The 57,671-nt window shown below is 41.7% G+C and carries 56 protein-coding genes and 3 pseudogenes (1 of these 59 running past the window's edge); 9 read left to right on the top strand and 50 right to left on the bottom strand.

The annotated features are described in order from the left end of the window. Positions 1–336, bottom strand: a 336-nt coding sequence (locus tag EEJ45_RS06760; protein ID WP_164464215.1) for a helix-turn-helix domain-containing protein, incomplete at its 3' end; no start/stop codon positions are given. A gap of 11 nt (positions 337–347) precedes the next feature. After that, a pseudogene (gene tnpA / locus EEJ45_RS06765) lies at positions 348–724 on the bottom strand (IS200/IS605 family transposase). A gap of 166 nt (positions 725–890) precedes the next feature. Between tnpA and EEJ45_RS06770 the strand changes: the two are divergent. Then, positions 891–1,226: pseudogene (locus EEJ45_RS06770) on the top strand (S8 family serine peptidase); the annotation flags it as partial. A 115-nt stretch (positions 1,227–1,341) separates the two neighbouring features. Here the strand turns inward: EEJ45_RS06770 and EEJ45_RS06775 are convergent. From EEJ45_RS06775 to spoIIQ, 19 genes and pseudogenes are all read right to left on the bottom strand, one after another. Continuing rightward, a complete protein-coding gene (locus EEJ45_RS06775) occupies positions 1,342–2,436 on the bottom strand; it encodes a capsular polysaccharide export protein, LipB/KpsS family (RefSeq protein WP_124564050.1) in 1,095 nt (364 codons plus the stop codon). 11 nt (positions 2,437–2,447) lie between these two features. Continuing rightward, complete coding sequence (locus EEJ45_RS06780; protein WP_245999845.1) at positions 2,448–4,445, bottom strand: capsular polysaccharide export protein, LipB/KpsS family; 1,998 nt, start codon at positions 4,443–4,445, stop codon at positions 2,448–2,450. 240 nt (positions 4,446–4,685) lie between these two features. Continuing rightward, positions 4,686–6,935, bottom strand: a complete 2,250-nt coding sequence (locus EEJ45_RS06785; protein ID WP_124564052.1) for a capsular polysaccharide export protein, LipB/KpsS family — start codon at positions 6,933–6,935, stop codon at positions 4,686–4,688. A 56-nt stretch (positions 6,936–6,991) separates the two neighbouring features. Then, a complete protein-coding gene (locus tag EEJ45_RS06790; RefSeq protein WP_124564053.1) occupies positions 6,992–7,420 on the bottom strand; it encodes an HIT family protein in 429 nt (142 codons plus the stop codon). Positions 7,421–7,437: 17 nt separating this feature from the next. Beyond that, a complete protein-coding gene (locus EEJ45_RS06795) occupies positions 7,438–7,962 on the bottom strand; it encodes a KdsC family phosphatase (RefSeq protein ID WP_124564054.1) in 525 nt (174 codons plus the stop codon). Between the two features lie 4 nt (positions 7,963–7,966). Next, positions 7,967–8,956: a KpsF/GutQ family sugar-phosphate isomerase gene (locus EEJ45_RS06800; protein ID WP_124564055.1), complete on the bottom strand. Its 990-nt coding sequence runs from the start codon at positions 8,954–8,956 to the stop codon at positions 7,967–7,969. 70 nt (positions 8,957–9,026) lie between these two features. After that, positions 9,027–9,857 carry a 3-deoxy-8-phosphooctulonate synthase gene (kdsA, locus tag EEJ45_RS06805; protein ID WP_124564056.1) on the bottom strand — a complete coding sequence of 277 codons (831 nt, stop codon included), beginning with the start codon at positions 9,855–9,857 and terminating at the stop codon, positions 9,027–9,029. Further along, positions 9,850–10,581 carry a 3-deoxy-manno-octulosonate cytidylyltransferase gene (kdsB, locus tag EEJ45_RS06810; protein WP_124564057.1) on the bottom strand — a complete coding sequence of 244 codons (732 nt, stop codon included), beginning with the start codon at positions 10,579–10,581 and terminating at the stop codon, positions 9,850–9,852. The genes kdsA and kdsB overlap by 8 nt, the downstream gene beginning before the upstream one ends. A 199-nt stretch (positions 10,582–10,780) precedes the next feature. Next, entirely contained in the window at positions 10,781–12,109 is a 1,329-nt protein-coding gene (locus tag EEJ45_RS06815; RefSeq protein ID WP_124564058.1) for a capsular polysaccharide export protein, LipB/KpsS family, read from the bottom strand. A 193-nt stretch (positions 12,110–12,302) separates the two neighbouring features. Then, the gene (gene tagH, locus EEJ45_RS06820) at positions 12,303–13,922 is read right to left on the bottom strand and encodes a teichoic acids export ABC transporter ATP-binding subunit TagH (protein WP_124564059.1); all 1,620 of its coding nucleotides are present in this window, start codon (positions 13,920–13,922) and stop codon (positions 12,303–12,305) included. 12 nt (positions 13,923–13,934) lie between these two features. Continuing rightward, positions 13,935–14,741: an ABC transporter permease gene (locus EEJ45_RS06825; protein WP_124564060.1), complete on the bottom strand. Its 807-nt coding sequence runs from the start codon at positions 14,739–14,741 to the stop codon at positions 13,935–13,937. 143 nt (positions 14,742–14,884) lie between these two features. Further along, entirely contained in the window at positions 14,885–15,415 is a 531-nt protein-coding gene (locus tag EEJ45_RS06830) for a YdcF family protein (protein WP_164464216.1), read from the bottom strand. Positions 15,416–15,471: 56 nt separating this feature from the next. Further along, a complete protein-coding gene (gene tagU / locus EEJ45_RS06835; RefSeq protein ID WP_124564062.1) occupies positions 15,472–16,386 on the bottom strand; it encodes a polyisoprenyl-teichoic acid--peptidoglycan teichoic acid transferase TagU in 915 nt (304 codons plus the stop codon). Positions 16,387–16,582: 196 nt separating this feature from the next. Beyond that, positions 16,583–17,584 carry a rod shape-determining protein gene (gene mreB, locus EEJ45_RS06840; RefSeq protein ID WP_124564063.1) on the bottom strand — a complete coding sequence of 334 codons (1,002 nt, stop codon included), beginning with the start codon at positions 17,582–17,584 and terminating at the stop codon, positions 16,583–16,585. A gap of 200 nt (positions 17,585–17,784) precedes the next feature. Beyond that, positions 17,785–18,063: a sporulation transcriptional regulator SpoIIID gene (spoIIID, locus tag EEJ45_RS06845; RefSeq protein ID WP_124564221.1), complete on the bottom strand. Its 279-nt coding sequence runs from the start codon at positions 18,061–18,063 to the stop codon at positions 17,785–17,787. Between the two features lie 254 nt (positions 18,064–18,317). After that, positions 18,318–18,746 carry a hypothetical protein gene (locus EEJ45_RS06850; RefSeq protein WP_124564064.1) on the bottom strand — a complete coding sequence of 143 codons (429 nt, stop codon included), beginning with the start codon at positions 18,744–18,746 and terminating at the stop codon, positions 18,318–18,320. Positions 18,747–18,758: 12 nt separating this feature from the next. Then, positions 18,759–19,190 (bottom strand): annotated as a pseudogene (locus tag EEJ45_RS06855) (AAA family ATPase); the annotation flags it as partial. A 306-nt stretch (positions 19,191–19,496) separates the two neighbouring features. Further along, a complete protein-coding gene (locus EEJ45_RS18360) occupies positions 19,497–19,640 on the bottom strand; it encodes a hypothetical protein (protein ID WP_164464217.1) in 144 nt (47 codons plus the stop codon). Positions 19,641–19,743: 103 nt separating this feature from the next. Beyond that, complete coding sequence (spoIIQ, locus tag EEJ45_RS06860; RefSeq protein ID WP_124564066.1) at positions 19,744–20,610, bottom strand: stage II sporulation protein SpoIIQ; 867 nt, start codon at positions 20,608–20,610, stop codon at positions 19,744–19,746. A gap of 198 nt (positions 20,611–20,808) precedes the next feature. Between spoIIQ and EEJ45_RS06865 the strand changes: the two genes are divergently transcribed. From EEJ45_RS06865 to EEJ45_RS06885, 5 genes are read left to right on the top strand one after another with little or no spacing between them, the layout of a single operon-like run. Then, positions 20,809–22,392, top strand: coding sequence for a spore germination protein (locus EEJ45_RS06865; protein ID WP_124564067.1), 1,584 nt, complete (start codon positions 20,809–20,811; stop codon positions 22,390–22,392). After that, a complete protein-coding gene (locus EEJ45_RS06870) occupies positions 22,389–23,585 on the top strand; it encodes a Ger(x)C family spore germination protein (RefSeq protein WP_124564068.1) in 1,197 nt (398 codons plus the stop codon). The genes EEJ45_RS06865 and EEJ45_RS06870 overlap by 4 nt, the downstream gene beginning before the upstream one ends. A gap of 1 nt (position 23,586) precedes the next feature. Further along, complete coding sequence (locus EEJ45_RS06875) at positions 23,587–23,835, top strand: hypothetical protein (RefSeq protein ID WP_245999846.1); 249 nt, start codon at positions 23,587–23,589, stop codon at positions 23,833–23,835. Position 23,836: 1 nt separating this feature from the next. Next, positions 23,837–24,952, top strand: coding sequence for a GerAB/ArcD/ProY family transporter (locus EEJ45_RS06880; protein WP_124564069.1), 1,116 nt, complete (start codon positions 23,837–23,839; stop codon positions 24,950–24,952). After that, positions 24,933–26,024, top strand: a complete 1,092-nt coding sequence (locus EEJ45_RS06885) for a GerAB/ArcD/ProY family transporter (protein ID WP_124564070.1) — start codon at positions 24,933–24,935, stop codon at positions 26,022–26,024. Before EEJ45_RS06880 ends, EEJ45_RS06885 begins: the two co-directional genes overlap by 20 nt. A 355-nt stretch (positions 26,025–26,379) precedes the next feature. On the opposite strand, the gene EEJ45_RS06890 is transcribed toward EEJ45_RS06885, so the two are convergent. The 18 genes from EEJ45_RS06890 to EEJ45_RS06975 all read right to left on the bottom strand — a co-directional run bounded on the left by EEJ45_RS06890 (position 26,380) and on the right by EEJ45_RS06975 (position 42,872). Next, positions 26,380–27,477 (bottom strand): nuclease-related domain-containing protein, encoded by a 1,098-nt coding sequence (locus EEJ45_RS06890; protein WP_164464218.1) that lies wholly within the window; start codon positions 27,475–27,477, stop codon positions 26,380–26,382. Between the two features lie 35 nt (positions 27,478–27,512). Further along, on the bottom strand, positions 27,513–28,097 hold the full coding sequence (locus EEJ45_RS06895) for an HAD-IA family hydrolase (protein ID WP_245999847.1): 585 nt from the start codon (positions 28,095–28,097) through the stop codon (positions 27,513–27,515). A 56-nt stretch (positions 28,098–28,153) separates the two neighbouring features. Then, positions 28,154–28,663 carry a hypothetical protein gene (locus EEJ45_RS06900; RefSeq protein ID WP_124564072.1) on the bottom strand — a complete coding sequence of 170 codons (510 nt, stop codon included), beginning with the start codon at positions 28,661–28,663 and terminating at the stop codon, positions 28,154–28,156. A gap of 195 nt (positions 28,664–28,858) precedes the next feature. After that, positions 28,859–29,863 (bottom strand): stage II sporulation protein D, encoded by a 1,005-nt coding sequence (spoIID, locus tag EEJ45_RS06905; protein WP_124564073.1) that lies wholly within the window; start codon positions 29,861–29,863, stop codon positions 28,859–28,861. A gap of 327 nt (positions 29,864–30,190) precedes the next feature. Further along, positions 30,191–31,492: a UDP-N-acetylglucosamine 1-carboxyvinyltransferase gene (gene murA / locus EEJ45_RS06910; protein WP_124564074.1), complete on the bottom strand. Its 1,302-nt coding sequence runs from the start codon at positions 31,490–31,492 to the stop codon at positions 30,191–30,193. Positions 31,493–31,531: 39 nt separating this feature from the next. Beyond that, positions 31,532–32,239, bottom strand: coding sequence for a YwmB family TATA-box binding protein (locus EEJ45_RS06915; protein WP_124564075.1), 708 nt, complete (start codon positions 32,237–32,239; stop codon positions 31,532–31,534). Positions 32,240–32,315: 76 nt separating this feature from the next. Continuing rightward, the gene (locus EEJ45_RS06920) at positions 32,316–32,552 is read right to left on the bottom strand and encodes a DUF1146 family protein (RefSeq protein ID WP_124564076.1); all 237 of its coding nucleotides are present in this window, start codon (positions 32,550–32,552) and stop codon (positions 32,316–32,318) included. A 183-nt stretch (positions 32,553–32,735) separates the two neighbouring features. Further along, positions 32,736–34,229: an NADH-quinone oxidoreductase subunit NuoN gene (gene nuoN, locus EEJ45_RS06925; protein ID WP_281274444.1), complete on the bottom strand. Its 1,494-nt coding sequence runs from the start codon at positions 34,227–34,229 to the stop codon at positions 32,736–32,738. A gap of 11 nt (positions 34,230–34,240) precedes the next feature. After that, positions 34,241–35,704, bottom strand: coding sequence for an NADH-quinone oxidoreductase subunit M (locus EEJ45_RS06930; protein ID WP_124564078.1), 1,464 nt, complete (start codon positions 35,702–35,704; stop codon positions 34,241–34,243). After that, positions 35,701–37,524 carry an NADH-quinone oxidoreductase subunit L gene (gene nuoL / locus EEJ45_RS06935; protein WP_124564224.1) on the bottom strand — a complete coding sequence of 608 codons (1,824 nt, stop codon included), beginning with the start codon at positions 37,522–37,524 and terminating at the stop codon, positions 35,701–35,703. Before nuoL ends, EEJ45_RS06930 begins: the two co-directional genes overlap by 4 nt. Before the next feature lie 9 nt (positions 37,525–37,533). Next, on the bottom strand, positions 37,534–37,848 hold the full coding sequence (gene nuoK / locus EEJ45_RS06940) for an NADH-quinone oxidoreductase subunit NuoK (RefSeq protein WP_124564079.1): 315 nt from the start codon (positions 37,846–37,848) through the stop codon (positions 37,534–37,536). Beyond that, positions 37,841–38,350 carry an NADH-quinone oxidoreductase subunit J gene (locus EEJ45_RS06945; protein WP_124564080.1) on the bottom strand — a complete coding sequence of 170 codons (510 nt, stop codon included), beginning with the start codon at positions 38,348–38,350 and terminating at the stop codon, positions 37,841–37,843. Before EEJ45_RS06945 ends, nuoK begins: the two co-directional genes overlap by 8 nt. Continuing rightward, positions 38,347–38,766 (bottom strand): NADH-quinone oxidoreductase subunit NuoI, encoded by a 420-nt coding sequence (gene nuoI / locus EEJ45_RS06950; protein ID WP_124564081.1) that lies wholly within the window; start codon positions 38,764–38,766, stop codon positions 38,347–38,349. Before nuoI ends, EEJ45_RS06945 begins: the two co-directional genes overlap by 4 nt. A 12-nt stretch (positions 38,767–38,778) precedes the next feature. Continuing rightward, on the bottom strand, positions 38,779–39,780 hold the full coding sequence (gene nuoH / locus EEJ45_RS06955; protein ID WP_124564082.1) for an NADH-quinone oxidoreductase subunit NuoH: 1,002 nt from the start codon (positions 39,778–39,780) through the stop codon (positions 38,779–38,781). After that, entirely contained in the window at positions 39,780–40,880 is a 1,101-nt protein-coding gene (locus tag EEJ45_RS06960; RefSeq protein WP_124564083.1) for an NADH-quinone oxidoreductase subunit D, read from the bottom strand. The genes nuoH and EEJ45_RS06960 overlap by 1 nt, the downstream gene beginning before the upstream one ends. 2 nt (positions 40,881–40,882) lie before the next feature. Further along, positions 40,883–41,998, bottom strand: a complete 1,116-nt coding sequence (locus EEJ45_RS18845; protein ID WP_124564084.1) for an NADH-quinone oxidoreductase subunit C — start codon at positions 41,996–41,998, stop codon at positions 40,883–40,885. Further along, positions 41,995–42,513, bottom strand: a complete 519-nt coding sequence (nuoB, locus tag EEJ45_RS06970) for an NADH-quinone oxidoreductase subunit NuoB (RefSeq protein ID WP_124564085.1) — start codon at positions 42,511–42,513, stop codon at positions 41,995–41,997. The genes EEJ45_RS18845 and nuoB overlap by 4 nt, the downstream gene beginning before the upstream one ends. Beyond that, the gene (locus EEJ45_RS06975) at positions 42,504–42,872 is read right to left on the bottom strand and encodes an NADH-quinone oxidoreductase subunit A (protein ID WP_124564086.1); all 369 of its coding nucleotides are present in this window, start codon (positions 42,870–42,872) and stop codon (positions 42,504–42,506) included. The genes nuoB and EEJ45_RS06975 overlap by 10 nt, the downstream gene beginning before the upstream one ends. Before the next feature lie 245 nt (positions 42,873–43,117). On the opposite strand from EEJ45_RS06975, the gene EEJ45_RS06980 reads away from it, so the two are divergent. Then, on the top strand, positions 43,118–45,799 hold the full coding sequence (locus tag EEJ45_RS06980; protein WP_124564087.1) for an EAL domain-containing protein: 2,682 nt from the start codon (positions 43,118–43,120) through the stop codon (positions 45,797–45,799). Between the two features lie 106 nt (positions 45,800–45,905). Here EEJ45_RS06980 and EEJ45_RS06985 read toward each other — a convergent pair whose 3' ends face one another. Further along, entirely contained in the window at positions 45,906–47,306 is a 1,401-nt protein-coding gene (locus tag EEJ45_RS06985) for an amino acid permease (protein ID WP_124564088.1), read from the bottom strand. Positions 47,307–47,425: 119 nt separating this feature from the next. Continuing rightward, on the bottom strand, positions 47,426–48,625 hold the full coding sequence (locus EEJ45_RS06990) for an ornithine--oxo-acid transaminase (protein WP_124564089.1): 1,200 nt from the start codon (positions 48,623–48,625) through the stop codon (positions 47,426–47,428). 162 nt (positions 48,626–48,787) lie between these two features. Between EEJ45_RS06990 and EEJ45_RS06995 the strand changes: the two genes are divergently transcribed. Together EEJ45_RS06995 and EEJ45_RS07000 are read left to right on the top strand one after the other, a co-directional pair. Continuing rightward, positions 48,788–50,131 carry a sigma-54 interaction domain-containing protein gene (locus EEJ45_RS06995; RefSeq protein ID WP_380018339.1) on the top strand — a complete coding sequence of 448 codons (1,344 nt, stop codon included), beginning with the start codon at positions 48,788–48,790 and terminating at the stop codon, positions 50,129–50,131. A gap of 13 nt (positions 50,132–50,144) precedes the next feature. Continuing rightward, positions 50,145–50,396: a PhzF family phenazine biosynthesis isomerase gene (locus EEJ45_RS07000; protein WP_124564091.1), complete on the top strand. Its 252-nt coding sequence runs from the start codon at positions 50,145–50,147 to the stop codon at positions 50,394–50,396. A 205-nt stretch (positions 50,397–50,601) separates the two neighbouring features. Here EEJ45_RS07000 and EEJ45_RS07005 read toward each other — a convergent pair whose 3' ends face one another. From EEJ45_RS07005 to atpB, 9 genes are all read right to left on the bottom strand, one after another. Next, the gene (locus tag EEJ45_RS07005; protein WP_124564092.1) at positions 50,602–51,270 is read right to left on the bottom strand and encodes a DUF975 family protein; all 669 of its coding nucleotides are present in this window, start codon (positions 51,268–51,270) and stop codon (positions 50,602–50,604) included. Between the two features lie 443 nt (positions 51,271–51,713). After that, positions 51,714–52,115 carry a F0F1 ATP synthase subunit epsilon gene (locus EEJ45_RS07010; protein WP_124564093.1) on the bottom strand — a complete coding sequence of 134 codons (402 nt, stop codon included), beginning with the start codon at positions 52,113–52,115 and terminating at the stop codon, positions 51,714–51,716. Positions 52,116–52,136: 21 nt separating this feature from the next. Next, positions 52,137–53,540: a F0F1 ATP synthase subunit beta gene (gene atpD, locus EEJ45_RS07015; RefSeq protein ID WP_124564094.1), complete on the bottom strand. Its 1,404-nt coding sequence runs from the start codon at positions 53,538–53,540 to the stop codon at positions 52,137–52,139. Between the two features lie 52 nt (positions 53,541–53,592). Continuing rightward, positions 53,593–54,450, bottom strand: a complete 858-nt coding sequence (gene atpG, locus EEJ45_RS07020; RefSeq protein WP_124564095.1) for an ATP synthase F1 subunit gamma — start codon at positions 54,448–54,450, stop codon at positions 53,593–53,595. A gap of 207 nt (positions 54,451–54,657) precedes the next feature. Next, complete coding sequence (gene atpA, locus EEJ45_RS07025; RefSeq protein ID WP_124564096.1) at positions 54,658–56,166, bottom strand: F0F1 ATP synthase subunit alpha; 1,509 nt, start codon at positions 56,164–56,166, stop codon at positions 54,658–54,660. A gap of 11 nt (positions 56,167–56,177) precedes the next feature. Beyond that, entirely contained in the window at positions 56,178–56,720 is a 543-nt protein-coding gene (locus EEJ45_RS07030; protein ID WP_124564097.1) for a F0F1 ATP synthase subunit delta, read from the bottom strand. Then, the gene (gene atpF / locus EEJ45_RS07035) at positions 56,717–57,220 is read right to left on the bottom strand and encodes a F0F1 ATP synthase subunit B (protein WP_124564098.1); all 504 of its coding nucleotides are present in this window, start codon (positions 57,218–57,220) and stop codon (positions 56,717–56,719) included. The genes EEJ45_RS07030 and atpF overlap by 4 nt, the downstream gene beginning before the upstream one ends. A 143-nt stretch (positions 57,221–57,363) precedes the next feature. Further along, the gene (gene atpE, locus EEJ45_RS07040) at positions 57,364–57,582 is read right to left on the bottom strand and encodes a F0F1 ATP synthase subunit C (protein WP_124564099.1); all 219 of its coding nucleotides are present in this window, start codon (positions 57,580–57,582) and stop codon (positions 57,364–57,366) included. Positions 57,583–57,633: 51 nt separating this feature from the next. Then, on the bottom strand, positions 57,634–57,671 hold the end of the coding sequence (atpB, locus tag EEJ45_RS07045; protein WP_124564100.1) for a F0F1 ATP synthase subunit A. 682 nt of this gene lie beyond the right edge of the window; the window shows 38 of its 720 coding nt (coding positions 683–720); its start codon lies beyond the right edge, outside the window — the gene reads right to left on this strand; it ends in the stop codon at positions 57,634–57,636.

Raw genomic sequence — 57,671 nt, forward strand, 5'->3', positions numbered from 1 at the left:
TGTGTAAGATTGTCTCGCCTTACGATTTTTGAACTTCGGAAATTCAGCACGACCAGAAAAGAAGTTTTTGTACGCCTTCTGCAAATTCAATTGGGCATTCGCTAATGCCAGACTATCTATTTCTTTGAGCCACGCAAACTCTTCCTTGTACTTAGCAGGAGTCGGGAATTTTTGCTTCTTTAGCGTTTCTTTGTCGTCCTTGAATTGTTCATATGTTTCCTTTCGCTCCAAAAGCATTTTGTTGTAGACGAAACGAACACAACCGAAGGTTTTTGCAAGAAGTTGCTCTTGTTCTTGCGTTGGGTACAGACGGAACTTATATGCTTTATTTGCCATATCGAATCACCTCATTTCATACCTTGATTTTCTATATATTTCTTTATCACTTCAATAGGCGAACCGCCTGTTGTAAGTAAGCAAAAACTTAAAGTTTTCTTTTCACTTGTGGAAAATTCTTTTTGATAAGTCGAGAACTTGCACTTTTATAAGCGTTGATGAACTTTGACATTTCAGTATTCGGATGTGCTTTGAACAAAATATGCACATGGTCAATATCGTGATTCCATTCGACTAAGGAAATATTGTAATTTTCACCTAATCGTACAAACATATCTTTCGCGTAGTCAGATATGGCATCGTCAATCACTTTTCTGCGATATTTTACGACCAGAACGAGATGATAATACAACAATAACACTGAATGATTATTATTGTCTAATTCCATTGATATAACAGCCTTTCTTTTATCTAAGACTGATTATATCATAGTACAAAAAAAGAGACAACTTTAGGCTACGCCTAACCGAAATTCATCTCCCACTTTCACTGGTGCTGGCGCACCTTCACGTTTAGAAGTAGGAGACTTCTTTCGGAGGGAAGTTAAATTTAAATCGGCGGTGCAGGTACAAAGTTTAGGTGCACTTGAAAAAACGCTGGGTCTGTCCATCAAAAAGACAAGTAAAGGTAACGCGAAATTAGCATTGCTTAGCTTTACATCTGGTGTAAAGCCTGAAGAGGTAGCACGCCTTTTACGAGCGGCAGGTAAAGTGGAGTATGCAGAGCCCAATTATAAACTATATCTGGCAGCTACAACAAAAAGTGTTAGCGATCCGTATTTCAGCTACTTATGGGGACTAAAGAATACGGGTCAATATGTAAATGGCTACTACGGTACGGCAGGCATGGATATTAAAGCGGAAGCTGCTTGGGAAAAAACAAAAGATTGAGTGGACGGGTAAAGTTGCAAGTGGGGCTCGTAAATCGGCTTCGAATGTAAATATTGATTCGATTACAGTTTATAAATGAGAAGAGCACGGGGCATCCCCGTGCTTTTTCCTATTTTTACATATCTTCTTTTTGTTTTATCAACTTTTGAATTGTATCTTCTAACGTCAACACTTCTCCGGTAAATGGATCTGCGTATCGCGGATATAATAAATAGGCTCCTGCGAACAACTCTTCAATTGCTAGTTTTCTTTTTCTACGGGCTACAGGCTGCCGGTCATCTGTTAATCCCCATCCAGAATAAAACGGAGCCCCTATTGTGGTAACAGATATTCCTCTCATTAACGCTTCAAATCCAGAAAGAGAGGTAATGGTATATACATGATCAATCGTTTGAAAAGAATCATCTAAACTTAACGGCGCTTCCACAACCTTGGCCATCTTACGAATGTCCTCTATGTTAGAACACCCAGGCCTGCGGCCGGTTAGCACGTCCGGATGCGGTTTATAAATAATTTCTCCATCTGGATTTTCATTATACGCTAGTTGTACCAAATCGAAGTTTGTCCACTGCTTTGCGCTTCCTTTTCGTATGGAAGCATCGTCTTCTACTTGGCCTACAACTAAAATACGACGCTTAGTTTTTGGACCATATAACTCTTCGACATTTTGTTTACCCACATGATTGTACTTGCTTAAACCAAGCTGTGTAAGTTGTCTCATGCAAGTTTGCGCTCGGAGTAGAAGTTCGGGATTGCCATGAAAGTTATATGTATTTAATATATGTTCTAAATCACTAGGTCCGGTAGAGTCAAAATACATTCCTGTTTTATCTAAGCACAGTGAAAATGGCGGGGTGTGCATGGCACCTAAGCCAATGGAACGTACAAATCCATCTTCGATTCTGTAAATGGGAATGTTATGTTTTTGAGCATACATCCGTACACTTTCATCTTCATTAAATCCCCATGAGATGAACACTACATCCTTATAACGAGATATTACTTTTGCCAGTAGGAAAGATACATGATTACCAGGGACAAAACAAACTTCGTAATCTGCTAAAAACATGCGCATATAATTTTGCTTCCATGTAGAAACTCCGAAAACAAATGCATTTGCTTTAGGATTCAACTTTATTACGAATGCAATTTGCATAATAGAATCTCTAATTTTTTTTACTTTTACTTTTAATGTTCTATTCCAAAACATACTCAAGTCCTTTAGTTTATATTTTGCTTAGCTTCCTTATTATGCTTTTTATGATCTATAAGATAAGAAATAACATCAAAAATAGTTCCTGGATTACCGTTTACTGGATTTACATAACGAGGATAAAGTAAATATGCAGCAGCAAAAATTTCTTCAACAGTTCTACTTTTATTTCGTCTTTCTATAAGTATTCGATCCTTTGTTGCCCCCCACCCTGCATAAAAAGGCGCGCCAAAACAATGCACTTCCTTACCAAGCATAAGTGCTTCAAATCCAAGTTGAGAAGTAACCACATACACCTTATCTACTTCTTGTATTAAAGAAATAGGATTACAATCTTCATAAATAAATGTAGTATTGGCATCAATATCTATATCAAGGATATTGCCCTGTTTTTTACCTGAGATAACATCTGGATGTGTTTTAATGTAAATATGCGCTTCAGGGTTTTCCTTTCTGGCAGCCAGATACATCTCAACAAAACGCTTTTGATCTGCTAAACCTAATGTAATCGACATATCACCATACGTTTGATCTACTACTAAAACTCTTTTCTTATCTGTATCCTTAAAGATGCTCGTATTAATCATAGGAGCATGGTTATACTTACTCAGATAGTTATCAGTGATAAAATTCATCGCCTTGCGTGCTTGGTCCATAAGCTCCTCACTATTCCACCCCTGACTATTGAGGATATTTTCTAATCGTGAAGGTCTAGTTGCATCGTAATAAATCCCAACATGATCAATACAGATAGACAGTGGTGGAGAGCCATTGACTCCGAGTCCTATCGAACGCAGAAATCCATCTTCTAAACTTAAATATGGAATATTATGTTGTCTACAGAACTCTAGCGCTTTCTTTGTACTTGGCTTCATTCCCCAACCTGCTACATAGCTAAGTTCAGCAGGATTTTCTTTTGGTTTAAAGACTACTTCCCCTTTTAAAAACGATTGAAGATGCGGAATTTCTTGAATACCTTTAGAAAAAATACCAATTTTCCCCTCTTCCCTAGGAACTATTGTGACAAAATTATCTTCTTCTATCTCAGAAGAAGCTCCCCTCATGTGTGATATTACATTGATAGCTTCTTCTAATGTGATGAATTGCTTAGATACGGGGTGCATATATTTAGGATATAACAGATACGCACCTGCAAATACCTCTTCTATGCGTAATGTTCTCTTTCGTCTTTCCGTTTTCTGTCGACTATCAGTTAATCCCCATCCTGCATAAAAAGGTGCGCCAATTGTTGTAACAGGAATGCCTTGTAATAGTGCTTCGAATCCAGCTAATGAAGTAATTGTATATACATGGTCAATGGTTTGAAAAGAGTCATTTAAACTTAATGGCTCTGATATTACTTTTGCAATATGTTTTACATCCTCAGGATTTGATTGCATCGGACGCTTTCCAAACAATACATCAGGATGCGGTTTATAAATAATCTCTGCATCTGGATTTTCCCTAGCTGCTAACATAACAAGTTCATTATTAGTAATTCTTCGCTCACAACCACGTTGTATAGATTGATCGTCCTCTACTTGTCCGATAACAAGTACGCGTCTTTTAGTTTTCGGCCCATATACACTGGCTATATCTTTAGAAGTGACATTATTGTACTTACTAATGTGCATTTGTTTTATCATTTCTATGCATTTTGATGCTCTTTCCATCAGCACTCTATCTGAAGAAAAATCATAAGTATTTAATATGTCTTCTAAATCACTTGGACTAGTTGCATCGTAATACAATGCTTGAGAATCTATACAAATAGAGAGAGGAACACTTTTCTCTGCTCCTAACTGAACAGAGCGTACAAACCCATCCTCAATACGGTAATAGGGTACTTTATTATTTTGAGCATATTCATAAATCTCTTGTTGATCACAGTACCCCCATACCATAATTACTTTATTACGGTAGCGTTTCATATCTTGTATATTCTTTTTGATTGAGCGATTTGGATTAACAAACTTCACATGGTAATCAGTTAAATATTCTTTCATATGAGCGTGCTTCCATTTGCTGAAGCCAACGAGAAATGCTACTGTTTTAGTGGGGAGTCGAAAAAGTCTAATTTTTTGATATAGTTTTAAAAAAGTTTTATAACCCCTATTATATACTCTAAGCAACAATCCGATCGCCATCCTCCATATTTTTCATAAAAACTCTATCCTTGCATTACTTTTATATATAATTGAACTGCTATCTAAAAATAGCAGTTCAATTATATACACACTTTAACTTTACTTGATCTTTGTTTTTCTTTTCCAACGTCTGTAATGTTTCATAAATTTAACAGGGTTGGTAATTAATTTCACAAACTGTCTAGTTAACCATACTCCGTTTGGCTCTTGTTTTTTTTCATTTTTCATTGAACTACTTGATTTTGTAGCATCTTGACTTTTATCAGCTTCCACTTTCCCAGCCTTTTTATCCTCATCGCGTATCTCTAAAAATTTCTTATAACGATCATACAAAGGAGCATCCATATTCACTTTAACTTGGTTCCGCACTGCATACCGTCTTACAGGCTGTTCTGGTACTACAATTTTATAAAAATCCATTCCTCTTGTTGCATTAAATAGGCTACCATCCGGTTGTTTAACAAGCTCTGTTCGTGCCTTGCCAAAAGAATAAAATTCCGTAATCAAATAGTGAATAAACCTATGTACTTTATCGCGATTTACTTCAAACAGGTTATTCAATACTTGTGCAGCCTCTTGAGGAGTACGAACATGTTTATTAATTTCATCAAACCCATAAAAAGCTTGCCCTACATATAAAACTGGCTTATACCACATCATACTTTCTACTCCTACACCAGAATTAATTAGTAATACGGCATCACACGCTTCTATTAGGTCTTTTACATGAATGTCATCATCAACAAACTCAATATCCGCTACAGGTTTATTGGCCTCTAACGGATGCTTTTTGGCAAATATTCTCCATTCAGGACCTAAAATTTTTTTTAGTTGCTCAAGAAAAACTACAAATTCTGCAACCGAGCCGACCGCACCTGAAAAATAACGAATTACTGTATCATTTGGCCTTTGAAACGGTACAAACAACACCTTTTCGTTATACTTTACGTTTAATTTTTGTAACAATTTATTGCCACCAAGACGTTGCCCTTGTCGTTCTAAGCTCGCTTCATTAAAATACTGAGAACGAATATATTCTTGCACTATTTCAGACTCTGACTCAGATAACGGACGATTCCAGTTACTTTCATGATACGAACTACTATCAGCATTGAATCCATTATTATCAAAAAATACAGAATCCATTAATGCTCCACGGTCTTGTACAATAAAAGGTATACCCTCTCGTTTACACACCTGATACAAAGATAACCTCTTAGGATTTCCGTACGGATTTGGCATTAGAACGCGACTAATATTGTTATAATTTAAATATGTTATAAAATCATCTTCTGTTATAAAATCATTTTCTGATTTGTAAGTAATTAACCCAAATTGAGGTAGCGTTTGGTGAATGGACTTATAGAATCCATTACCTTCTATTCCTAAAGCTAATGTTTTACCTGCATACACATCAGGTAACGGAGTTAATACAGTTTTACCTTCATCATATTGTTTCATTTTATCAGTAAGTAGTTTTCTGTTATTTGCTGTACTTGAAACATATGCAGACTTTTTATTATTAGGATGATAGATATGGAATAGATACATACCTTTTATAGCAGCTAAATCTCCATGTAATCTAAATAAACTTCGGAACCCTTTATAATCTGTCGCTCCCCAATTTCTAAAATCAGTATAATATTCTCTTGGACGTTTATAATAGTTACTTATACTACTTAAACGATGGATGAGTTCAAAATCTTCAAATCCATGGCCAAAGAAATCGTTATCATGACCACCTATACTTAAGTAATGAAGTCTATTTATTAATAGTGCTGATGAACCACTAGCTAAATTTACATATAAATCTTTATTTCCTTCATATACTTTTTGAACAAACTTAGACTTACGTAACTTTGGATTGGTATTAATATATTCTTTACTCGCTTCTTCTGTAAGATAAATAGCAGGAATCATAATAAAATCTTCATTGTTATAACATAATTCCCGCGCTTCAATTTCAATTAGCAATTCATCATAAAATCCTTCATAACCCAACAAATCTATATCTTGAAAAAATAAATATTCAGCGTTAGCCCATATTGCTCCCACATCCCTAGCTTTTCCAGCTGAGAACATTTCATATGAAGTATCTAAATATATATAATTTACATCATATTCATTACATATATTTTCTAACTGATTAGCGTATTTTTGTGGACTTCCACTATCCACCATATAGAATTTTATATCCTTCTTATTACTCCATTCAGAAAAAATCCAGTGTGCTCTTTCAAATGCATCAGGCCGATCTTCTGAATAGCGAAATGGGAATATAACACCTAATTTGTAATAGGTTTTATCGAAATTTTCTCCAAGTTTAACACTTTTATTTAAAAAATTCATTCAGCAAACCTCCCTACTCTAGTGACAAGTTACGCAACTTATATTCTAAACAAAATTTAAGACAACATGGTTTGTAGCTGCTTTATAAAAATTTTATATTGGTCTTTTGATATAAACAAAGTTTTGTTAGTTGTTTGTTGCGTTGCCTGCTCAATCAGCGGCAATCCCTTCATATCTTGTCCTTCTTGTCTCGGAATAATATGAACATGCAAATGTCGTACTGCTTCACTAATTGTCACTGTATAAACACGCTCTACGGGAAGCACCTGCTTTAATGCCCCTTCTAAACGTTTTACCAATGGACCAAGCTGTGCAAGCTCTTCGTCTATGAAATCTGACCAGTGTTCTACATGGCGCTTTGGCTCAATATACATATAACCTAGAATTTGTGAAGAAAGTGGCCCGTGTGTAACAAGCCAATTCTCATTCTCATATATCACCTCATTAGGGCGAGAATGTTTTTCGCAAATTGGACATGTTACCACAGAAACCACTCCTTTGTTTATTGTGTAATTTTCACTTTTCCGTTCAAAAATTCAAATAAAACTTCATTATAGTTGTAAGTTTGTTTCAAAATATGCTCAATAATCTCACGGACGGCACCTTCTCCGCCGTTTGCCTTTGCGATAAAATCAACATGCTCTTTTACAAGTTCTACCGCATTGTTCGGTGCTGCAGCAAAGCCGACAATCTGTAAAATAGGCAAATCATTAATATCGTCACCTACATAGCATACTTCTTCTAACGTGACACCATGCTCGGACATAATGTCATATAAAACATCTACTTTCTCATGAATGCCCTGGTATACATGATCAAATTTCAATTCTGCTGCTCGTTTGGTTACAGCTGCAGAGGATCGTCCTGAAATGATAGCGAGCTTGATTCCTACATGACGTGCCAAGCTAATACCCATACCATCTTGCGTGTGAAATGCCTTAATCTCGTTACCATCTGATCCTATATACAACTTTCCATCTGTCAATACACCATCTACATCTAAAACAATCAGTTTAATAGGTTTCATAATATTACAACCCCAAATTCATAAGATCATGAATATGGATCATACCAATCGGATGATCATCTTCGTCAACAACAGGCAATACGTTTACTTTTAATTGATCCATTAATTCAAAAGCTTGCACAGCCAAATTGTCACCTTTTACGGTATGCGGAGTACGATTGCACAAATCATCTACTGTACGATATAAGATATCATCAGAAAGCGCAAATGCTCTGCGAATATCTCCATCTGTTAGAATACCTGCTAACTTTCCTTCTTTATCGACTACGCTAATAGCTCCCATGCCTTGTGCTGTCATAAGAAATAAAGTTTCCTTAATTGAGGCATTCCCATAGATAATAGGGTTTTTTCGTGTTGCTTGAATCACGTCTCTTACTGTTAAAAGAAGCTTGCGTCCTAAGGAACCGCTTGGATGGTACAGAGCAAAATCCTCAGGACGGAAGTTTCTAGCTTGTAGCAAAGCGACTGCGATTGCATCGCCTAAGGCCAAAGTAACTGTTGTGCTTGTTGTTGGTGCTAAGCCCAGTGGACAAGCTTCTTGTACGTTGCCGATACTAAGTACAACATCTGATTTACTTCCTAGTGTAGAATCAGGATTCTTCACAATTGCAATCATTTTCGCACCGATACGTTTAATAGAAGGGATAAGATTTAATACTTCATCCGTTTCACCGCTATTGGAAATAGCAATAACTACGTCTTCTCCAGTAACCATACCTAAATCGCCATGCAGACCCTCAGAAGGATGTAAGAACAAAGAAGGTGTACCTGTACTCGCTAAAGTTGCATTCATTTTACGGCCTATAATCCCAGATTTACCCATACCCGTCACAACCACTCTGCCGCGGCAATCCAGAATCATTTGAATTGCTTCATTAATAGAATCACCGATTATGTTCTTTAAGTCCAAAATCGCTTGTGCTTCTTTTTCTAAAACATCCTTAACATCAGCTGTAAAATCACGTACAGGCACTTTTACTTCTAGCTCTAACATTTACATTCCTCCTAGTTTCATAATGGTTCCTTCCCTAATTACGACTGTAGTCTCTTTATCTTTATATGAATTAACGCTTGTTTTTTACGATTTGATCGATTGCTTGAATTGGCTTCAATACTTCTTCTAGCTCATGAAGTTTTACCATGTTCGGACCGTCAGACATTGCTTCATCTGGGTTAGGGTGAACTTCCATAAAGATTGCATCTACACCAACTGCTGCCGCAGCTTGAGACAAGTATGGTACAAACTCGCGTTTTCCGCCTGTTGTCGTACCGTTTCCGCCTGGGATTTGAACGCTGTGCGTCGCATCAAATACAACCGGTACATCCATTTGACCCATTGTTACTAATGAACGCATATCTACTACTAAGTTATTATAGCCAAATGTAGAACCGCGCTCTGTTAACATGATTTTCTCATTACCAGTTTCACGCAATTTTGTTACAACATTGTTCATGTCCCAAGGAGCAAGGAATTGACCTTTTTTCACGTTTACAATTTTACCTGTTTTAGCCGCAGCAACCAGCAAATCTGTTTGTCTGCATAGAAATGCTGGGATTTGAATGATGTCTAGTACTTCTCCAGCCGCTTCTGCTTGGTAAGACTCATGAATATCAGAAGTAACAGGTAAGCCGTAACGCTCTTTCACTTTTGCAAGAATTTCAAGACCTTTTTCTAGACCAGGTCCGCGGTTAGAAAAGATAGAAGAACGGTTTGCTTTATCAAAAGAAGCTTTAAATACGTAAGGAATACCTAGCTTTGTTGTGATTTCTTTTACTTGCTCTGCAACCTGCATAACAAGCTCTTCACTCTCAATTACACAAGGACCCGCGATTAATACAAATGGGTTATTGCCACCAAACTTAATGTTTTCATTTAATATGATTTCTTTAGACATGTTGTGTTCCTCCTAGAATTCGTTCTACTTTTTGTATGTCCTCCGGCGTATCTACACCGACTGCATCATATGTTGTTTCTATAACTTTAATTGTATAGCCGTTTTCAAGTAAACGCAGCTGCTCTAGCATCTCCAGCTCTTCTAATGGTGATTGTGGCAGCTTTACAAACTCGTTTAATACCGCTTTTGGATAGGCATAAATACCTAGATGCTTATAGTAGGTTGTTTCTTTGTTTGCACGATTATACGGAATTGCGGAGCGCGAAAAATAAAGGGCTTTGTTATCGTATCCTGCCACTACTTTCACCACATTCGGGTTTGCAATATCTGCTTCTGTTTTAATAGCTGTTTTTGCAGTTATAACTGCATCATCACTTTCACGTGCTGTACGTACGAGTGTATCAATTAGCTCATGGTGAATTAGCGGCTCGTCTCCTTGAATATTTACAAAGAAATCCCCTTCAACATGATTGGTTACTTCAGCAATACGATCAGAACCGGTTTCATGATCTTTTTTTGTCATCACCGCTTTTCCACCAAATGCCTCAACCGTCTGAAAAATAGCTTCATGATCAGTTGCTACTACCACATCGTCCAGTTCTTTACTTTTCTTTACATTTTCGTATACATGCTGAATCATAGGCTTGCCCATAATTTGTGCAAGCGGTTTGCCTGGAAATCTAGTTGATCCATATCTCGCCGGTATTACTCCAATAGCCTTCAAAAACATACACCCCTTAACCTAAAAATTATATATATGAATATTCACAATCTCGCAACTATGTCATTTTCTAAGCTATTTTACAATAACTTACAAACTGTTTCCATGTCTATATATTGGTAAAAGGAATAGCGTGACATATAGAGTTTTATACAAAGCAATATTAAACAAAACATGTTATTTTTAAACTAAATTTTACAATTCAATTCCTAGGAGAAGTCATCAAGCGATGTACTACATTTTTTGCCGTATCATCTTCAATAGAGTTAATAGTACCTTCTACTTGATAATGAAAACGCAAATAATATAGAAACTTTTGAATACGCTGTTTATTCACCTTTAGCGTGAGGACATGCTCTAGTGTAGATAGTAACATATGAGGTGGTGTATGTGTTGCCACACCCTCAATGTTATACATAGCATCGCCTAGCGTGATAACGCGCTTATATTGCGCTAACGCTTCAATCCCTACCGTAGAATTAATCGTGACTACAGCCTCAGCCTTAGAAATCAACTTTTTGACGTCGTACTTTTGTACAAAGATAACTTCTTTCTTACTTGCATACTTCATTTTGAGTTCTCGATAATCATTACGCGTCAAGTCTTCAGGGTGTTCCTTTACAACAATACAGAGATGACGGTTATGCTTTTGGTTGAATATTGTTATGGCATCGTACACAACATCGAGCAACTCTTCCATATTTTTAATATAAGGAGAATTGTAAAAGATTTGTGAATCACGCGCTACCTGAAACGGTAAAAATATATATTCTTCAGGTATGGTGATGGCGTTCGACTTCCGGTATTTAAACAATTGCTTATGAAGAAAGTATTTTATGGCCAATTTCCATGTGATATGCACATAGAAGCTTGGATGCAAGCCAACCACACTGCCTAGCATACTAATCGCCTTAACAGCGGCAGTCTTTCCTAAGCTTTCTTTATGATTATTTAAAAACACGGGGTTTTCTGGATGAAACAAGAACTTTTTTAACCGTTCTTTATCTATCTGTAAGTCGTCATAAAAAGAAGCATTGCGTGGAATAGATGCCTGGGCATTTATGCCTGCCGAATCGCATGTAACGGTATAAGGACGAAATAAACCATCCTCGAAATAGTACAATTGGATACCTCTTTGTTCTGCAATATATTTAGTGACCTGATCAATCCAGTGAAAGCCATTAAATAAGCAAATCCTATCTATATCATGCTTCTCGATAAACTGGTCGATAAAGTACATATACCTTTTGTACATAAGAAGTTCTTTCGGGGAGACTTGCTTTTTCATAATCGTTTGTCTGTAGGTAATATTATATATAGGCATGGAAAGAAGTGTCTCATCAGAAATGGGATAGGCTTTCCGAGACACATGAAAAGGAGCAAAAGCTGTTTCAATTGTATTTTTAAACAATAGTTCCCCTAACTCAAATTTAATTTGAAAGCATGTATGCCCCGCTTTCTCTAATTGGTTAGCTATATTAAGAAAGAATCGCTTATTACGATTGCCTCTTAAAAATAAGTATTTTCCCATTGGACCCTCCGACCTTCTAACACATTCATTCTCATCCTACAAACCTTGTTATTGCTGGTAATTCATATGCAAACGAATGTACACTTTTTGTATTATAGCATCAAACGAAGTGTATAGTAAGACAAAACTAACAACTAAGGTATAATACGGTAAATTTTATTGTTATTCTCTCTATAATACTATCACTTCGTTATTATTTCTTCGTAACAAACACAGCTATTACACTGTCCTTTACCCTATCTACTTGTATTGTAATATAATAGCTATCCGTTTCATAAAAATATCCATCTTGCTGTTCGCTAGTGGTTACAGGCTTACCGAGGGTCCCAACTATGTCTTTTGGCTTTATAGACGGATTTTGAAACGCTACTTTTTCAATCTTATTTTCTCTGATTACAAATTGTACGTTATCTGAATTTACATACATGCGTCCCTCTGAGGAAGGTTTTGTTGGCGCTGTTAATACACCTTTATATTGCTTTTTCAGATCATCCCATGTTTTTCCGACGTACGATGTGAACTGCAATACTTTAGCACCAAATTCCGGTTGAAAACGACGATCTAAACTACTTAAACTAGCATCAGATATCGGCTGCTTCATTTCCATTAAAAATTGGGTACTAATCCACCCCTTTTGGCCTGACAACAAGGTCACTTCCGCCCATAGTAAATCTTTCTTTGTATCTTTTTCTTGTTTTTGCACCTCAAACACATCACCAAATCGCACTACACCTAACTTAGTTGCTTCTGCACTTGGCGTTTGTCTGACAAACACTTCTGAACCGGTCACTACAAAACGTTTTATCGTTTCTGTTTGTTTTGGTTCTTCTATTTTCGTAACATCACTAGCTACTTGTTGTTCAGTAATTGGTCCTTGTTTTGATTCTTGTACTGATTGTGGTATTGAATCTCGTTGTTGCCAAAGAAATGCGCCACCTCCGAGCGCTATCAAAACACCAAGGCCTGCCACTCTTGCCTTTTTTTTATTTTTTTTGCGTTGTTTACGCACTGGTTTGTACATCTCATTTTGTTCTTTCGCCTTGTTTTGGTAAAATTCTTTCATTTCTTCTTTTTCAGCAGAAGATAATTTACGATGCTCTTCCACAAATTTTTGATATTGCTGCGCTACTTCATTTAGCTCTCCATAAGCCTGCAACTGTCCGTAATGTAACCAAAGAATTTTTGTGCAAAACTTTTTAATTTGTCCAAGAGAATGACTGACAAAGAAGATTGTTTTTCCGCTTTCTTTAAATTCATTAATCTTATCTAGACATTTATCAGCAAAAGCTTGATCGCCAACAGATAACGCTTCGTCTATTACTAAAATGTCTGGATCAACATTCACCGAAATTGAAAAACCAAGGCGCGCTTTCATTCCGCTTGAGTATGTTTTAACCGGTTGATCAATAAACTTGCCAATTTCCGAAAACTCAATTACTTGCGGTGTAATTGTTTCAATTTGAGACTTGGTAAGTCCCATCATCAATCCTTTTAACTCAATATTCTCTCTCCCCGTCAATTGGGGGTTTAGACCTGATGAGATAGCAATAAGTAAGGATGTTCCGTTAATCTCAATCGTACCTGAATCAGGCATTGTAACACCTGCAATTAAATTAGATAATGTACTTTTGCCTGAACCGTTTAATCCAATAACACCAATAATTTCGCCTTCTTCTACATCAAAAGAAATATCACTTAACGCATAGTGATAGTCACCATCATTTTGACGTAAAAATAAGCTTTTTAGCTTTTCAGAAGACGTGTGATACAGTCTATATTTTTTTGTGACATGTTGAAACCGAACTTTATACATGAATCTTCCCCTTTATAAGTAATCGATGAACTGTTTTCGGAATTTTACATGCAGAGAAGTTCCCACTGCGATTAAAATAGATACAATCCCCCAGAAGTACAAGGTATATGATGAAGTAATAATTGATAAGTCTCTATAAATCAAGGCACCGCGATACACTTCAATTAAATAGTACACCGGATTGGCTTGAATAAGTAATAAGAAAAGCGGTGACAAACTTTCTTTTGGTTCCCACAAAACTGGAGTAAGAAAGAACAACATACGTAAAGAAGATTGGACTAACATGGATACATCTCGCACAATTGTTGCTAAAGTAGAAGTAATAAAGGACAATGCAACGAGAAATGTAATGGTTGCCAATAAACCGTATATAATCCCTATCCAATGCCATGTAGGTAGTCCTAAATTAGCAATTACCACAACAAATAATGCTCCTAGCAAAATGAGATGCGCATATAGTTGAGACAATACTACATACGTAGGAATCACACTTAACGGAAAGTTCATTTTTGATACTACATTCAGTCTGGAATGAATGGAATTCGTTCCTTTACCTATTGCACTATTTATAAAAAACCAAGGGATAAGACCACAAATCATCCATACGAAAAATGGAACACCATTAATAGGAGCTCCCTGTCTAATTCCCATTCCAAATACAATCCAATACACCGCAATCTGTAAAAATGGTGCTAAAAATAACCAGGCATTACCGAGAATATTGGCTGCATACATCCTTTTGGACTCATACAAGGAGATGCGCCAAATTAAATATACATTTTGTATTTGTTCTTGTATTACCATTTTTAAAGCCGTCATATCGCTACCACTTTCACCTTTAATATTTAGAAATCTGACATATAGTATGCAAAGAAAGCTATTCATCTTTATCGTTTACATGACTACAAGTTTATCCCCATTATAGCAAAAACACAAAAGTTAAATCTTCTCAATTCTACAATTTATAAATCTAAAAACCGATACAAACCTAATTTGTATCCTACCAACTTTATATACTCTTCTAGTGTTTGTTTCATATCACCCCACCATTTTCCCTCATACGGTACATATAAGAAATGATAGCTTTTATCATACACCCGCTCAAAAACTAATCGCACACGCTGCATATGGTAATCCGAAGACACTACGATTGCGGTTTGAAACTGCCTTCTCTCTAATAGTTTCTTCGTGTATAAAGCATTGGTGTATGTACTTGTCGCATGTTTCTCTTCTATAATACGCCCTCTTGGTACACCTAGCTTTACAGCTTTCTCAACCGAGAAGCGCTTTGTATCTGATTTTGACAACAGTACATATGGGGCGTAGCCCTGCTCATATAATGCTGCCGCTTTTTCCAGCCGCTTCTGGTCACCACTTAATACAATAATAACATCTGCACGAGCTGGCTTTTCTTGTATGATTAAGAAAGGCTTCTGCACACAAATTAGAAGAAAGATACCTATGGTTGCTAGACCGAAAAAGACCTTTCTCAAAACGTTCCCCCTTTTCACATTAGAAAAGGCACCCCGAAAAGAGTGCCTTCTTTGTGTTACTGCACTGGCAACGCCAAATGCTCTCGTAGCTTTTTAGACAGCTCTTGGCGTGACTGTTCTGGAACAACATAGTACCAGATGTTATTCATCATCTGCCCTTTTCCTTCAATTTGAATTTCTTCGTTACTATTGCGTACTTCGCGATAGTTTTGTTGAATTTCAAACATTTGCTCTTGTGTTAAGCTTGTTTTTACATTCTTTTGAATTGCCGTTAAGATACTGCCATAATTCGCTAGAGAAGAGACATTCGCACCTTTTTTAATAACAGCCTGAATCACTTGGCGCTGTCTCATTTGACGACCAAAATCACCGCGCGGATCTTGCTTTCTCATACGAGAATAAGCAAGTGCCTCGTCGCCATTTAAGTGAATGGGTCCCTTCGCAAATGTATGATTATCTTGTGTAAATGCCAAGTCGTTGTTCACGTCAACGCCGCCCACTGCATTTACGATATCCTTAAAGCCTTCCATGTTCACCTCGATATAGTGATCAATGGGAACATCAAGGAAGTTTTCGACTGTATTAACAGACATTTCAACGCCACCGAATGCGTAAGCATGGTTGATTTTATCTTTAATTCCTTTTCCTACAATTTCTGTGTATGTATCACGCGGAATGCTGACCATTTTCATGGATTTCAGTGTCGGATTCAAGGTGATTAAAATCAGTGAGTCAGAGCGACCGCGCTCATCACCGCGCGGATCAGAACCCATCAATAAGATAGAAATGGGCGCCGCCTGCTTAATGCTTGGCTGCTCCGTACGCTTTGGCGAAGCCTCGCGCTCAAGCGGTTGATGCACACCTTCAAGTGTTTTAGAAACTTTATTATATACATTATACGCGTATGCACCCGCGCCAATCAAAACAACGCCGATAATACCGCCGATCCATAACAGCACTTTCTTTTTCATGCAATCCCTGCTTTCTGTACGAAATATACGTTCATTTTCACAATACTGCCTATTACCATTTTTTCGTAAATCATTTTATAACAATTATGCAGAAAAAGAAATAGCAATATGTACAAGAATATGTCAAAGGGTATGTGAATTTAGGGCTATTAAAAAACTTTGAGAAAAAAGCTGCCGTATTTTGGCAGCTTTCATGTTACAGTAATGCACGGCGCGGCAATTTGTCGATGTTATCTAGCATGATGCCTGTTCCGTTTGCGACGCATTGCATCGGATCTTCTGCGATAAGGACCGGTACTTTCAGTTCTTCTGCAAGCAGCATATCGATACCGTGCAGAAGTGCGCCGCCGCCCGTCAAGATAACGCCGCGGTCGATGATATCGGCCGCAAGCTCAGGAGGGGTGCGCTCTAATACACCTTTAGCAGCTTGTACAATAATATCCGCATTTTCTTTTAATGCTTGTTGAATTTCTTCAGAACGAACCGTAATCGTTCGTGGTAAGCCTGTTACCATGTCGCGGCCACGAATGTCAATTTCTTCGTTGCGGCTACCTGGGAATACAGTACCTACTTTGATTTTGATTTCTTCTGATGTACGCTCCCCGATCAGAAGCTTGTACGTACGTTTAATATAGCTTAAAATCTCGGCGTCAAATTTATCGCCGGCCATTTTAATAGAGGAAGATGTAACAATGTCACCCATAGACAGAACGGCGATGTCAGTTGTACCGCCGCCAATATCTACAACCATGTTACCGCTTGGCTGGAAAATATCCATACCGGCACCGATTGCCGCTACCTTCGGCTCTTCTTCTAGATATACTTTCTTACCGCCGGATTTCTCAGCAGCTTCACGAATTGCTTTTTGCTCAACCGATGTAATGTTTGTCGGGCAGCAAATCAAAATGCGAGGCTTGGACAAAAAGCCTTTTACGTTTAATTTATTAATGAAATGACGCAGCATGGCTTCTGTGATTTCAAAGTCAGCGATTACGCCATCCTTTAACGGACGAATTGCGACAATGTTACCTGGGGTACGACCAACCATGCGACGCGCTTCTTCTCCTACTGCAAGTACTCTTCCTGTATTACGATCAATCGCCACAACGGACGGTTCATTTAGTACGATACCTTTTCCTTTAACATGAATCAAAACGTTTGCGGTACCAAGGTCGATCCCGATATCTCTTGAAAACATTACAATTTGTGCCTCCTTGATTATTGCCCAAAAACGAGCACCGAATTCTTATATACCTAATTTATGATTCTATCACAACTTTTCAGGAAACGTAACAAGCCGTAGCGATTTTTGTCGGAAATTTTATGGAAGGAAGCGCAACGAGGAGGGGAAAGCGCACGCGTAACGGGCAGTAACAATGTCACTGCCCGTAGAGGGTCTTACTGCCTTACTGTTTTTTCAACAACAGTGTCTTCTTTTCTGTACTTTTGCTTTGTGGCTTCGCCGCCGCGGAGGTGACGAATGGATTTGTGGTAATCTAGAATCTCCTTTACCTCGTTGGCCAATTCTGGGTTGATCTCTGGCAGACGCTCTGTCAAATCCTTGTGAACTGTACTTTTTGATACGCCGAATTCTTTCGCAATCACACGAACCGTCTTCTTCGTCTCCACGATATACTTACCAATCTTGATTGTTCTCTCTTTGATGTAATCGTGCACACCACTCGCCTCCCCTAAGATGTAAGAAGAGTGAAATGAGACTCGCTGCGCTTCATCTAGCTGTAAGTTCAAGAGTTGCATGTCGGATTTCGATGTATGCTGATTTATGATAAACTGATCCACGGTTCCTCACCTCAAACACTCTCTTTGTTGGGTTTATACCATTGTATGGAACCCATTACAGATATATGCTACATTCCGTACAAATTTGCGGACTAAGCATAAAAAAAGAAGCAGAAATGTCTGCTTCTTTGTCAAATGTGACTGCGGGCATGGCTGTCCGCAATGGCCTGCCCAATTAATCTGTACGCGTGATCCCGCTTTTCTTCTTCTGTAAACTCAATTGTAACTATCTCTTCATCCTTCATGTGCAGGTGTAGCTTATACAAAGGCTGTTCCATAAAAGTACGCCGGTAGGCACCGAACGCCATGGTGATACCCACAATAGCAATCACAAGCCAGATAACATTGTTCGGTTGCTGTCTTTGATAGTGGTCCGCAAGCCAGATAATGATTAAAGCCGCCCCAAATCCTAGGTATGCCGCAAGAGGGCGTGCCGGCTTATAACTGTCTTCTTTTACACTGTAAATATACTTTGTAATGTATAACGCATGCTTGTATTCAATACGAGAGCTGCTGATGAATAGATCCGGAAATTCTCCATTATCATAGCGCGTTTCCATGTAATACCACCTTTAGTTTTCATTGAATAGATCTGCTAGCATTTTCTCTCGATGTGAGAGAAAGTATTTTGTAATTTGATAGTGCGATGTCATCTCATACTCAATTGGACTCATGCCATTCTCATCAAATTGCAAAATCGTTGCATCAGGGAAGCCAAGTAAAATAGGTGAATGCGTAGCTATGATAAACTGCACATCCCCATTTTTTGTAAATTCGTGCATAATTCGTAAAAAGGTGAGCTGCCGTGCTGGTGAAAGCGCGGCCTCAGGCTCGTCGAGTAAGTAGATTGCTTTTTTATTAAATCTATGGAGAAATAGTGATAAAAATGCTTCGCCATGCGATTGGTCGTGCAGGGATTGTCCACCGTATGCGGCATATTTACCGGGATGCTCCAAATGGTCAAGATGCGTGGCGAAATGATAGAAGGTTTCCGCGCGTGTAAATAATCGTACATACATCCGTTCGCTCATTTTCATACCCCATTTTATTCCATTATAAAAGAAAATCATACCGTTTAACATCAAATTCTGGTATAGATTGGCAGGTTGCCAACTAGCTAAGCCTCTGTATCAGCCGGATTCTTAGTTCTATCGGCCAAAACTCTCTTCTATCGGCCGAACTTCCTCTTCTATCGGCCAAACTTCCTCTTCTATCGGCCGAACCACCTACTCTATCGGCCAAAACTCTCTTCTATCGGCCAAACTTCCTACTCTATCGGCCGAATTTTAAGCACAGAGAAAAACTGCCGTTCAGTCCGGCAGTTTTTCTTCGTTCTTGTCCGACTCAAAGTTTCGATAAGATGGAGGGCCTTTAGTTCCTGTTATGAGGATAAAAATAGAGAAGATAAAGAATGTAATAATGAATAAGATGATGAGCGTTACGGCTAATGACATATTCGTCCCCTCCTTTTTTTCATACTATATGCGGGGACAAGCAGGTTTACGACAAAAAAACAGCCGCCCAAGCGTATTCGCAGTTGGGCGGCTGTTTGGCCGCTTAGTTATTTTCTTCTTGATTCGGTTTTTCAGTGCCTTCCTTAGCAGGTTCCTTCTCGGTGTTCTGCTCTTCATCCTTGGCTGGCTCTTTTTCCGTATCTGTATTTTGCTTCTCGTCCTTTGCAGGCTCTTCTTTATCGGCGTTTTGCTTTTCATCCTTCGCTGGCTCTTTGTCTTCGTTGTTCACCGGTGCTGTTACAGGTGCTGTTTTGATGTCAGCTACCGTTTTATCGAAAAATGTTTGCGGATTAACCGCTACACCATCTTTGCGAAGCTCAAAGTGTACATGGTAACCAGCTTCTTTGCCGATTGTGCTAAGGCCTGCTTTACCAACTACATCGCCTTGCGCTACTTTGTCGCCCACTTTTAATGTTACACCTTCAAGACTTTGGTAAGACGCTGTGATGCCATTGCCACTTTCGACTGTTACAACGTAACCAAGCAGGGAGTCTTTTTCAGACTTTACAACTGTTCCGCTGATAGCTGCTGTCACGTCAAATGTCTTGCCATCTTTAGATGCAATATCAATACCCGTGTTTGCGGAATACGTGTTGTTATAGAATACAAGTGCTGCTTCTTGCTCTTCTGGTGTTGCAGTAGAATCGTAGAATTTCTTCTTTACAACTGCATTTTCTACTTTAGCAACCGGCATTTTCACAACTTCTGTTGCTTTCGTTACTGGAACCGCACCTTCGTTGTTTTGGCTATATGGTGCAGTTGGTTTTTTTGTTTCTTTCTTGTCAGCCGATTGGTACCAAAGCGTCGCTGTTAAGATTACAGCTGCACACGCGATGTACACAGTTGGAAATACCCAACGTTTTTGACCAAACTTCACTACTTTACGAGATTTTTTTTCTCCATCTCTCATTTGATTATCACCTCAGCAATCAGTTTGAACAAGAATTAACCAATCTATACGCTGTATAACTCATTACTTTTCGACAAAGCAAACGTTTTTATGCATGTTTTTTTGTAGAAATTCGTCAAATATATAATTTTTGAGCATCATTCATAGAAATTACTCCCTTAACAAATAATGAAATAAATGGGAAAGGAGGAACAATTGATGGATTGGTTTGACGGTCATGGCGGTTCACGGATACAGCCACCTCCAGAACAACCACAAAAACAAGCATCAAAACAAGAAGAGAACCAGCTTACTAGTAGCGTACAGGCAAATATAGCTACCATCCATAAAGCCTTCGGAAGCAGCGCCGATGTAGTCACACGGCAAATGAACGTTGGTGTTCCCATTGGATTAGTTTATATAGAAGGTTTGATCGACCAAACCGCAATCAGTGAATTTATTATTCAATCTATGCAAATAGCTGAAAAACATATAAAGCGATACGGTACGCAAGAGCCTGATAAGCTTCTTCACTATATTACAACTTCTGTAATTGCTACTGGAGAAATTCACAATTTACAAACCATGATGGATGTAAAGATGGCAATGCTAGATGCACATACCGTTCTATTCATTGAAGGCTGTGAGCAAGGTTTAGCGGTGCCAACATGCGGATGGAGGGACCGCGGTGTAAATGAACCTTCTTCCGAAACTGTCATTCGAGGGCCGCGCGAAGCGTTTTCAGAGTCATTACGTACAAACACTACGTTGGTACGTCGGAAAATTCATGATGAAAACCTATACTGTGAACAAAGGCACATTGGCAAGGTGACCAGAACTAACATTGCGGTGATGTATATTAATGGCATTGCGGATGAAAACATTGTAAAGGAATTGTACGAGCGCTTGAATCGTATTGACACGGATGCTATTTTAGAGAGCGGTTATATTGAAGATTACATACAGGACAGCTTCTTGTCTCCATTTCCAACCGTATTTAACACCGAACGACCAGACGTAGTGGCTGCGGGACTGTTAGAGGGACGAATCGCCATCTTTGTGGACGGAACGCCGTTTGTGTTACTCGTTCCTGTTTTGTTCGTACAATTTTTTCAAACACCGGAGGACTATTACGAACGCTCTCTTGTTTCCTCCTTATTACGTTTACTTCGTTATGCTAGCTTTTTTATCGCACTATTGGCACCGTCCACTTATATTGCGATTACGACCTTTCATCAGGAAATGCTACCAACTCCTTTACTCATCAGTCTGGCTGCTCAGCGCGAGGGCATTCCGTTTCCAGCATTTGTGGAAGCCGTCATTATGGAGATTACCTTTGAAGTATTACGTGAAGCTGGATTGCGCACACCACGTCCGCTCGGACAAACCATCTCGATTGTTGGTGCCCTTGTTATTGGACAATCGGCAGTAGAAGCTGGATTTGTATCTGCTGCGATTGTAATTGTCGTTTCCATTACGGCTATCTCATCTTTTGCACTGCCGGCTTATAACGTATCCATTGCAATTCGGATTTTACGCTTTTTGCTCATGATGCTAGCCGCTTCCTTTGGATTGTTTGGTATTACCATGGGACTCATTTTAATGGTTGTGCACCTATGCTCGTTACGTTCTTTCAGTGTGCCATATTTGGCCCCGATTACACCTACCCATAATACGTCACCACAAGATACGTTAATTCGATTGCCGCATTGGTTACTTCGAAAGCGGCCAGCTGAGTTTGCGAAGCAAAATAACATACGTAATAAAACGCCGATACCTCGGTCAAAGAAGGGAACAACATGAAGCGATCTGTCTTTATTTTTTCTGTGATGCTTCTCGTGTTAACGGGGTGCTGGAATAGACGTGAACTGAATGAACTGGCAATCGCTGTCGGAATGGCGATTGATAAGAGCTCGGATGGGCAATATGTGATCAGTGTGCAAGTTGTAGATCCGAACGAAGTAACACCGCGCCTCGGCACGGGCGGACGAGCACCTGTTACCATATATAAACAAAAATCAAAAACACTGCATGAAGCTTTACGCCTTATGACAACTGTATCACCACGTAAAATTTATTTGGGGCATTTGCGCATTTTAGTATTAGGTGAAGCATTGGCTGAGGATGGAGTTGCTAAGATTTTAGAGCTATTGCATCGGGATCAAGAATTGCGTTCGGACTTTTATATTATTTTAGCACGTGATACAACAGGATTTGCTGTGTTAGAAAATGTAAGTCCTATTGAAAAAATCCCAGCACAAAAACTCTACAAATCCTTAGAAGTTTCTCAGCGAGTATGGGCGCCTACATATGCGACGCAATTAGACGAGCTTGTATCACAAATGACGTCATCAGGGAAATCTCCGGTTCTTACAGGCATTCATTTTATAGGAAGTGAAGAAAAAGGGGGAACGAAGCAAAACTTAGACAAAGTGTATCCGGAAAGTACGCTACAATATCATGATTTGGGTGTGTTTCGCGGTGATCAGCTTGTTGGTTGGCTGAATAAGCGAGAAAGTAAGGGGCTCAACTATATTGTTGGAAAGGTGAGTACAACTGTAGGAGAAGTGTACTGGCCTGAAGGCGGACTATTTGTCGTGGAAGTTATTCGCGCCTCTTCTAAAATAAAAGCGCGCGTAGTGAACGGCAAGGCCTACATTGATGTTTATGTAAAAGCGCATGGAAACATTAGTGAAGTGCAGTGCAATATGGATTTAACAGATCCGAAAGTAATTAAGAAAGCAGAAAAATTAGTTGAAAAAGTAAATCGACAATTAACTATGGAATCTGTGAAGCGCGCTCGTGAACTTCATAGTGATATTTTTGGTTTTGGAGAAGCGGTGCACCGGGCTGATCCACAAGCATGGAAAAAAATGAAAGATACCTGGCATGATAAAGGGTTCTTAAAAGCATCCATCCGCTTTCATCCGGATATCAAAATTTGGAGAACGGGTAATACAGGGAAATCTTATCTAAAAGAAATCAAGAGGGATTAATATGTTACTTGGCTGTGTCATGTTAGTATTATTTGCAATTGGAATGAGTGCATTTGAGATTCCCCCTCTTTGGAAGCAAAAGCAAAAACGTGAACTCGTCGTTTATGGCACCTTACTTCTAAGTGGAACCTTTTTTTCGTTAGCAATGATTCTTCATTTGCCGGTTCCCAATCCACTTGATTGGTTTGCCATACTTATAAAACCATTCAGCACATGGCTGAATGATATTTTAGGTGTAAGGAGGGCGTAACGTGCGTAAAGAGCACATATCAGGGGCGCAGTTTTTTATATTAATCTTTATGTTCATTGTCAGCAGCTCAACGTTAAACGTCCCTAATCTCATTGCGCCCTATGCAAAGCAGGATAGTTGGGTTGCAGCTATCCTCGCCATTCCCATTGCTTTGCTTCTTGTACCTTTATATACCGAAATTCATAAACGATATCCGCGCCATTCTTTTATACAATGTTTACAAATTGTATTTGGCAAATGGATTGGCGGTAGTATTGCCCTGATGTTTACGTTTTACTTCCTAACCTTAGCGGCCGGATTGTCTCGTCAAGTGTCTGATTTAATCGCCACTCTTTTGTTACCGGACACGCCGCTAGTCGCAATTATCATTGTTTTTTCCACAGTTGTCACTATTGCCGTTCGAAGCGGAATTGAAAATCTTGCACGCACAGCTCGTGTATTCGTCCCCTGGATTATGTGCTTTTTTGTCTTGCTTGTATTGATGCTCGTACCACTTATCGATTGGCACAATATTATGCCCGTATGGGAAAATGGATTTGCACCAATCGCTCGTGGCACTTTTACCGTTCTTGGCGTTCCCTATGCCGATTTAATTATTTTTTTAATGATTACACCTCACGTCCATGCTGTCAAAGAGGTTCGCAAGTTTTATTTTATTGGTATTTTGATAGGTGGTTTTGTCATTGTTTTAATTGTATTGCTTTCTTTATTAATTTTAGGGGTAGGCTTAACTGCAAACTCTATTTATCCTGTATATACACTCGCACAAAAAGTGAACATCGGTAATTTTATTCAGCGCCTAGAGGTTATTATTGGTGTTATTTGGTTAATTACTTTTTTCGTAAAATCTTCTATTTGTTTGTACAGCTGTGTAACAAGCATTGCCCACACCTTTGCAGTACGTGATCCCAAGATTTTACTGGGACCACTCATGCTGATTTTTGTACCTTATGGTATTTTAATGATTCCAAACGCTCCTTACTTTTTTAATTACATCTCCGAATACTGGACCCCACTTGTCCTTATATACGGTGTTTTGATTCCTGTGATGCTGTTGATTACAGATAGTATCAAGAAGCGTAGAAAGGAGCGACACCATGCAAAGAATGAACATTAGCGGTAAACAGCTGTTTGCCCTCATGTTTTTATTTGAAATTGGTAGTTCCATCGTTGTCAGCTTAGGTACAGAGGCGAAGCAGGATGCGTGGCTTGCTGTATTACTTGGAATGCTTGGGGGCCTTCCTTTATTTGCCGTGTATGCGTATTTATATTACGTGCATAACATGGCGCTCACTAGTTATTTGCGAAAGCTACTTGGCACCTGGCTAGGCGGCACTATCTCCGTTATATATATTCTGTACTTTTTTTATATCTCAGCTCGTGTATTGCGAGATTTTGGTGAACTTCTCACCACGTCTTCTTTAAACAATACACCACTCATTGTCGTAATGGTTGTTATGATGGTTACAGTCCTTTTTTCTGTATGCAATGGATTTGAAGTGTTTGCAAGAGCAGGTAGCCTACTGTTCATTGCCTCGCTATTGATAGGTGGGATGACGTTAGTAGCGATGCTTCTTTCTGGTATCATTCATGTTGAACGATTGCTCCCTATGCTTGAAAATGGAATTACACCTGTCATTAAGGCCGCTTTCCCCTTAATCTATACGTTTCCGTTCGGCGAAATGATTGTGTTTACCATGCTGATGCAGCATACTAACAACCGTAAAAGCGCCATCCGCGCAGGGTTTGTAGCCATTATTGTCAGCGGCATTGTACTTAGTGTAACGATTATTCTCAACATCTGTATCCTTGGTGTTACCTATACTGAAATCGTTCAATTTCCGCTCCTTCTCAGCGTAAGTCGCGTCCGGATTGGCGAAATCATTCAACGTTTGGACGCCGTAGCTCTATCTGCCCTTATTGTCGGCGGCTTCGTGAAGATCAGTATCTTCTTTTATGCGGGCGCACTCGGTATAAAAGATGTATTCAAATTAAAAACCAAATATTGTCACATCATCACTATCATCATAGCCGCCATACTCATCATCTACGCACCTCGTATGGCTAGCAACTTTAGCGAACACATCCTAGTTGGATTAGAAGTGGTTCCCTATTATCTCCACCTTCCCCTACAAACAGGCGTGCCACTACTTTTATTACTGATTACACTCATCAAACGGCGCCGCTAGCGCCGTTTTTAACTTGGTTTCACGCATCATTAGCCGAATTTTCTCTTCTATCGGCCAAACTTCTCTTCTATCGGCCGAATTTTCTCTTCTATCGGCCAAACTTCTCTTCTATCGGCCGAATTTTCTCTTCTATCGGCCGAATTTTCTCTTCTATCGGCCGAATTTTCTCTTCTATCGGCCAAACTTCTCTTCTATCGGCCAAACTTCTCTTCTATCGGCCAAACTTCTCTTCTATCGGCCGAATTTTCTCTTCTATCGGCCGAACTTCTCTTCTATCGGCCGATTTCCAGCTTCTATCGGCCAAACTTTCTCTTCTATCGGCCGATTTCCAGCTTCTATCGGCCGAACTTCTCTTCTATCGGCCGAACTTCTCTTCTATCGGCCGATTTCCAGCTTCTATCGGCCAAACTTTCTCTTCTATCGGCCGATTTCCAGCTTCTATCGGCCGAACTTCTCTTCTATCGGCCGAATGCTTGTGCCCTTCGTTTGCAGCTGGGTACAGCCACTCTGTTAGAGGTAGTTTGTATACTCTGTGTCTGCGTTCCCCTCTACTTTCTAGCTTCATCTGCCGCAACATTTTTGTGGCCACTGATTCTGATTCAATCTGCAAAAAGTGTCGCAGCTCTCGGTTTGTAATCTCCGAACCCAGCAGCAACGCGTAGTCACATAGAGACAATCGATGTGCGTCCTTAGATGGCGTACCGCACTTCAAACAAGTCCACTTGCCCCGTTCCCGTTTCATACCGAGTGCAAAGCAAGATGGACAGTACACACCACCTTTTACTTCGTCGCGCCCAATTTTTAAATGAGCCAGCACATCCGGATTGTACGGTGTATGTTGCTTTATTAGTAGGCGACAGAGCTTACGAAGATTTTTTGGCTCCAGGCATGTTTGTTTATACATCCGTTCGCATCCCTCCACCTCTCCAGGAAGTGCTGCTGCGTGAACGACATTACGCAAACGTCCATCCGTTTTGATAAGCGTAGCTGGATTACTAATGACAACGCGATAACAGACGGGAACAAGCGGAAATCCGTGGCGAACTAACCAGTCTTGCAAATGCAATTGCTGACGCGTCGCCTGCAGCAACGGGTCGGGAAACGCCTCTTCCTTATCACGATATGTACGAATTAACTGTCGTTGCGCTTGGTCAAAAAACAATGTACCGGCAATATTTTTTATTTCTACAATCATAAGAAAGGTTTCAGAAACCAATAACGTATCAATTTGGAAATAGCCCTGCGAAGCAGGTAAGCGCAGGTCATGAAGGATATGATAATGAGGTAAAAAGGAAAGATGATAATTGAGAGATTGTTCACCTTGAAAGCCTGTTAAACCCTTAGACAACTCTGTTTCGACTTTGCTCCGTTCCGGGTGATTGCTCGGCAACCTCCGCAGCAACGCCTCTAGCTTTTTAATCTTCAATGGTATACGCCGCTCTTTCTGAATCATACGCTCACTCCTTTTTATAAAAGAGAGCTGTCTCATCATCCGGACAGCTCCCGAATCTCTTTCAAATATAAAATACGAGAAAGTTGTTCATACGACTCTACATAAAAATCAGCACCAGGCTCCAGCAAATTTTGAAACATACAAGTTTTGATTCCGAGACGCTTGGCCGGAATCAAATCAACTTCTCGATCTCCAATAACAAGATCAATATGATACTTTTCATGTAAATAGCGATAGGCTTGGTCATCCGGCTTTTTAGGGAACCCATCCTCTGGGCCAATAATCTCTGCAAAATAATTCAGTAAACTATAATGCGTTAAGATACGAATAACCTCTTCTTTGGGATAATGCGTCACGATTACATTTCGATTTGCTTGCCCAAGCACCTGTGCCGCTCCAGCGAACGGACGATACGAAGATGGGGATTCAATTTCCTCATCTGACACGCCATAATAAGAAAGCGCATAGGGAATAGACACCTTCAGCTTTGCCATAATTTCGTGACGAGGCACATCCTCGCCAAGCACCTTCTTAAAATTGGACACATATACACAATAACTGTCAATTAACGTGCCGTCAAAATCCCATAATATATTCAGAGCACTCCCCCCTATCATCATAAGATTTGTTTTATGTTACAGTATACCAAATTATGAAAAATAGGGTAAAGTATAATTTACATTTCACGCAAACGCTTTTCAATCGCCGCGCACATAAAAGCCCCTATCACAATCAATACAATGCCCGTCGCAGCAAGCGGCCTGTCCGAGCTACGACGCAAATAAAAACGAAGCGGGTCCTTACTTCCTTTAACTTGCACTGTGTACCAACCTGCCTTTGCAAACTTCACAATCCCCACTTCACGCAAGCGACTTGTACCATCCTTATGACCACCTTTAACAGGAGACCCATACACCTCAGCCTTTGTGCCGTCCTCCGAGCGAATGGTCACATTTTCAAGTGCTGAAAAAACAGGCATTTTCACAGTGTCGCCACCCTCTATAAATTCATATTCATGATATAACTTGTATACACCTCTTTTTGTAATTTCTATTCTATTAATACCATCCGTTTGCACCTTCTGCGTTTGGTTCAATAAAAGCAAGCTGTATACCGTCAGCCCCACTCCGATCAAAAACAGAAGGAAGAACACATAAAACGAGACAGGCTTTTTCTGTCTGTACAAGTATCTGCCAGCTCCCTTCTACGTATGTACACTATTCTATGTACAGTCTAGCAAAAACAAACGCCGGCTTCCGCATATAACTCTATTTTTCCAGAAGTTATCTACTTGTGCGTTCCTTCTTGAAATAATTCCTGAAACTACATGTAAAACATCTGAGATAAATGATAAAACACGGCCCCTTTAAGGACCGTGTTCTCAATTTCTTGCTGTCAATTTACCTTCATATTGATTTAATCCTGTAATCTCGATGCCTTGGTAATAGTGACTAACAATATCTTGGTATGTTTTTCCTTCCTTCGCCATACCGTTAGCACCGTACTGGCTCATACCCACGCCGTGACCGTAGCCTTTTGTGATGACAACAATGGTGTTGCCTTGGCGGCTGAAGGAAAAGTCAGTGGAGCGGAGACCTAGCTTGTCGCGTACTTCACGTCCTGAAAGCTTCTTACCATTTACCTCTACTGTTTTGACACGCTGACCGGGTGTGCGTTCAATGATTTTAGCAACTTCACCGGTCGCAGGAACCCGTACGCCAAGCGCCTGTTGGAATTTATTTAAATCCATTTTATTTTCCGCTTGGTATTTCGGTGCTTCTGTATCCCATGGACTTTTCACACTGCGTAAGTATGGATAGGGACTGGTCCAATAATCTTCGGAATTCTCAGTGTAGCCGTTGCTTGTTGAGAAAAATGAGGCAGTAATCGGCTCTCCTTTATATGTAAGAACTTGTCCTGCCGTTGCTTCAACGGCTTCCTTGATCCGCTTCATTTTCCGCTCATAGTCCTTGCCCCACAGCTTTTGTAACTCGGCGTTATTTTTATATACTTGGTTGTCGACTGTATCCGTCACATGCGCTTCGTTTTTTGCCCCCGTAAGCATCCGTTTCACAACGAACGTTCTAGCTGTAAGCGCTTGGGCCTTTAAAGCCTCCAGCTCAAAATCAGCAGGCATCTCTGCGGCAATCACCCCGGCGACATACTCTTCAAGAGGCATCCGTTCCACCTTTTTTTGCGCACTTCGATATACCGCAACCTCTACATTACTCTTCACGGTAGGTACCTCTTGTTTTGCAGCCGGCGCTGCTTTTGTAATCGTAAGCTGCTTCGTCTCTCCATGAAACGGCACTACCAACGCACTTGGTACGATGATGACGAGCGCAGTTAAGCTAGACACGAGTGTAATTGCAAGTTTTGTCTTCATCGCTTTCCCTCCCACATACTCTCTACCCTTTAAATGTATGGAAGCGGACAAGCATTTAGAACAACACATCACTTTTTGGAAATAAAAGCATATTATCTCATATTTCTGACTATAACAGTAGTAGAGAAGAAAAGCGGAAGCGGCTCGTTCAGGCGCAAAATCAGCGGTTCTCCGACCGAAAAGGCGCTCTTTGCCTTTATGGGCGGAGGTTCTCTGATGGCAGCGCCTAGCCGCTAGAGCTGGATCACGAAAAGCGGAAGCGGCTCGTTCAGGCGCAAAAAAACAGCTTCCATGCTTTTCGGAAAAAACATAGAAGCTGTTTTGCGATTATGCATGAAGATCTGATACGGTTTGTGCCGTTTCTTCATTTTGTTCTGTTACACGTTCCACATCGGCACCAAGCGCTGCGAGTTTGCCGTGGAAGTTTACGTAGCCGCGGTCTAAGTGTTTTAACTCTGTTACGCGTGTATAGCCGTCGGATACAAGACCCGCCAGAATTAACGCTGCGCCGGCACGAAGATCCGTTGCCGCTACTTCTGCACCCTGCAGATCACATGGTCCATTCATGATGACAGAACGACCTTCAATTTTAATATCAGCGTTCATGCGACGAAACTCTTCTACGTGCATGAAACGATTTTCAAATACAGTTTCTGTAATCATGCTTGTGCCTTCTGCTTTTAGAAGAAGAGCCATCATCTGTGCTTGCATATCAGTTGGGAAGCCTGGGTGCGGCATCGTTTTGATGTCCACAGCTTTTAAGCGGTCAGGACCGATTACACGCAAACCTTCTTTTTCCTCAATAATTGTAACACCCATTTCTTGCATTTTCGCTGTAACAGGGCGCAAATGCTCAGGTACTGCGTTTTCTATGAGAACATTCCCACCTGTAATCGCCGCAGCAACCATAAATGTGCCTGCTTCAATGCGGTCAGGAATAACATGATGATGTGTACCAAATAGCTTTGAAACGCCGTCAATGCGAATTGTTCCTGTACCTGCACCACGTACTTTTCCACCCATCGCGTTCAAGAAGTTCGCAAGGTCTACAATCTCCGGCTCTTTTGCCGCATTTTCAATAATTGTTGTACCATTTGCCAACACAGCCGCTGACATAATGTTTTCCGTTGCACCTACACTTGGAAAGTCTAAGTAAATTTTTGCTCCGTGTAACTCTCCGTCCACATATGCTTCCACAAATCCATTTCCAACCTTAACTTTTGCACCCATTGCTTCAAAGCCTTTGAGATGCTGGTCGATTGGTCGAGATCCGATTGCGCAGCCGCCAGGCAAAGCAATGCGCGCGTGTCCTTTACGTGCCAAAAGTGGCCCCATGACTTGAACAGATGCACGCATCTTGCGAACATATTCAAACGGCGCCTCCACGTTTAGCTCTTTCGATGCATCAATGATTACTTGGCCATCTGCGAATACGACATCAGCATTTAAATGACGCAATACTTCATTAATTGTGTATACATCGGATAGAGCCGGCACATCGGATATGATATTTTTCCCGTCACTTGCTAATAAGGTTGCAGCAAGTATCGGCAAAACGGCATTCTTTGCGCCTTCTACGCGCACAGTACCATTCAGCCGGCCACCGCCACGGACAATGATTTTTTCCAAAGTATTCCCCTCCGTGTCTTCAATTTCCTAAATCATCTATCAATACTCTGACGTAATTATTGGTGTGCCAACCACTACAGTCGTTTTGTCGCCTACAGTACGCAGTGCGACTTGTACGTTCATTTTCTCTTTGTTTATAGAAAGGGCGTCATTCCACTTCCCAGTATATGCGGAAACCGTGACGAATGCTCTTTCCTGCAAAGTCTCAATGGGCTTAGCTTCTAAGTCTTTCAATATTTTTGTTGCTTTATTTTGCAAAACACCTTCAATCTTATCACCCCAAACGGCTCGAACACAAGTGTAAATTGTCGGTTTTTGGCTAAAAATTTTATCCATTTTCGCAACAATTCCCTCGTCCCATTTTTTCCCTTTCACCTCATAAATAATAAAGGTTTTATGTGTAGTATGAGCGTTTGTCCACGTTACTACAAGGCGTTCTTGACGATTTGAAAACTTTTTTATTGCGGTTGCCTTCATACCCTGCTCCGCATTTTCCACATACCAATCCGCACCGTCCATTTGCGTCTTTAAGCGCCCCAGCAGCTTTTGAAATGTATGTATATCACTTACTGCATCACTTTCTTCCTTAGCAAGCAAGCTCCACTCTTGTATATGTGCTCCGTTTTTTTCTAAAACGGTTTGTATTTGTGTTATCTTTTCTTCCGGCTTTATAGCCTTTATTTGTTGATACCCTACAATTCCCATTACGAAAAGCATGACAATAAACAAATGTACTAATCTATTCATATCGCTCCCCCCTTGTTCCCAGTTTTGACGGGACATAAGGGAAGTATACTCGACATTTACAGACCAATTACACGCATTACTGCAAAATATACGGCAAGCTTTTCGAATATCCTAAGTAATCTAAGAAGAAGTTACTTACAGACGAGCCGATTGCCACTGTCAATAAAACAAGCAGCACCTTTGTCTGCAGTACTTTTCCTTTTTTCATTAGCTCTTCAATACGAAGTCCTTGAAGCGCCCACCAGGTTACACTGATAAAAAACAAGTGCGATATAATCGCAATCAGCGCTTGTTGCCCTAACATTTGCGACACAGCAAATCCCCTTCCTAACAATTTTCCAAGTCATTTTCACAACTAAACAATTCGCCTTACCCTCCCAGTTTTCCTCTTATACGAAGAACTGCAATTCCTATGCACAAGGCGATCTCTACAGTCTACTACCTAAAAAGTGCAGAGTCTTCACTCTGCACTTTTCTCACTGTATCATTTATATCACTAGTTTTGTCCAATGTAAAAGAAATCTCTCATAAATGGAAAGTTCTCGTAAAAAATGTCATATCCGATTGCCGGCAAAATACCACATACGATGGTGAACACAGCACATACGGTAATAACAATCTTTAAGTTCAAAGGGATAGCTGACACTTCTTCTTCAGATGCCCGGAAGAACATAAGCTGCAGAATACGAAAATAATAAGCAAATGATATAACAGTTGTCGCCATTAAGATAGCTGGTAAAACATAGTAAGAAGCGTCGCCCGCTAGCGCACTGAGGAAAATGTGTACCTTTCCAATAAAGCCGGCTGTTCCTGGAATTCCTGCAAGTGAAAGAATAAAAATCGTCATTGCAATTGCCAGCAGAGGAGAGCGGCGGTATAGACCAGAAAAAGCATGCACGCTGTCATCACCACTTCGACTGATTGCATATAGCACGGCAAATGCCCCAATGCTCATCAATAGATACGCCAGCATATAAAACCACATTGAGTCGAGCGTAAAAACAGATAACGTAGCAAACGGTACCAGTAGATAACCAGCATGTGCGATACCAGAGTAAGCCAGCATCCGCTTTACGTTCGTCTGCTTTAGCGCAACAACGTTACCAATCACCATGGAAGCTACCGCCAATACCGCAATGTAAATTTGCATCTTATCCATCACTGTTGTTGTACCGGCTGGCGTTCCTGAAAAGATTAGCAGGAAGATGCGCAACATAATTACAAAGCCGGCTAGTTTAGATACCGTCCCTAAAAAAGCGGTCACTGGTGTCGGCGCCCCTTCATATACGTCAGGCGCCCACATATGAAACGGAGCAGCCGCCAGTTTAAATGCCAAGCCAACGAAGGTTAGTAAAAAGGCAATGGATAAAAGTAGTTCCACATCGCCTCTTGTTTGCCCCTGCAGCACAGCCATCATCTCGGTTGCATTTGTCGTGCCGGTTAGGCCATACAGGTAGCTCATCCCAAACAGTGTAATTGCTGTGGCGATACCGCCGTTAATTACGTATTTCATCGCGGCTTCGTTGGAAGCAGTACATGTTTTACGAATTCCCACTAAAATATAGGAGGAAAGGGACAACAGCTCTAAGCCTACAAACAATGTAATAAGATCGTTGCTCGATGTCATAATCATCGCACCCAGCAACGCAGTTAAAAACAGGTAAAAATATTCGCTGCGGTCCTCAATCATTTTTTTCTCATAGTCGCTTAGCGCAAGCATGAGCACAAGTGCAGCGCCTACAAGTAAAATCGATTTAAAGGCTTTTGAAAAGCCATCGAGCACGAAGGTACCGTATAAAATGTCACTTGCGGGATCGTTATACAAAAAGATCAGCGCTACCAGCGATGATAGCACAGCCAAGATGGCAAGCAAACCAAGCTTTCGCTTTCCAATGTCAAACAGGTCCAGCAAGGAAAGGAGTACAGCAGCACCAACGATAATGAACTCTGGCAGCATCAAGCCCCAGGGCAAGCTCAGCAGCATTTCCATATCCATTGCAACTACCTCCCCACCATTTGCAGTACAGACCCGATCGGCCCGCCAAGTAATTCAGGAACAACACCAATTGCGATAATAAGTACGAGCAAGGCTGCAGCCGGTACAATTTCCAAGACGCACAAATCACGGCCATTCGGTCCTTCTCCAAATGTAATTGAGAGAACGGCCCGCAGCACATAGGCAGCTGTTACAATGATACCGAGCGATCCAATGACCGCAACGATCGGCATAGTTTGGAACAACCCAAGAAATGCTAAAAATTCACTAATAAACCCTGACATCCCCGGTAATCCAAGCGAAGCCATCCCACCCGCAAGCAAAAATCCGCCAAACAGCGGCATGCTTTTTGCAAGGCCTCCAAGCTTTGCAAGATCACTTGTGTCAAAACGTTCTTCCAAAATACCAAGCAAAAAGAATAGTAGCGCAGCAATTAAACCGTGCGATACAACTTGAAATACAGCCCCTTTTATGCCCGCTTCATTCATTGCTGCCAAACCAATTAGTACAATCCCCATATGAGAAATACTGGAATAGGCAAGTACCTTGCGCAGATTGGTCTGGATAAGTGCCAATAATGCACCGTACAGGACATTTACCACACCGATTATAGCAATCCAAAATGCCAAGCGGTCAAACTGTTCTGGAAATAATCCCAATCCAAAGCGAACTAACCCGTAAGCTCCAATTTTCAACAATACACCGGCATGCAGCATAACAACTGCCGGTGGTGCTTGTACGTGCACCCGCACCATCCAGCGATGAAGCGGAAAGATAGGCAGCTTGATTCCAAATGCGATAAACAGTGCAATAAACAGCCCCATTTTCAGCTCTTCCGATACATGACCAATCGTTTGTCCGCTTTGTAGCGCCTGCATAATACCTTCATAATTGGTCGTTCCCGTCTTACCAAATAAGATGACAAACACAACTAACAAAATAGCCGAGCCAATGCCATTGTAGATTAAATAACTGTAGGAAGCTTGCTCGCTGCCAAACCGTCCCCATTTCCCAACAAGAAGAAACATCGCCGGCAAGGTAAGTTCAAAAAAGAAGAAAAATAATAGAAGATTCTCAGCGGCAAATACCCCGAGCATGCCAATTTCTAGTACAAACAGCAAGGCATAAAAACCTCTCGCACCTTTTGTAATGTTTCGGCCTGCGAACGCTGCCAACAGCGCCAATACAGCTGTTAAGAACATCATCATAAAGGAAAAGCCGTTCACCCCAAGCTCAAATGCTACTTGAAATAGAGTTTCCTCTTCAAAGTTTCCAAACCGGAACCAGTTGGTATAAAAGGAAAACGACGAAAACGGTGTACCCAACAGATATGATTGATATATGACGAGCGCACAAACAAGTGGAAACAGAGTGCCAAGTATTCCTACTAACATCGTGCGCTTTGTAACTAGCAACGATGCTAGCCCTAAGAGCGGGGAGAATACGAACAGGATCAACATTGCATTCATGAGAAATACCCCCCTACTACAATGACAAGTAAAGCGGCAAGTGTGACAAACACAACTGCACCATAGGTCTGTACCTGTCCGCTCTGTAGCCGTGCGCCAAGACCTCCGCTTCCACTGATAATACCGCGTATCCCTTGTGCCATTCCCTCTACCACATGCTCGATTACCTGCATGAGCTTCGCTAGTATGTTGATGAGAGGAAGAACGGTCAGAGCGTAAAGTTCATCCACATAATATTTATTTTGCAAAATCGTATAAAACATAGTACGTTCCTGCTCTGTACGAGGACCTTTGTACATTACGTAAGCTACTGCAATCCCGGCCAACGAAAGAACCGTAGCCATAATCATAATCCAAGCCGGGCCATGTCCATGCTTTGAAAGCAATACATCACTTTCAAGCCAGTCTCCTAAAAAAGTACCGGACCAAGGCGTATTGAGATAACCTGCAAGTACAGCCAAAGCCCCGAGTACCATCATTGGGAGGGTCATCACGCCCGGTGATTCATGACCAGTGCGCTGCGCTTTTCCTGTAAAAACCAGAAAATATAAACGAAACATATAAAATGCAGTTAATGCGGCTGCCAGCATTCCTAAAGTAAATAATACATAGTTGCCGTTTTGCCACGCCGCAAGCAAAATTTCATCTTTACTGAAGAAGCCTGACAAAAGCGGTACGCCGCTAATTGCCATTGCTCCGATTAAAAAGAGAGTGCCGGTCACTTTCATCTGCCGATATAAGCCACCCATTTTCGTAATATCTTGTGTGTGCACAGCATGGATGACACTTCCAGCTGCTAGAAACAGCAATGCTTTAAAGAATGCATGTGTCGTTAAATGGAAAATGGCAGCAACGTATCCACCCGAGCCGAGGGCAAGCATCATATAACCGAGCTGACTGACGGTCGAAAATGCCAGGATGCGTTTAATATCGGTTTGTACCAAGCCGATGCTTGCGGCGAAAACAGCGGTGAATCCGCCTGTAATGGCGACTGTCATCATCGCTGCTTCACTTGCCTCAAATAACGGAAACATCGCCGCAACCAAGTACACACCAGCTGCTACCATCGTTGCGGCATGAATGAGAGCAGAAACAGGCGTCGGTCCTTCCATCGCATCAGGAAGCCACGTATGGAGGGGAAACTGACCTGATTTCCCAATTGCTCCGATAAAAATAAGAATGGCTGTTAAGGTAATCATGCCATCTGAAATATCGCCTTCTGACAAGGCCGTAAAGATAACATCGTATTCAAAGCTACCCACCTGCCAAAAAAGAAGGATGATCCCAATGAATAAGCCCACATCGCCGATACGCGTCATAATAAAAGCTTTTTTCGCAGCGGCGCGCGCCTCTGGTTTAAAGTAGTAAAAGCCAATCAGCAAAAAGGAACCGAGACCGACTAGCTCCCAAAATATGTACAGCTGCAGAAGGTTAGGAGATAGCACAAGCCCGAGCATCGCAAAGGTAAATAAGCCGAGGTACGCATAAAATACGGAAATACGTGCGTCTCCCTTCATATAACCATTTGCATATACATGCACTAAAAAGCTGACAAGCGTCACAATCACAAGCATTAAGGCATTTAACGCCGTTACTTTAAAGCCCATGGTAATAGTTCGCTCTCCGATAACCAGCCACGTCCACTCCTTGTACAGTGTAGGCCCGGTTAACCGCTCCATAAGTACGAAGACTGCCCCCACCAAAGATGCCAACATGAGTAACGAGCCAGCCAAGCCTGATCGCTCCCGCAAGCGTCCAAATAATAGAAAAAGGAAGGATACAAGCGGAAACACCGGTATTAACCATGCATAACTCATCATCATCCCCCCTTATCTCTTCAATGTATTCATTTCATCCACATTTACCGTTTGGCGGTTGCGATACAAGGCAATTAAAATGGCAAGACCAACCGCTGCTTCCGCCGCCGCGACGGTAATCGTAAACAGCGAAAATACTTGCCCGTTTAAACTTGGAAAGAGACCCAGCTTGCTGAATGCGACTAAATTCAAGTTGGCGGCATTCATCATCAATTCAATACAAATGAGAACAATGACCGCATTGCGCTTGGTTAATGCACCATATAAACCGATACAAAACAAGATAATGGCAAGCACGAGATAACCTGCGACGGGAATATCATTCATGCTCCTTTTCCTCCTTGCCCTTTGCTAGAATGATTGAGCCAACAAGTGCCACCAACAGCAGCACTGAAGTGATTTCAAATGGAATAATATACTTTGTATATAATAAAACACCCATTTGCTTCGTATTCTCTTCATGAAGCGGCACCTCTGTCGCCCCGCTAAAATCCACATGATTTACGGCATAATACATCACCGCACCAAAGGCAAGTATGCCCATCAGGACAAGGAATGAACGCCATCCACCATTCCCTGCGCTTTCTGCATCATGCTTGGTCAGCATAATGCCAAAAATCATCACAATCGTCACCGCACCGGAGTAAATTAAGATTTGTACAACACCGACGAATTCAGCCGATAACATAAAATACAAGCCGGCGATGCTAAGAAATGTAAAGACGAGCGCCAACATCATATGCATCACCTTTGTTAGATGTAGCATCAGCACACCGCCAGCAATCGCGATAACGGACAGTGCTAAAAAAGCTAAAAATCCGCCGCTCATGCTTTGTTCTCCCTTCTAATGTTCGTATCGTTTTCATCAAGCCATTCCAAATTTTTAAACAAATCATCCCGCGAATATTCCGCGAGCTCAAAGTTATTTGTCATCACAATTGCTTCTGTCGGGCAAACCTCAGTACAAAGGTCACATAAAATACAAATCTCAAAGTTAATATCGTACGTCTCAATGATTTTGCCTTTTTTCGTGGGATCAGGGTGCTTTTTACCCGTTAGCTGAATGCAATCGGTCGGACAAATTTGCGCGCATTGGTTGCACACAATGCACTTTTCCGGGTAAAACTTTTGAATACCGCGGAATCTGTCCGGAAGCGGTATAGATTGATTGGGATAATCATATGTTACCTTTTCCTTTGATAAGTTTTGTAGCGTGTATTTAAGGCCCTTCAGCAGTCCTAACATGCTCCATCCCCCTTAGAAGAACAGCTCTTTCAATAAAGCTGTTACAAAGATGTTTGCCAGCGCCACCGGCAGCAGCACCTTCCACCCGAACTCCATCAAATGATCGGCACGCAAGCGCGGGAACGTGACGCGGAACCAAATCAATATAAACATAACAACCGCAAACTTAAGCGCGAACCAAACAGCTCCCGGAATGAAGGCCAGAAACGGTACCGGCAGCCATCCCCCTAAAAACAGGACTGTAATCAGCGAGGTCATCGCAAAAAAGTACACATATTCTGCCAGCATAAAAAACGCCCAGCGAAACCCGGAGTATTCCGTATGGTAACCGGATACGAGCTCTGATTCCGCCTCCGGTAAATCAAACGGCGTCCGATTCAGCTCCGCAACAGCCGCAATGAAAAAGACCAAAAACGCAACAGGCTGCAAAAAGATATACCAAACGCGCTCCTGTGCATAGACGATATCAAGAAGGTTCATGCTTCCTGTCAGCAATACAATACCAATCACGCTCATAACGAGCGGAATTTCATAGGAAATCATCTGTGCAGCGGCGCGCATACCGCCAAGCAACGAGTACTTATTGTTAGAAGCCCATGCCCCCGTTACGATGCCCACCGTTGTAATCCCAGACACCGCGATATAATACAGAAGCCCGACACCGATATCGGCAAAGCGAAATGCATCTGTAAAAGGAATGACAGCCAAGACAAGGAATGCCGGCGCAAAAGCGATAACCGGACCTAAAATAAACAGCGGTTTATCGGCAGCCTTCGGAATCGTATCTTCTTTAATTAATAGTTTTAATACATCCGCCACCGTCTGTAATAAACCGAAGCGGCCCCCGACCTGGTTTGGTCCAATACGACCTTGCATAAAGCCCATAACCTTACGCTCTGCTAGAATGCCGTACGTAACAAAGCCAAGTACCATCAACAAAAGCATTGTCGCTAGGCCAAAAAAGATGAAAAAGGTCGTCCAATCTGGACTCGTCTCTAAGAGCTGCTGCACCATTAGCCATCTACCTCCCCGAGCACAATATCGACGCCGCCTAAAATCGTAATGAGGTTCGCAATGTTTTCTCCTTTTAGGAGCTTGGGAAGAATCTGGAGATTGTAAAAGGACGGACGCCGGAACTTGATGCGATACGGCTCCTTTTTTCCATCGCTTGCAATATAACAGCCAATCTCGCCGCGCGGTGATTCAATGCGGACGAAGGCCTCCCCTTTTGGTGCTTTGATAATCTTCGGTACCTTAGCTAAAAACGGGCCATCCCCAGGGAATTGCGAGACTGCTTGCTCAATAATCTTCAGCGATTCCTCAATTTCTTGCATACGGCACATGTACCGATCCCAGGCATCCCCCGTCTCCCCGACCGGCACATCGAACGTGAAGCGGTCGTAAATCGAATACGGCTCATCCTTGCGTAAATCCCACTTTACACCCGTGCAGCGGAGGTTAGCGCCGCTTAGTGAATAGTCTAAGGCATCCTCAGCACTGTAAATACCCACACCCTTGATACGACTTAAAAAAATTTCATTTCCAGATACAAGTTCATGATATCCAGCGAGCTGCTCCCGCATATAAGGAACAAAAGCAGCCACCTTTTCAATCCAGCCATCTGGTGCATCCCACTTTACGCCGCCAATGCGCATATAGTTGAAGGTAAGGCGTGCGCCGCAAAGTTCGTTTAGTAGATTAATAATCATCTCGCGCTCGCGAAATGCATATAAAAATGGACTAACAGCTCCGATATCCAGCAAATTCGTCCCCCACCACACAAGGTGACTCGCCACACGTCCAAGCTCCATCGCAAGCACCCGTAAATATTCAGCACGTTCTGGTATTTCAAGACCCATCATCGTCTCGACCGCGTGGCAAACCACATAGTTGTTCGTCATCGCCGACAAATAATCCATTCGGTCTGTATACGGAATGATTTGCGTATACTGCAAGTCCTCCGCAAGCTTCTCTGTCCCTCGGTGCAAGTAACCGATAACTGGTGTTGCTTCTTTAATGATTTCACCATCAATCTTAAGTACAAGCCGAAATACCCCGTGTGTGCTCGGATGCTGTGGTCCAACATTTAGTAGCATTTCTTCCGTACGAATCATAGTTACACCTCCCCGTCAAAAGGCTCGTAGTCTTTGCGAAGTGGATATCCTATCCAATCATCTGGCAATAGAATGCGCTTCAAGTTGGGATGTCCTTCAAATACGATGCCAAGCAAATCATATGCCTCACGTTCCGGCCAATCCGCTCCCTTCCAAAGCGGAGCCACCGAAGACAACACCGGCTTCTCACGATCGACCTTGACCTTTACCGCCACCGGTTGCCGGTTACGATACGAGTATAAATGCACATATACCTCCATATGCGTCACAAAATCCGTACCGTGCAGCTCTGACATATAGTCAAACGCCATCTGCTCATTCTTGCGCAAAAACTCCATTACTTCATAATATGCATCCCGCTTCACAACAAGCGTCGGCACGTCTTTTGACAGTCTATTAATATAGGAGTCTTCTAAAGCATCTGCACCTACATGCGCTGTAAGAACGGAAACATATCGTTCTAATAGAGGCTGGTTCACAGATGGTGTGATTTCTGCCGTTTCTTCTGCAGCCGAAGCCTTCGCTTTGGCTGCTGCGACAGCTTTTGCTTTGGCTGCGGCGATTGCTTTCGTTTTCTCGTCCTCTGGACCTGCTTCCCCTTTCGACGCTAACTTCGCCTTGGCCGCGGCGACTGCTTTTGCCTTCGCTAAAGCAATTGCCTTTTGCTTTTCGTCCTCAGAAGAACCTTGTGGTTCCGTAGCATCCGTCTGAACCGCTTCCTTTTGTTTCATACGCGCAAGCGCAGCAGCCTTTGCCTTTGCTGCTGCCTCTTTTTTCGCTCGTATCAGCTCGTCCTCTGTCGATTCCTTCCTCTCTTCTCCAGGTTTTGACAGCGCTTTCTCTTTTTCTTGCATTTCTGCCGCTTCTTTCGCTTTTCTCTCTTCTCGTTTTCTCAGTGCTTCTTCCTTTGCCTTGGCTGCTGCCTCTTTTTTCGCTCTTACCAGCTCATCCTCTGTCGATTCCTTACTCTCTTCTTCAGGTTTTGACAGCGCTTTCTCTTTTTCTTGCATTTCTGCCGCTTCTTTCACTTTTCTCTCTTCTCGTTTTCTCAGTGCTTCTTCCTTTGCCTTGGCTGCTGCCTCTTTTTTTAGCTCCTCCAAGCTTTTTCCTTCGCTCACCGGTTGGTCACCTGCTTTCCGGTTTTGGCTTCATAGCGAATTTTTTCCTTTAATTTATTGATTCCGTAAATTAAAGCAGCTGGATTGGGCGGACATCCAGGAATATACACATCGACAGGTACAATTTGATCGACTCCTTTCACAACTGCATATGACTTTATGTAAGGTCCACCAGCAGTCGCACACGACCCCATAGCAATTACCCATTTGGGTTCTGGCATTTGATCATATAATCGTCTTACAATAGGCGCCATCTTTTTCGTTACTGTTCCTGACACAATCATCACATCAGACTGGCGCGGCGATGTACGAAAGAAGGAGCCGAATCGATCTAAATCGTAATGGGAAGAACCTACCCCCATCATTTCAATGGCACAGCATGCGAGACCAAATGTCATTGGCCAAAGCGAGTTGCTTCGCGCCCATCCTTTTAACTGCTCGAGCGTTGTAAAGAAAATGTTGCGCTCCAATTCAGCCCGCTCATCAGGGTGCATTTGCTCAAAATTTATAACCATTTCAACACCTTCTTTTTCCAAGCATATAAAAGCCCAATTAATAACATAACGACAAAAATCAGCATTTCGACGAGAGCAAATAAGCCAAGTTCCTCGTAAGCTACCGCCCATGGATATAAAAATACAGTCTCTACATCAAAAATAACAAACAATAACGCAAATACGTAATAGCGTGCATGAAAGCGAATATTAGCCTCATGAAAAGGCTCTATGCCACTTTCATAGGTCGTCTGCTTGGCAATGCTCGGTCGATTTGGTCGTAGCAATTTGCCTGCTGTTAGTGCTACAACCGGCAATAAAATACCAAGTAGCAAAAATACAATTACAATTGCATAGCTGTTTTGATACACATTGAACATGAAATTCCCCCCGTGCTATCATTGTTCCATACAATCATATGAGCCTACTTTATTTTTTATCATTTTTTCATTATTCAAAAAGTAGGTTTACAGAAATTATACCAAATTTTTCATAACTATGGTGTTATATTGAGTTTATAATTCAGAATTTTTAAAAATATTATATTCCACTAGAAAATCCCATGTAGGTAGTATATGCTGAATACGAAATATATACTTGTAGCTCTTATTATTGAGGTGTTCTAATGACTATACAGCAAAATAAACGCTTATTTTTGCTTACTATGTTTTCCGTTATATACCTTGTCTTACACTATATATGGTTGTTTTTATTTAGAAATGATACATTCATGCAAAATATTAGTGCCAATATCTCTTGCCTAATTGGTGATGCTATTGCTGTATATTTTTTATTTTACGTCTTTCGAAAACAACCTAAAGAAAGCAGGTCGTTCTGGTTTCTTCTATTGCTTGGCTGTGTAGGATTTTCGCTGGGTGATATATTATGGTTTTTCGAAGATACTTTTGGTTATTCTTTATTCACCAATGTGCAAGCTTCTAATATCTTATTTTTGCTGCTTCCAGCATATTATTTAATCGCCTTCTCTTATAAGATTACGTACACATATTCGCTGCTGCAAAAGCTCTTTATCTTTTGTGACATTAGCACGACTTTCATTGCTGCAGTAACGCTAGAGTATTATTTTGTTATCCAGCATATTTGGGACAACTCTAGTTTTTCATCTTTGACAAAACTAGTAGAACTCTTCTATCCGTTCACAAATACATTACTTCTGCTCATATGTATTAGCTTATATTTTCAACCGCTCGCTTTTTCTTCCAAGCGAGTGTTATATTTGCTTCTCTCTTCAATCTTTTTATATGTTGCAGTTGATTCGACTTATAGCATCTTATATTTTACCCATGCAAAGTTCTCTATTGATTTGGTGAATCCTCTGTACCAAATCTCTATGATTATCACAGCTGCTGCAGGTATTTTGGATACTGGAGAAGCAGGATATTTAGGAGAGAAAGCCGGGGAGGTACAATCGTGGTTATCCTATCTCGCTTTGGTGTTTCTAGGCGGGTTTGTTATCTTGACACAGACCCATTCTTATCCTGTTATGGTAGCAGTTTGTGTGACCTTTTGTTTAGTGTTATTTCGTCAAAACTTGGTACGAATGCAAAATAAACGTCTACTGACACAGCTGCAGCAAATGAATGGAGAACTCGGCACTAGAATTGAAGAACACACCCAAGATTTGTTATTGCAGCAGGCAGCACTTTTGCAAAGTGAACAAAAGTTCAAATCTTTATTCGAATTCCACCCAGATCCGATCTTTACCATTAATTTGCAAGGACGGTTTCAACAGGTAAACAGGGCGGGTACTGTCTTGCTTGGCTATAAAGTATCTGAAATTCTTGGGCACAGTTATAAGGAATTCATTTATCAAAAAGATGTACGACGTCTCTTGGTATCCTATCGATATGTTCTACAGGGACAAGCCACTTCCTTCGAAGTACGTGGCCTTCATAAAAACGGTAAGGTTTATGATTTAGCTTTGACTGCCGTTCCTATTGTAGATGATAAAAAAGTTCTTGGTATTTATGTAATGGTAAAAGATATTACGGAAAGCAAGCAACAGCAACAGCAAATTCAGTTTCTCGCCTTTCATGATACCTTAACCGGCCTTTCTAATCGCAGTACATTTCATAAAGACTTACAAGCCATGATTCATGAGGCAAAAGAATCCCAAACAACGTTTTCGGTACTTTTTATTGATTTAGATGGCTTTAAAGTTATTAATGATACACTAGGACACTCCATTGGAGACTTGGTACTCGTGGAAACAGCAAAACGGTTAAAGCGTTGTCTCCCTCCTTGTGCAAAGCTAGCGCGCTTAGGTGGAGATGAATTTACCATTTTAATGCGCAATGCTGACGAAAGCATCTCTGGTATTTTAAAAGAATTGCAGGAGCCTTTCCTAATTGAAGGACATACATTGTATGTGACGCCGAGCATCGGCATTGCCGTATATCCATATGCAGGGGAAGATGCGGAATCCTTATTAAAGCATGCCGATTTGGCTATGTATCACAGCAAGAACAACGGAAAAAATAACTATTCCGTTTACAATGACGAAATGAGCAGCAAAATGAGAAGACGGTTACGACTAGAAAAGGATTTGTATCAAGCACTGCAACATAACGAATTATTTCTTGTGTATCAGCCCCAAATGGATACGAATCGACACACCGTTATCGGTATGGAAGCTTTGGTGCGCTGGCGGCATCCGGTTCTGGGACTCATTCCACCTGACGAGTTTATTCCCATTGCCGAGGACACAAACCTAATTGTCACAATAGGAGAATGGATTTTGCAGGAAGCATGTAGCCAAATGACAAGGTGGTCTGAAATGGGGTATGTGCTGAAAGTAGGTGTAAATCTTTCAACAAAGCAATTTAATCATGACAATTTCTTAGAAATGGTTACATCAGTCCTATCCAAAACGGGTCTGCGGCCAGACCTTCTTGATTTGGAACTAACGGAGAGAATCGCGATGGCTAATGAAGAAGAAACTCTCAACAAACTAAAAAACCTGAAAGAGCTTGGTATTCATATTTCAATCGATGATTTTGGAACTGGCTATTCATCACTCGCCTATCTACCGCTTTACCCGCTGGACCGTTTAAAAATTGCAAAGGAATTTATTCATATGGCTGATCATAGCGAAGAAGGTAAGGCTATCATCACTGCCATTCTCTCACTTGCGAGTACACTGGGGATTTGTGTGATTGCTGAAGGTGTGGAAACATACGAGCAAATAGTATTTTTACAAGAACACAACTGCTATCAAGTGCAGGGCTACTATTTTAGTCGACCTCTTTCAGCACAAGATGCAACTGCTTTTCTTGGTACTGTTTGATGTATCGCTGCCAAATAAATTTGCAAAGTTACCAGATTTCTCTTAAAAGTTGCCAAATCCGCGGTCGCAACGAAGAAAGGCACGGAATATCCGTGCCTTTTTCGCGTTATGCACCTTTTTTTACAGATACATTTTCTTTCATTTTATGCTTTGCGACAAAACGGTAGTACAGTGCGCATACAATCAAGAAAGGAATACCGCAATATAGCGCCATACGTTGATCTGGGATAAATGCAAGACTTACCATTACAATTGTGTTCATGGATAAAGCTAATAAAGGAACGAACGGATATAATGGCGTTCTGAATTTCAAATCGTTTACGTTGCCTCCGTTCTTTACAAACGCCCTTCTTGCAAGTAGGTTGGAAAGCGCGATAGAAGCCCAAACGAACACAGCACCGAAGCCGGCAATGGATAGAAGCCATAAATATACGGTATCTTCAGCGAAAACACCGCAAAGCAGTGACAAACAGCCAATCGCCATACTAGCAATCAATGAATTGATCGGAACGCCTTTTTTAGAAAGCTTGCTGAAGGTTGGGCTCACCATACCTTGCGAAGACATAGACCAAAGTACACGAGATGTGGCGTATAATCCGGAATTGGCAACCGATAATACCGCTGTGATAATAACGAAGTTCATAATATCAGCTGCATATGGGATACCAATGCTGTCAAAGACAACAACGAATGGACTTTCTACCAAGCCCGCTTTTTCCCACGGAAATAATCCTGCCAATACGAACACAGAAAGAATGAAAAAGATAAGGATGCGCCATGCTGTGTTATTGATTGCTCTTGGAATTGTTTTTTCAGGATTATCACTTTCCCCCGCTGCAATACCGACCAGCTCTGTTCCTTGAAAGGAGAAGTTCACCCCAATCATTGTTACTAAAATAGCCAGCACACCGTTCGGAAACAAGCCCCCGTGATCTGTAAAATTACTGAAAAACGGCGCCGGTTCATTTTTCATATCTAAGAACCCGAACATAGCAGCACCACCTAGGATGATAAACGCTAGCACAGCGATAATTTTAATGCTGGAAAACCAAAATTCCACTTCCGCAAAGCTTTTTGTAGACAATGCATTAATTGCAAACAACATAACTGCGAATAGTACACACCAAATCCATGAAGGAACATCTGGAAACCAGCGCTTCATTAAAATACTGACTGTAATCAGTTCAAGACCAACTGTCACTGACCAATTTAGCCACGACATCCATCCTACAACATACCCCGCTCCCGGTGAAATATGTTGCGTAGCATACGTTTGATAGGAACCCGCATGCGGATTCGCAACAGCCAATTCCCCTAGACAAAGCATCGTTAAATACATAACAACTCCGCCAATCAAATAAGCGAGAAGGGCGCCGCCCGGTCCTGCTTGATTGATTGTATAACCTGAACTCAGAAATAAACCGGTACCGATGACGCCTCCTAAGGCAATCATAAAAATATGACGGCTTTTTAGTTCACGCTTTAACCCGTTATCTTGCTGTAACATGAAAATCCCCCTTTGCTGCATCCCTTAGTAAATGTAAACGTTTACTATTTTATTTTCCAAAATTCTGATATTTATAAATAAAAGGAAAGCTGCGCGGTTGCCCCCGCAGCCTTTCACTTTTACGCCAACACTTTTTGAATTTTTTCGATTGCCCAGTTTAAATCTTCTTCAGAAATGATTAACGGCGGTGCAAAACGGATTGTTGTTTCATGTGTTTCTTTGCACAGTAAGCCTTCTGCTTTTAATTGCTCACAGTATGGACGTGCTGCGCGGTCAAGCTCAACACCGATAAATAAGCCGCGGCCGCGCACTTCTTTAATCATTGGATTGTTGATTTCTTTTAACTTCTCCATAAAATATGCACCAAGCTCCATAGAACGATCCGCTAGTTTCTCTTCCTCTAATACTTCTAAAGCTGCGATAGAAACCGCACAAGCAAGTGGATTGCCGCCGAATGTGGAGCCGTGGGAACCCGGATTAAATACACCAAGTACATCACGGTTTGCCGCTACGCAGGAAATTGGGAATACGCCGCCACCAAGCGCTTTACCAAGAATGTACATATCAGGTGTAACACCTTCCCAATCACAAGCGAACATTTTTCCTGTACGGGCTAGGCCTGTTTGAATTTCATCCGCAATCAATAAAACATTTTGCTCTTTACATAGCTGTTGCGCTGCTTTTAAGAAGCCTTCTGTTGGCATTACGATACCCGCTTCCCCTTGAATCGGTTCTAATAGAAATGCTGCTGTATTTGGTGTAATTGCCGCCTTCAATGCTTCCAAATCACCATAAGGAATCAGCTTGATGCCTGGCAAGAACGGACCAAAGCCGCGTTGATATTCTGCTTCAGAGGATAGTGACACTGCTGTCATTGTACGACCATGGAAGTTACCTTCGCATGCGATGATTTCAGCTTGGTTTTCCGCCACACCTTTCACATCATACGCCCAGCGTCTTGCAGCTTTGACCGCTGTTTCAACCGCTTCAGCACCTGTGTTCATTGGCAGTACCATTTCTTTTTTCGTTAGCTTAGCTACTTTTTCATAAAAAGGCGCTAGCTGATCGTTATGAAACGCGCGGGATGTTAATGTAACTTTGTCTGCTTGCTCTTTTAAAGCCGCAATAATTTTAGGATGTCTGTGACCTTGGTTTACCGCGGAATATGCACTCAGCATGTCCATATATTTGTTGCCTTCTGGATCGTATACCCAAGCTCCTTCTGCTTTTGCAATTACGACTGGCAGCGGATGATAGTTGTTTGCGCCATACTGATTTGTTTGTTCGATAATATGCTCTGTACGAGATGTTGTCGTCATCTTTATAGCCCCCTTATTTGTAATCTCCACACGTTATAATGCAAAATGTATGCCAACTATGTAATTCAATCCATATATATATAAAACCTTCAAAATCCGCACAAAAACGCAAAATTATTTTGCACCCACCGCAAAATAATCATACAATAAAGGCAGAATATTTTGCACATGGAGGATGACAACTTGGACGTAAAAACATTTTATGAATACCTTCTAAATGAACTTGATATTGGTATTCATGCAGTGAATGAAGATGGTAAGACCATTATTTATAATCAAAAAATGATGGAAATTGAATCAATGGACAAGCATGAAGTACTGAATAAAAGTCCACTTGAGGTATTCGCTTTTAAAGACAATCAAAGCAGCACGCTGATGGATGCACTTAGAGGCACGCCAAGACGCAATATTACTCAGACTTATTTCAACAGTCGCGGTAAAGAGATTACAACAATTAATGATACGGTTCCTATCATCCATAACGGTAAAATTAAAGGAGCCGTTGAGATTGTAAAAGATATTACCAAGCTAAAACGAACAATTGAAAAAACAGATTTAGAGCGAAAAACGAAGTTTACTTTCGATCGCATGCTCGGGCGGTCCCCTGCCTTTTTAGCGGTAGTGCAAGAAGCAAGGCGTGCATCGCGGACTTCTTCCTCTGTGCTTCTTATCGGAGAAACAGGGACGGGGAAAGAGGTGTTCGCCAAAAGCATTCATAACGAAAGCGCTCGGGCAGCGAAGCCTTTTATTTCTCAAAACTGTGCAGCGATCCCCGAATCGCTGATGGAAAGCACTTTGTTTGGTACAGCAAAGGGGGCTTTCACAGGAGCAATTGATAAGCCTGGTCTCTTTGAAGAAGCAAACGGCGGCACCCTTCTTCTTGATGAGATTAACTCCTTAAGTCCTCACCTACAGGCTAAATTGCTTCGGGTGATTCAGGAGCGAACGGTTCGCAGAGTCGGGGGATCGCAGGAGAAAGAAATCGACGTTAGACTCATTGCTACGATGAATGAAGACCCCATCGAAGCCATTACACATAACCGCATGCGTAAGGACCTGTACTACCGTCTCAGTGTCGTTACCTTATTTCTTCCTCCTCTACGAGAGCGAACTGAGGATATCGAGTTGCTGACGCAAGGCTTTATTGAAAAATACAATACATTATTTAATATGGAGGTCACAGGCGTTGATGAGCATGTAAAAGAATATTTTCTCCATCATGATTGGCCGGGAAATGTTCGTGAACTCGAGCATATCATTGAAGGGGCAATGAACTTGGTGGAAGAAGATATTATCCAACTTTCACACTTACCGGGGCGTATTACCAAACGACATGCACCGCAAATGCCAAAACAAACACCATTAAAGAAAAAAATTGATGAAGCAGAGCAAATTTATATTAAACAACTGCTGCAGGAGAATGGCGGGAATATCTCTAAAACTGCACGAATGCTAGGACTAAGCAGGCAAAGTCTGCAGTATAGGCTAAAGAAATACAATATCTAAAGGGGAATTACATATGGGAGAAATCACTGTTCACCATTATAATGCCTTTAGTACCGCACCGGATAAGGGAAATCCTGCCGGTGTTGTACTGCATGCAGAAATGTTGACAGACGAACAAATGCAAGAGGTTGCAAGTAAAGTAGGTTTTAGTGAAACCGTCTTTGTGCTTCCTTCAGAGATCGCTCACCTAAGATTGCGATATTTCACGCCTGGAGGTCAACGACCCACCACTTACGGTCTGTTTGAAGTGGGGGGTGTTTACTAAAATGGAACAAGAAGGATTTATTGATGTACACGTTCTGCAGCAAAAAGACAATATGAAAGTTGAGATATCTGGAACCGGCGTGCATGTGCAGGATTTATCCATACAACTTGACAAGTAGAAAAAGAAAATAGGTTTTCTATACGAATCTCTTGTATACATACGTACAAAAGCTGCTTATTCCAAGCTGCTTTTTCCTCTACAACATTCATACTGAAATCTGTTCTGTTTGTGAGAGTTTCAAATAAAACTTACTTATCGTCACACATATATACGGTATAATCCACAAACATGCGATGCCACACGTAAGAATACAAAGTAATATCCAGCCTGTAAAACTTAGTATAAGCAAAAACAGTTTACGCTTCTGTCTCTTCATCAGTGCATTGCTTTCTTCCATTGCTTGACGAATCGTATAATGCGGCTTCTCAAGTAAAATAAAATATGTCATAGAATAAGAGAATGCCTTTATCATACCCGGTACAATCAATAACAATGACCACAAGCATGTATATAAGCTTACTAATCCTACTGCTTTACCGGTTGTCCATATTTGCTTCGCAGTGTGTAAATACCGAAATATATCATATATGCTGGTGCGCTCTCCTCGTGCAAGCTTCATACATATATGTAAGAAGCCAAAAACCAATGAAGAGCTTATCACGAATATACCTAGCCCATAGCACACATATACGACCACATTCCATACGGATTCAAACGCCGAACCTATAAATGGAATCATGCATAAAAACACAATGCCAAGCGTCAAATAAGCAAATGCCAGTACACAAACGATATATATAAACGTAGCCCCCACTCCCAATTTCCATCTCCCGTCCAAGGAAGAACGAGCTCCCATTTTTGCGTCTCTAATCATACAAGCCCCCCCATTCTTAACTCGTACAAATATATGCAACAAGGGACAAGGATATGATTACGAGTAAACGTATCCAATATGCTTAACAATAAAACTTGCCACGCTTATATCCAATCTAGTGAACCCTTTCATCGAATTTCTTGCCCTCGAGCTCACACTTTCATTTCAGGTATTAGGCACAAACGCGGGTAACATGTTTTTTGTATTAAATGCTGTGAACGTGTGCGCAGAAGGACTTATCGGGATAATCCTTATCTTATCTTCTTGTAATCCCTATTGCGGAAGAAATATCACTGTATGTGAAATTTCCCAAGCAATAAAAGCAACCATCTTCTACTTTTAACCTTAGATGTACTTTCACCAACTACCATTCATTTAGATGAACGTAATCATACCTCCATTTTCTATAAAAAAACCGCAAAGGATACACCTTTGCGGTTTTTTTATCTCATATTCGCAACGTTCAAACGGTTGACAGCACGCTGTAAGGAAAGCTCCGCTCGTTTGAAGTCCACGTTTGCCTGCTTTTCACCGATGCGGCGTTCTGCACGGCGTTTCGCTTCATTCGCACGATGGACGTCAATGTGAGATGCGACTTCAGCAGACGGCGCAAGAATTGTTACTTTGTCTGGGCGAATTTCAATAAAACCGCCGGATACCGCAACATAATCCGTTTTACCGTCTACTTTTACACGAACCGCACTGATTTGCAAAGGAGCTACTGTAGAAATGTGACCTGGTAAGATCCCCATCTCTCCGCTCTCTGCTTTTACACTGACCATCTCTGCGTTTGTTTCGTATACCGGTCCGTCAGGAGTTACAATACTGACTTGAATTGTCTTCATGAATAGTCCCTCCTAGACCTGTTATACTAACGTTTTTGCTTTCTCGATAGCTTCTTCGATGCGTCCTACTAAGCGGAATGCCTCTTCCGGAAGATCATCGTGTTTACCTTCGATAATTTCTTTAAATGCTCGTACTGTTTCTTTAACAGGTACATAAGAACCCTTTTGACCTGTGAACTGCTCAGCTACGTGGAAGTTCTGAGACAAGAAGAATTGAACGCGACGTGCGCGGTGTACAACTAGCTTGTCGTCCTCAGAAAGCTCGTCCATACCAAGGATTGCAATGATATCTTGCAATTCTTTGTAGCGTTGCAATATTTGCTGTACTTGACGTGCAACTGTGTAGTGCTCTTCACCTACGATTTCAGGAGAAAGGGCACGAGATGTAGACGCCAATGGATCTACCGCTGGGTAAATACCGATCTGTGTTAAGCGACGCTCAAGGTTTGTTGTTGCATCCAAGTGAGCGAACGCCGTTGCAGGAGCTGGATCCGTATAGTCATCCGCCGGTACGTATACTGCCTGAATGGAAGTAATGGAGCCTTTGTTTGTAGACGTGATACGCTCTTGCAATTGACCCATTTCAGTCGCAAGTGTCGGTTGGTAACCTACCGCTGATGGCATACGACCAAGTAGTGCGGATACCTCAGAACCAGCTTGCGTGAAGCGGAAGATGTTGTCGATGAACAGAAGTACGTCTTGACCTTGCTCATCACGGAAGTATTCAGCCATTGTCAAACCAGTCAATGCTACACGTTGACGCGCACCAGGCGGCTCATTCATCTGACCGAATACCATCGCTGTTTTCTTGATAACGCCAGAATCGCTCATTTCATGGTAAAGGTCGTTACCCTCACGAGTACGCTCACCTACACCTGCGAATACAGAGATACCGCCGTGCTCTTGTGCGATGTTATTAATCAATTCTTGGATAAGTACCGTTTTACCTACACCGGCACCACCGAATAGACCGATCTTACCACCTTTGATGTAAGGAGCAAGCAAGTCTACTACTTTGATACCTGTTTCAAGGATTTCTACTTTTGTAGAAAGCTCTTCAAACGCAGGAGCTGGGCGGTGGATTGGGTCACGGCGTACATCTGTCGCAACTTCGCCGTCCAGGTCAATTGGATCACCAAGTACGTTGAATACGCGACCAAGTGTTGCGTCACCTACAGGAACAGAGATTGGACCTTCTGTATCAACAGCTTCCATGCCGCGAACAAGTCCATCTGTAGAGGACATCGCAACCGTACGAACTGTATCATCGCCAAGGTGAAGCGCAACCTCTAATGTAAGGTTGATTGATGTTTCATTTCCTTCATGTGTTACTCTAAGGGCGTTGTAGAGGTTAGGAAGTTTGCCGTCTTCAAACTTTACGTCTACAACGGGACCCATTATAGCGGTAATGCGTCCTTTATTCATCGGTTTCCCTCCTCATGTTGGCTTTCAGATTATCTGATCAGCCTCGTTCATGCTATTCCAATGCCGCCGCGCCGCCAACGATTTCCGTAATTTCTTGCGTAATCGCAGCTTGTCGAGTGCGGTTGTAAGTAAGTGTGTAAGAGTCGATAACATCGAGTGCGTTGTCCGTAGCGTTTTTCATCGCTGTCATACGCGCCGCGTGCTCGCTTGCTTTTCCGTCCAGCAAAGCGCCATACACAAGGCTTTCTGCGTATTGTGGAAGCAACACTTTCAAGATTTCCTCTTCAGAAGGCTCAAACTCGTAAAGAGTTGTTGACTTCGTTTCTACATCAGTCAACGGAAGGATTTTCTTCTCTTCCACTTCTTGTTGAATCTTGCTGATGTAGTGGTTGTAATGGATGTACAGCTCATCATATGCACCGTCCGTAAACATAGCTACCGCACGAGATGCGATATCTTTAATGTCCGCGAATGCAGGCTGATCGGAAAGACCTGTAATCTCATCAATGATGTTAAAGTTGCGGCGCTTTAGGTAATCGCGGCCGACACGTCCAATCACGATGATTGCATATTGATTAGGATCCATGTTATGACGTTCTTCAATCGTTCTGCTTAGGGCGCGCAGCACGTTGCTGTTGTATGCGCCGGCAAGTCCACGATCAGAAGTGATGACGATATATCCCGTACGTTTCACAGGGCGAGCTGTCAACATCGGGTGGTTCACGCCTTTGCTGCCGTTCGCAACGCTTCCTACTACCTCTTGAATTTTGTTCATGTATGGTACGAATGCGCGTGCGTTTTGTTCAGCACGGTTCAGCTTAGAAGCGGATACCATCTCCATCGCCTTTGTAATTTGGCTTGTCTTTTTCGTGGAGTTGATTTTTGCTTTTATATCGCGTAAAGATGCCACAGGTTTTCACCACCTTTTAGTCGGAAGTAGGCATATTCATGCGTTACCGACCGACACCATGGCGCCGGCCGATTCCGCTTTTCTTGTCCAGCTTCATCGGCTAGTTCCTCCGGTCAGAGAACCCCAGCACCGACAGGCACAGTACGCCTTTTGGTGCCGGGAACCTCTTCCCTTTGGAACTGAACGAGCCGATTCCGCTTTTCTTAATTAAACGCTAGGTACGAATGTTTTTTTGAAGTCGTTAATTGCAGCAGCCATTTTGTCGTCTTCTGCAAGCTGTCTTGTTGTACGGATTTGCTCCAATACGTCAGCACGGTTAGAATCCATCCAAGCAAGCATTTCTTCTTCAAAGCGTTGAATATCAGCTACAGGGATATCATCCAAGAAGCCGCGTGTTAGTGCGTATAGAATCATAACTTGCTTTTCTACCTTAAGTGGTTTGTGCAAGCCTTGCTTCAATACTTCTACTGTACGAGCACCGCGGTTTAGTTTCGCTTGTGTCGCTTTATCAAGGTCAGAGCCGAACTGCGCGAACGCTTCAAGCTCACGGTATGATGCTAGGTCAAGACGAAGTGTACCAGATACCTTGCTCATTGCTTTGATCTGTGCAGCTCCACCTACGCGGGATACGGAAGTACCTGCATCGATTGCTGGGCGAACACCAGAGAAGAACAAATCAGATTGCAAGAAGATCTGTCCATCTGTGATGGAAATTACGTTCGTCGGAATGTAAGCAGAAACGTCCCCTGCTTGTGTTTCGATGAAAGGAAGTGCAGTCAAAGAACCGCCGCCTTTTGCATCGCTAAGTTTTGCAGCACGCTCAAGTAAGCGAGAGTGCAAGTAGAATACATCCCCTGGATATGCTTCACGACCTGGAGGACGACGTAACAATAGAGAAAGCTCACGGTATGCCGCAGCTTGCTTAGAAAGATCATCGTATACAACAAGAACGTGCTTGCCGTTGTACATGAACTCTTCACCCATAGCTACACCCGCATAAGGAGCAAGGTATAGTAATGGTGCCGGCTGAGAAGCAGATGCCGTAACAACGATTGTGTATTCTAAAGCGCCGAATTTACGAAGTGTTTCTACTACGTTACGAACTGTAGATTCCTTCTGTCCGATTGCTACATAGATACAAATCATATCTTGGTCTTTTTGGTTTAGAATTGTATCAAGCGCTACTGCTGTTTTACCAGTTTGGCGGTCACCGATGATTAACTCACGTTGTCCGCGGCCAATTGGTACAAGAGCGTCGATCGCTTTAATACCTGTTTGAAGTGGCTCGTGTACGGATTTACGATCCATTACGCCAGGAGCCGGGCTCTCGATAGGACGAGTTTTTGTGGTGTTGATTGGACCTAGGCCATCCACAGGTTGTCCTAATGGGTTTACTACACGTCCGATCAATTCAGGACCTACTGGTACTTGCATGATGCGGCCTGTACGGCGAACCTCGTCACCTTCACGGATACCTGTGTAAGGTCCCAAGATAACGATACCTACGTTGTTTTCCTCTAAGTTTTGCGCAAGTCCCATAACGCCGTTAGAGAACTCAACAAGTTCCCCAGCCATTACGTTATCAAGACCATGAGCACGTGCGATACCGTCACCAACCTGGATAACTGTACCAACATCGCTAACTTCGATTTCAGACTGATAGTTTTCGATTTGTTGCTTAATCAGTGCGCTAATTTCTTCAGCTCTGATGCTCATGCGTTTCACCCCTATCTATTCTTCAAAAGTTCACGTTGAATACGCGCCAATTTTCCTTGCAGGCTTCCGTCATAAATACGGTTGCCGATGCGAACCTTAATGCCGCCAAGCAGCTCTGTATTCACAACATTTTTAATACGAATTGCATCTTTGCCATCGCGCTTTGCGAACACTTCAGCGATGCCTGCTTTCTCATCTTCCGTTAAAGGACGAACAGAGTACACAGTAGCATCTGCGATGTTGCGCTCCGCATTCGCTAGCTCAAAATACGCATCCGCAATATCTGTTACAATGTCTTCACGTTGTTTATCAACAAGAAGACATAGTGTGTTTAACATTGGTTGAGATAAAGAAGAGAATACTGTTTTTAACATATCTTTCTTTTTCTCGTTGGAGATGTTTGGCTGCTCAAGGAACATATGTAATTCCTTTGTGTTTTGGAAAACTTCCTTCACCGTGCGCAACTCTTCTTCAAACGTCTCCAGCATGTGCTTTTCTTTTGCAAGCTTAAAAAGAGCGACTGCATAACGGCTAGCTACAATATCTTTGCTCATCGCGCTTCGCCTACCTCGTTGATGTAGTTACGAATCAACGCAGCTTGGTCTTCCTCTTTTAGCTCTTTTCCGATTACTTTAGAAGCAATCTGAACAGATAGAGCGGCAACTTGCGCTTGTACAGCAGCGAGCGCTTGCTCTTTTTCACGTTGAATTTCTTGTACAGCAGATGCTTTTACAGCTTCTGCTTCCGCCTTAGCAGCAGCGATAATACCTTCTTTTTGCTCTTCTGCTTGTTTCTTCGCTCTTTCAATCAATTCCTTCGCTTCTTGGCGAGATTGCGCCATAGCTATGCGTTGCTCTTCTACCAATTTCTTGGCTTCAGCATTGTTTCTTTCAGCCGCTTCAATTTCTCCGGCAATATGCTCTTCACGCTGCTTCATAATACCCATTAAAGGTCCGAATGCATACTTACGAAGCAAAGCTAATAAAATTAGGAAAATAACCAATTGATACACAATTGTTCCATATGGAATGGCAGCTCCTAAAAGCACAAGGATTCACTCCCTTCAGTAGTTTCAACTCGACAAAAAAAAGCCGTGATTCTTGGCACATATATTTCGGCGCCGCTTGTCGGCCGCGCCTTATTAAAAGAATGGCGAAGACGGCTTTTCCACGATCTTCGCCATGCAAGGATTGCTCCTTATTTGTTTAATACCATGAACGCGATAACTACGCCGATGATAGGAAGGGCCTCAACTAGTGCTACCCCGATGAACATGATTGTTTGAAGCGTGCTACGAAGTTCTGGTTGACGAGCAACACCTTCAACTGTACGAGATACGATCAAACCGTTACCGATACCAGCACCTAGTGCAGATAAACCAATAGCAATTGCAGCTGCGATTACACCTAAACTCATTTTAATTTGTCCTCCTTTGTATTGGAAAAAAATATTTTTTCTTAAAATTTATTAATGATCATGACTAACTTTGTGAGCCATGTACACCA

The sequence above is a fragment of the Ectobacillus antri genome (assembly GCF_003852715.1).
Classification (GTDB): Bacteria; Bacillota; Bacilli; order Bacillales; family Bacillaceae_G; genus Ectobacillus; species Ectobacillus antri.

Coding starts and splice junctions, on each gene's coding strand:
- nuoI (WP_124564081.1), bottom strand. CDS start 38,766: ATGTTAGGACTGCTGAAGGGCCTTAAATACACGCTACAAAACTTATCA.
- EEJ45_RS07010 (WP_124564093.1), bottom strand. CDS start 52,115: ATGAAGACAATTCAAGTCAGTATTGTAACTCCTGACGGACCGGTATAC.
- EEJ45_RS06895 (WP_245999847.1), bottom strand. CDS start 28,097: ATGATGATAGGGGGGAGTGCTCTGAATATATTATGGGATTTTGACGGC.
- EEJ45_RS06800 (WP_124564055.1), bottom strand. CDS start 8,956: ATGTTAGAGCTAGAAGTAAAAGTGCCTGTACGTGATTTTACAGCTGAT.
- nuoB (WP_124564085.1), bottom strand. CDS start 42,513: ATGGTTATAAATTTTGAGCAAATGCACCCTGATGAGCGGGCTGAATTG.
- tagH (WP_124564059.1), bottom strand. CDS start 13,922: ATGTATAAAGTTCGGTTTCAACATGTCACAAAAAAATATAGACTGTAT.
- EEJ45_RS06930 (WP_124564078.1), bottom strand. CDS start 35,704: ATGAATGCAATGTTGATCCTGTTCGTATTCTCCCCGCTCTTAGGGCTA.
- EEJ45_RS18360 (WP_164464217.1), bottom strand. CDS start 19,640: ATGTCATTAGCCGTAACGCTCATCATCTTATTCATTATTACATTCTTT.
- tagU (WP_124564062.1), bottom strand. CDS start 16,386: ATGAAAAAGAAAGTGCTGTTATGGATCGGCGGTATTATCGGCGTTGTT.
- EEJ45_RS06825 (WP_124564060.1), bottom strand. CDS start 14,741: ATGACGGCTTTAAAAATGGTAATACAAGAACAAATACAAAATGTATAT.
- EEJ45_RS07005 (WP_124564092.1), bottom strand. CDS start 51,270: ATGATTAGAGACGCAAAAATGGGAGCTCGTTCTTCCTTGGACGGGAGA.
- EEJ45_RS06875 (WP_245999846.1), top strand. CDS start 23,587: ATGTTACTTGGCTGTGTCATGTTAGTATTATTTGCAATTGGAATGAGT.
- spoIIQ (WP_124564066.1), bottom strand. CDS start 20,610: ATGAGAGATGGAGAAAAAAAATCTCGTAAAGTAGTGAAGTTTGGTCAA.
- EEJ45_RS06865 (WP_124564067.1), top strand. CDS start 20,809: ATGGATTGGTTTGACGGTCATGGCGGTTCACGGATACAGCCACCTCCA.
- mreB (WP_124564063.1), bottom strand. CDS start 17,584: ATGTTTTCAAGAGATATCGGGATCGACCTTGGTACCGCAAACGTTTTG.
- EEJ45_RS06815 (WP_124564058.1), bottom strand. CDS start 12,109: ATGGGAAAATACTTATTTTTAAGAGGCAATCGTAATAAGCGATTCTTT.
- EEJ45_RS06915 (WP_124564075.1), bottom strand. CDS start 32,239: ATGAATAGATTAGTACATTTGTTTATTGTCATGCTTTTCGTAATGGGA.
- atpE (WP_124564099.1), bottom strand. CDS start 57,582: ATGAGTTTAGGTGTAATCGCAGCTGCAATTGCTATTGGTTTATCTGCA.
- atpA (WP_124564096.1), bottom strand. CDS start 56,166: ATGAGCATCAGAGCTGAAGAAATTAGCGCACTGATTAAGCAACAAATC.
- nuoH (WP_124564082.1), bottom strand. CDS start 39,780: ATGGTGCAGCAGCTCTTAGAGACGAGTCCAGATTGGACGACCTTTTTC.
- EEJ45_RS06775 (WP_124564050.1), bottom strand. CDS start 2,436: ATGTTTTGGAATAGAACATTAAAAGTAAAAGTAAAAAAAATTAGAGAT.
- EEJ45_RS06795 (WP_124564054.1), bottom strand. CDS start 7,962: ATGAAACCTATTAAACTGATTGTTTTAGATGTAGATGGTGTATTGACA.
- EEJ45_RS06890 (WP_164464218.1), bottom strand. CDS start 27,477: ATGATTCAGAAAGAGCGGCGTATACCATTGAAGATTAAAAAGCTAGAG.
- EEJ45_RS06945 (WP_124564080.1), bottom strand. CDS start 38,350: ATGAGCGGCGGATTTTTAGCTTTTTTAGCACTGTCCGTTATCGCGATT.
- nuoN (WP_281274444.1), bottom strand. CDS start 34,229: ATGGAAATGCTGCTGAGCTTGCCCTGGGGCTTGATGCTGCCAGAGTTC.
- EEJ45_RS06985 (WP_124564088.1), bottom strand. CDS start 47,306: ATGTTACAGCAAGATAACGGGTTAAAGCGTGAACTAAAAAGCCGTCAT.
- EEJ45_RS07000 (WP_124564091.1), top strand. CDS start 50,145: ATGGGAGAAATCACTGTTCACCATTATAATGCCTTTAGTACCGCACCG.
- spoIID (WP_124564073.1), bottom strand. CDS start 29,863: ATGAAGACAAAACTTGCAATTACACTCGTGTCTAGCTTAACTGCGCTC.
- kdsA (WP_124564056.1), bottom strand. CDS start 9,857: ATGTCTAAAGAAATCATATTAAATGAAAACATTAAGTTTGGTGGCAAT.
- nuoK (WP_124564079.1), bottom strand. CDS start 37,848: ATGAATGATATTCCCGTCGCAGGTTATCTCGTGCTTGCCATTATCTTG.
- EEJ45_RS06870 (WP_124564068.1), top strand. CDS start 22,389: ATGAAGCGATCTGTCTTTATTTTTTCTGTGATGCTTCTCGTGTTAACG.
- EEJ45_RS06885 (WP_124564070.1), top strand. CDS start 24,933: ATGCAAAGAATGAACATTAGCGGTAAACAGCTGTTTGCCCTCATGTTT.
- EEJ45_RS06960 (WP_124564083.1), bottom strand. CDS start 40,880: ATGATTCGTACGGAAGAAATGCTACTAAATGTTGGACCACAGCATCCG.
- EEJ45_RS06975 (WP_124564086.1), bottom strand. CDS start 42,872: ATGTTCAATGTGTATCAAAACAGCTATGCAATTGTAATTGTATTTTTG.
- EEJ45_RS06850 (WP_124564064.1), bottom strand. CDS start 18,746: ATGGAAACGCGCTATGATAATGGAGAATTTCCGGATCTATTCATCAGC.
- atpD (WP_124564094.1), bottom strand. CDS start 53,540: ATGAATAAAGGACGCATTACCGCTATAATGGGTCCCGTTGTAGACGTA.
- EEJ45_RS06780 (WP_245999845.1), bottom strand. CDS start 4,445: ATGAAAGAATATTTAACTGATTACCATGTGAAGTTTGTTAATCCAAAT.
- EEJ45_RS06980 (WP_124564087.1), top strand. CDS start 43,118: ATGACTATACAGCAAAATAAACGCTTATTTTTGCTTACTATGTTTTCC.
- EEJ45_RS06785 (WP_124564052.1), bottom strand. CDS start 6,935: ATGAATTTTTTAAATAAAAGTGTTAAACTTGGAGAAAATTTCGATAAA.
- EEJ45_RS06990 (WP_124564089.1), bottom strand. CDS start 48,625: ATGACGACAACATCTCGTACAGAGCATATTATCGAACAAACAAATCAG.
- nuoL (WP_124564224.1), bottom strand. CDS start 37,524: ATGATGAGTTATGCATGGTTAATACCGGTGTTTCCGCTTGTATCCTTC.
- EEJ45_RS07030 (WP_124564097.1), bottom strand. CDS start 56,720: ATGAGCAAAGATATTGTAGCTAGCCGTTATGCAGTCGCTCTTTTTAAG.